General features: G+C 71.1%; 59 protein-coding genes (1 of these 59 cut by a window edge). 37 read left to right on the top strand and 22 right to left on the bottom strand.

Translation table 11 applies throughout. The annotated features are described in order from the left end of the window. Positions 1-6 precede the first annotated feature (6 nt). The gene (locus OM076_RS23285; RefSeq protein ID WP_270042477.1) at positions 7-768 is read left to right on the top strand and encodes a sigma-70 family RNA polymerase sigma factor; all 762 of its coding nucleotides are present in this window, start codon (positions 7-9) and stop codon (positions 766-768) included. A gap of 226 nt (positions 769-994) precedes the next feature. Then, a complete protein-coding gene (locus OM076_RS23280) occupies positions 995-1,672 on the top strand; it encodes a sigma-70 family RNA polymerase sigma factor (protein ID WP_270042476.1) in 678 nt (225 codons plus the stop codon). Between the two features lie 5 nt (positions 1,673-1,677). On the opposite strand, the gene OM076_RS23275 is transcribed toward OM076_RS23280, so the two are convergent. Continuing rightward, complete coding sequence (locus OM076_RS23275; RefSeq protein WP_270042475.1) at positions 1,678-2,043, bottom strand: Na-translocating system protein MpsC family protein; 366 nt, start codon at positions 2,041-2,043, stop codon at positions 1,678-1,680. Between the two features lie 113 nt (positions 2,044-2,156). Here OM076_RS23275 and OM076_RS23270 point away from each other — a divergent pair, with 113 nt between their 5' ends. Both OM076_RS23270 and OM076_RS23265 read left to right on the top strand, forming a co-directional pair. Then, positions 2,157-2,552: a Na-translocating system protein MpsC family protein gene (locus OM076_RS23270; protein ID WP_270042474.1), complete on the top strand. Its 396-nt coding sequence runs from the start codon at positions 2,157-2,159 to the stop codon at positions 2,550-2,552. Between the two features lie 66 nt (positions 2,553-2,618). Beyond that, entirely contained in the window at positions 2,619-2,780 is a 162-nt protein-coding gene (locus OM076_RS23265; RefSeq protein WP_270042473.1) for a hypothetical protein, read from the top strand. Here the strand turns inward: OM076_RS23265 and OM076_RS23260 are convergent. Both OM076_RS23260 and OM076_RS23255 read right to left on the bottom strand, forming a co-directional pair. Further along, complete coding sequence (locus OM076_RS23260; RefSeq protein ID WP_270042472.1) at positions 2,777-3,166, bottom strand: VOC family protein; 390 nt, start codon at positions 3,164-3,166, stop codon at positions 2,777-2,779. The genes OM076_RS23265 and OM076_RS23260 overlap by 4 nt on opposite strands. 30 nt (positions 3,167-3,196) lie before the next feature. Next, complete coding sequence (locus OM076_RS23255; protein ID WP_270042471.1) at positions 3,197-4,198, bottom strand: RNA polymerase subunit sigma-70; 1,002 nt, start codon at positions 4,196-4,198, stop codon at positions 3,197-3,199. 51 nt (positions 4,199-4,249) lie between these two features. On the opposite strand from OM076_RS23255, the gene OM076_RS23250 reads away from it, so the two are divergent. Beyond that, the gene (locus tag OM076_RS23250) at positions 4,250-5,089 is read left to right on the top strand and encodes a serine/threonine-protein kinase (RefSeq protein ID WP_270042470.1); all 840 of its coding nucleotides are present in this window, start codon (positions 4,250-4,252) and stop codon (positions 5,087-5,089) included. A gap of 44 nt (positions 5,090-5,133) precedes the next feature. Here OM076_RS23250 and OM076_RS23245 read toward each other — a convergent pair whose 3' ends face one another. Both OM076_RS23245 and OM076_RS23240 read right to left on the bottom strand, forming a co-directional pair. Further along, on the bottom strand, positions 5,134-5,412 hold the full coding sequence (locus tag OM076_RS23245) for a cupin domain-containing protein (protein ID WP_270042469.1): 279 nt from the start codon (positions 5,410-5,412) through the stop codon (positions 5,134-5,136). Positions 5,413-5,422: 10 nt separating this feature from the next. Beyond that, the gene (locus OM076_RS23240) at positions 5,423-6,583 is read right to left on the bottom strand and encodes an RNA polymerase sigma factor (protein WP_270042468.1); all 1,161 of its coding nucleotides are present in this window, start codon (positions 6,581-6,583) and stop codon (positions 5,423-5,425) included. Positions 6,584-6,680: 97 nt separating this feature from the next. Between OM076_RS23240 and OM076_RS23235 the strand changes: the two genes are divergently transcribed. From OM076_RS23235 to OM076_RS46260, 5 genes are all read left to right on the top strand, one after another. Next, the gene (locus OM076_RS23235) at positions 6,681-7,190 is read left to right on the top strand and encodes a hypothetical protein (protein WP_270042467.1); all 510 of its coding nucleotides are present in this window, start codon (positions 6,681-6,683) and stop codon (positions 7,188-7,190) included. Positions 7,191-7,226: 36 nt separating this feature from the next. Next, positions 7,227-7,841 carry an N-acetylmuramoyl-L-alanine amidase gene (locus OM076_RS23230; protein ID WP_270042466.1) on the top strand — a complete coding sequence of 205 codons (615 nt, stop codon included), beginning with the start codon at positions 7,227-7,229 and terminating at the stop codon, positions 7,839-7,841. A 13-nt stretch (positions 7,842-7,854) separates the two neighbouring features. Then, positions 7,855-9,747 carry a beta-propeller domain-containing protein gene (locus OM076_RS23225; RefSeq protein WP_270042465.1) on the top strand — a complete coding sequence of 631 codons (1,893 nt, stop codon included), beginning with the start codon at positions 7,855-7,857 and terminating at the stop codon, positions 9,745-9,747. A gap of 337 nt (positions 9,748-10,084) precedes the next feature. Beyond that, on the top strand, positions 10,085-11,623 hold the full coding sequence (locus OM076_RS23220) for an MFS transporter (protein ID WP_270042464.1): 1,539 nt from the start codon (positions 10,085-10,087) through the stop codon (positions 11,621-11,623). Beyond that, positions 11,620-12,234 (top strand): TetR/AcrR family transcriptional regulator, encoded by a 615-nt coding sequence (locus tag OM076_RS46260; protein WP_270042463.1) that lies wholly within the window; start codon positions 11,620-11,622, stop codon positions 12,232-12,234. The genes OM076_RS23220 and OM076_RS46260 overlap by 4 nt, the downstream gene beginning before the upstream one ends. Here the strand turns inward: OM076_RS46260 and OM076_RS23210 are convergent. The 3 genes from OM076_RS23210 to OM076_RS23200 are packed head-to-tail and all read right to left on the bottom strand — an operon-like array spanning position 12,221 to position 15,293. Next, positions 12,221-13,375, bottom strand: a complete 1,155-nt coding sequence (locus OM076_RS23210) for a ribonuclease D (protein WP_270042462.1) — start codon at positions 13,373-13,375, stop codon at positions 12,221-12,223. The two genes, OM076_RS46260 and OM076_RS23210, sit on opposite strands and share 14 nt — an antisense overlap. 40 nt (positions 13,376-13,415) lie before the next feature. After that, entirely contained in the window at positions 13,416-14,399 is a 984-nt protein-coding gene (locus OM076_RS23205) for a L,D-transpeptidase family protein (protein ID WP_270042461.1), read from the bottom strand. 51 nt (positions 14,400-14,450) lie between these two features. Then, the gene (locus OM076_RS23200) at positions 14,451-15,293 is read right to left on the bottom strand and encodes an alpha/beta fold hydrolase (RefSeq protein ID WP_270042460.1); all 843 of its coding nucleotides are present in this window, start codon (positions 15,291-15,293) and stop codon (positions 14,451-14,453) included. Between the two features lie 59 nt (positions 15,294-15,352). Between OM076_RS23200 and OM076_RS23195 the strand changes: the two genes are divergently transcribed. Then, positions 15,353-15,997 carry an EcsC family protein gene (locus OM076_RS23195; RefSeq protein WP_270042459.1) on the top strand — a complete coding sequence of 215 codons (645 nt, stop codon included), beginning with the start codon at positions 15,353-15,355 and terminating at the stop codon, positions 15,995-15,997. Here the strand turns inward: OM076_RS23195 and OM076_RS23190 are convergent. Then, a complete protein-coding gene (locus OM076_RS23190; protein ID WP_270042458.1) occupies positions 15,994-16,659 on the bottom strand; it encodes an SDR family NAD(P)-dependent oxidoreductase in 666 nt (221 codons plus the stop codon). The two genes, OM076_RS23195 and OM076_RS23190, sit on opposite strands and share 4 nt — an antisense overlap. Before the next feature lie 46 nt (positions 16,660-16,705). Here OM076_RS23190 and OM076_RS23185 point away from each other — a divergent pair, with 46 nt between their 5' ends. Next, the gene (locus OM076_RS23185) at positions 16,706-17,605 is read left to right on the top strand and encodes a 3'-5' exoribonuclease YhaM family protein (RefSeq protein ID WP_270042457.1); all 900 of its coding nucleotides are present in this window, start codon (positions 16,706-16,708) and stop codon (positions 17,603-17,605) included. Between the two features lie 540 nt (positions 17,606-18,145). On the opposite strand, the gene OM076_RS23180 is transcribed toward OM076_RS23185, so the two are convergent. Then, positions 18,146-19,336, bottom strand: coding sequence for an MFS transporter (locus OM076_RS23180; RefSeq protein WP_270042456.1), 1,191 nt, complete (start codon positions 19,334-19,336; stop codon positions 18,146-18,148). Positions 19,337-19,472: 136 nt separating this feature from the next. On the opposite strand from OM076_RS23180, the gene OM076_RS23175 reads away from it, so the two are divergent. Continuing rightward, positions 19,473-20,111: a GntR family transcriptional regulator gene (locus tag OM076_RS23175; protein WP_270042455.1), complete on the top strand. Its 639-nt coding sequence runs from the start codon at positions 19,473-19,475 to the stop codon at positions 20,109-20,111. On the opposite strand, the gene OM076_RS23170 is transcribed toward OM076_RS23175, so the two are convergent. Both OM076_RS23170 and OM076_RS23165 read right to left on the bottom strand, forming a co-directional pair. After that, positions 20,106-20,543 (bottom strand): pyridoxamine 5'-phosphate oxidase family protein, encoded by a 438-nt coding sequence (locus OM076_RS23170; RefSeq protein WP_270042454.1) that lies wholly within the window; start codon positions 20,541-20,543, stop codon positions 20,106-20,108. The genes OM076_RS23175 and OM076_RS23170 overlap by 6 nt on opposite strands. Next, positions 20,540-22,564 (bottom strand): helix-turn-helix transcriptional regulator, encoded by a 2,025-nt coding sequence (locus OM076_RS23165; protein WP_270042453.1) that lies wholly within the window; start codon positions 22,562-22,564, stop codon positions 20,540-20,542. Before OM076_RS23165 ends, OM076_RS23170 begins: the two co-directional genes overlap by 4 nt. 89 nt (positions 22,565-22,653) lie before the next feature. Here OM076_RS23165 and OM076_RS23160 point away from each other — a divergent pair, with 89 nt between their 5' ends. Further along, on the top strand, positions 22,654-23,292 hold the full coding sequence (locus OM076_RS23160) for a response regulator (protein ID WP_270042452.1): 639 nt from the start codon (positions 22,654-22,656) through the stop codon (positions 23,290-23,292). Beyond that, positions 23,289-23,504, top strand: coding sequence for a histidine kinase dimerization/phospho-acceptor domain-containing protein (locus OM076_RS23155; RefSeq protein WP_270042451.1), 216 nt, complete (start codon positions 23,289-23,291; stop codon positions 23,502-23,504). Before OM076_RS23160 ends, OM076_RS23155 begins: the two co-directional genes overlap by 4 nt. On the opposite strand, the gene OM076_RS23150 is transcribed toward OM076_RS23155, so the two are convergent. Next, positions 23,505-24,386 carry an acyl-CoA desaturase gene (locus tag OM076_RS23150; protein ID WP_270042450.1) on the bottom strand — a complete coding sequence of 294 codons (882 nt, stop codon included), beginning with the start codon at positions 24,384-24,386 and terminating at the stop codon, positions 23,505-23,507. Positions 24,387-24,471: 85 nt separating this feature from the next. On the opposite strand from OM076_RS23150, the gene OM076_RS23145 reads away from it, so the two are divergent. The 4 genes from OM076_RS23145 to OM076_RS23130 all read left to right on the top strand — a co-directional run bounded on the left by OM076_RS23145 (position 24,472) and on the right by OM076_RS23130 (position 28,525). Then, positions 24,472-25,740 carry a PucR family transcriptional regulator gene (locus tag OM076_RS23145; protein WP_270042449.1) on the top strand — a complete coding sequence of 423 codons (1,269 nt, stop codon included), beginning with the start codon at positions 24,472-24,474 and terminating at the stop codon, positions 25,738-25,740. 8 nt (positions 25,741-25,748) lie between these two features. After that, on the top strand, positions 25,749-26,591 hold the full coding sequence (gene rfbD / locus OM076_RS23140) for a dTDP-4-dehydrorhamnose reductase (protein WP_270042448.1): 843 nt from the start codon (positions 25,749-25,751) through the stop codon (positions 26,589-26,591). Between the two features lie 2 nt (positions 26,592-26,593). Further along, positions 26,594-27,583: a dTDP-glucose 4,6-dehydratase gene (gene rfbB / locus OM076_RS23135; RefSeq protein WP_272598336.1), complete on the top strand. Its 990-nt coding sequence runs from the start codon at positions 26,594-26,596 to the stop codon at positions 27,581-27,583. Between the two features lie 87 nt (positions 27,584-27,670). Further along, a complete protein-coding gene (locus OM076_RS23130) occupies positions 27,671-28,525 on the top strand; it encodes a hypothetical protein (protein WP_270042446.1) in 855 nt (284 codons plus the stop codon). Here OM076_RS23130 and OM076_RS23125 read toward each other — a convergent pair. Beyond that, positions 28,522-28,950 (bottom strand): GyrI-like domain-containing protein, encoded by a 429-nt coding sequence (locus OM076_RS23125; RefSeq protein WP_270042445.1) that lies wholly within the window; start codon positions 28,948-28,950, stop codon positions 28,522-28,524. The genes OM076_RS23130 and OM076_RS23125 overlap by 4 nt on opposite strands. Further along, positions 28,923-29,327, bottom strand: coding sequence for a hypothetical protein (locus OM076_RS23120; RefSeq protein ID WP_270042444.1), 405 nt, complete (start codon positions 29,325-29,327; stop codon positions 28,923-28,925). Before OM076_RS23120 ends, OM076_RS23125 begins: the two co-directional genes overlap by 28 nt. A 41-nt stretch (positions 29,328-29,368) precedes the next feature. On the opposite strand from OM076_RS23120, the gene OM076_RS23115 reads away from it, so the two are divergent. The 4 genes from OM076_RS23115 (at position 29,369) to OM076_RS23100 (ending at position 36,883) form a co-directional block, all read left to right on the top strand. Continuing rightward, complete coding sequence (locus OM076_RS23115; protein ID WP_270042442.1) at positions 29,369-30,049, top strand: uracil-DNA glycosylase; 681 nt, start codon at positions 29,369-29,371, stop codon at positions 30,047-30,049. Then, complete coding sequence (locus tag OM076_RS23110) at positions 30,046-31,233, top strand: MFS transporter (RefSeq protein ID WP_270042441.1); 1,188 nt, start codon at positions 30,046-30,048, stop codon at positions 31,231-31,233. The genes OM076_RS23115 and OM076_RS23110 overlap by 4 nt, the downstream gene beginning before the upstream one ends. A gap of 30 nt (positions 31,234-31,263) precedes the next feature. Beyond that, the gene (locus tag OM076_RS23105; protein WP_270042440.1) at positions 31,264-35,619 is read left to right on the top strand and encodes a DEAD/DEAH box helicase; all 4,356 of its coding nucleotides are present in this window, start codon (positions 31,264-31,266) and stop codon (positions 35,617-35,619) included. Positions 35,620-35,743: 124 nt separating this feature from the next. Beyond that, the gene (locus OM076_RS23100; RefSeq protein WP_270042439.1) at positions 35,744-36,883 is read left to right on the top strand and encodes a hypothetical protein; all 1,140 of its coding nucleotides are present in this window, start codon (positions 35,744-35,746) and stop codon (positions 36,881-36,883) included. 70 nt (positions 36,884-36,953) lie between these two features. Here the strand turns inward: OM076_RS23100 and OM076_RS23095 are convergent, their stop codons facing one another. Then, the gene (locus tag OM076_RS23095; RefSeq protein ID WP_270042438.1) at positions 36,954-38,261 is read right to left on the bottom strand and encodes a reverse transcriptase family protein; all 1,308 of its coding nucleotides are present in this window, start codon (positions 38,259-38,261) and stop codon (positions 36,954-36,956) included. 190 nt (positions 38,262-38,451) lie between these two features. Here OM076_RS23095 and OM076_RS46255 point away from each other — a divergent pair, with 190 nt between their 5' ends. Together OM076_RS46255 and OM076_RS23085 are read left to right on the top strand one after the other, a co-directional pair. Continuing rightward, the gene (locus OM076_RS46255; RefSeq protein ID WP_270042437.1) at positions 38,452-39,225 is read left to right on the top strand and encodes an Fpg/Nei family DNA glycosylase; all 774 of its coding nucleotides are present in this window, start codon (positions 38,452-38,454) and stop codon (positions 39,223-39,225) included. Further along, positions 39,222-39,950 carry a glycerophosphodiester phosphodiesterase gene (locus OM076_RS23085; RefSeq protein ID WP_270042436.1) on the top strand — a complete coding sequence of 243 codons (729 nt, stop codon included), beginning with the start codon at positions 39,222-39,224 and terminating at the stop codon, positions 39,948-39,950. The genes OM076_RS46255 and OM076_RS23085 overlap by 4 nt, the downstream gene beginning before the upstream one ends. Here the strand turns inward: OM076_RS23085 and OM076_RS23080 are convergent. After that, a complete protein-coding gene (locus tag OM076_RS23080; protein ID WP_270042435.1) occupies positions 39,917-40,387 on the bottom strand; it encodes a hypothetical protein in 471 nt (156 codons plus the stop codon). The genes OM076_RS23085 and OM076_RS23080 overlap by 34 nt on opposite strands. A 41-nt stretch (positions 40,388-40,428) precedes the next feature. On the opposite strand from OM076_RS23080, the gene OM076_RS23075 reads away from it, so the two are divergent. From OM076_RS23075 to OM076_RS23040, 8 genes are all read left to right on the top strand, one after another. Further along, positions 40,429-40,974 (top strand): RNA polymerase sigma factor, encoded by a 546-nt coding sequence (locus OM076_RS23075; RefSeq protein WP_270042434.1) that lies wholly within the window; start codon positions 40,429-40,431, stop codon positions 40,972-40,974. After that, entirely contained in the window at positions 40,967-42,055 is a 1,089-nt protein-coding gene (locus OM076_RS23070; RefSeq protein WP_270042433.1) for a DUF4349 domain-containing protein, read from the top strand. The genes OM076_RS23075 and OM076_RS23070 overlap by 8 nt, the downstream gene beginning before the upstream one ends. Before the next feature lie 49 nt (positions 42,056-42,104). Continuing rightward, positions 42,105-42,800, top strand: a complete 696-nt coding sequence (locus OM076_RS23065; protein WP_270042432.1) for a Crp/Fnr family transcriptional regulator — start codon at positions 42,105-42,107, stop codon at positions 42,798-42,800. Next, positions 42,790-43,203 (top strand): NUDIX hydrolase, encoded by a 414-nt coding sequence (locus OM076_RS23060; RefSeq protein ID WP_270042431.1) that lies wholly within the window; start codon positions 42,790-42,792, stop codon positions 43,201-43,203. Before OM076_RS23065 ends, OM076_RS23060 begins: the two co-directional genes overlap by 11 nt. A gap of 11 nt (positions 43,204-43,214) precedes the next feature. After that, positions 43,215-43,613, top strand: coding sequence for an ASCH domain-containing protein (locus tag OM076_RS23055; RefSeq protein WP_028062855.1), 399 nt, complete (start codon positions 43,215-43,217; stop codon positions 43,611-43,613). Between the two features lie 211 nt (positions 43,614-43,824). Then, the gene (gene groES, locus OM076_RS23050; RefSeq protein ID WP_270015353.1) at positions 43,825-44,115 is read left to right on the top strand and encodes a co-chaperone GroES; all 291 of its coding nucleotides are present in this window, start codon (positions 43,825-43,827) and stop codon (positions 44,113-44,115) included. A gap of 37 nt (positions 44,116-44,152) precedes the next feature. Then, a complete protein-coding gene (gene groL / locus OM076_RS23045; protein WP_270042430.1) occupies positions 44,153-45,781 on the top strand; it encodes a chaperonin GroEL in 1,629 nt (542 codons plus the stop codon). A gap of 173 nt (positions 45,782-45,954) precedes the next feature. Continuing rightward, complete coding sequence (locus OM076_RS23040) at positions 45,955-46,170, top strand: hypothetical protein (RefSeq protein WP_270042429.1); 216 nt, start codon at positions 45,955-45,957, stop codon at positions 46,168-46,170. Here the strand turns inward: OM076_RS23040 and OM076_RS23035 are convergent. The 4 genes from OM076_RS23035 to OM076_RS23020 form a co-directional block, all read right to left on the bottom strand. Beyond that, positions 46,167-46,379 carry a hypothetical protein gene (locus OM076_RS23035; RefSeq protein WP_270042428.1) on the bottom strand — a complete coding sequence of 71 codons (213 nt, stop codon included), beginning with the start codon at positions 46,377-46,379 and terminating at the stop codon, positions 46,167-46,169. The two genes, OM076_RS23040 and OM076_RS23035, sit on opposite strands and share 4 nt — an antisense overlap. Before the next feature lie 165 nt (positions 46,380-46,544). After that, a complete protein-coding gene (locus OM076_RS23030) occupies positions 46,545-47,324 on the bottom strand; it encodes an ABC transporter ATP-binding protein (protein ID WP_270042427.1) in 780 nt (259 codons plus the stop codon). Beyond that, complete coding sequence (locus OM076_RS23025; RefSeq protein ID WP_270042426.1) at positions 47,321-48,307, bottom strand: FecCD family ABC transporter permease; 987 nt, start codon at positions 48,305-48,307, stop codon at positions 47,321-47,323. The genes OM076_RS23030 and OM076_RS23025 overlap by 4 nt, the downstream gene beginning before the upstream one ends. Continuing rightward, positions 48,304-49,149, bottom strand: coding sequence for an ABC transporter substrate-binding protein (locus OM076_RS23020; protein ID WP_270042425.1), 846 nt, complete (start codon positions 49,147-49,149; stop codon positions 48,304-48,306). Before OM076_RS23020 ends, OM076_RS23025 begins: the two co-directional genes overlap by 4 nt. Positions 49,150-49,221: 72 nt before the next feature. Between OM076_RS23020 and OM076_RS23015 the strand changes: the two genes are divergently transcribed. From OM076_RS23015 to OM076_RS23000, 4 genes are read left to right on the top strand one after another with little or no spacing between them, the layout of a single operon-like run. Further along, positions 49,222-50,496, top strand: a complete 1,275-nt coding sequence (locus OM076_RS23015) for an HtaA domain-containing protein (RefSeq protein ID WP_270042424.1) — start codon at positions 49,222-49,224, stop codon at positions 50,494-50,496. Beyond that, entirely contained in the window at positions 50,493-51,677 is a 1,185-nt protein-coding gene (locus OM076_RS23010; protein WP_270042423.1) for an HtaA domain-containing protein, read from the top strand. Before OM076_RS23015 ends, OM076_RS23010 begins: the two co-directional genes overlap by 4 nt. Before the next feature lie 16 nt (positions 51,678-51,693). After that, the gene (locus OM076_RS23005) at positions 51,694-52,734 is read left to right on the top strand and encodes an HtaA domain-containing protein (protein ID WP_270042422.1); all 1,041 of its coding nucleotides are present in this window, start codon (positions 51,694-51,696) and stop codon (positions 52,732-52,734) included. Between the two features lie 60 nt (positions 52,735-52,794). Continuing rightward, entirely contained in the window at positions 52,795-53,610 is an 816-nt protein-coding gene (locus OM076_RS23000) for a HugZ family pyridoxamine 5'-phosphate oxidase (protein ID WP_270042421.1), read from the top strand. On the opposite strand, the gene OM076_RS22995 is transcribed toward OM076_RS23000, so the two are convergent. Continuing rightward, positions 53,600-53,933: the 3' portion of a Vgb family protein gene (locus OM076_RS22995; RefSeq protein ID WP_270042420.1), read on the bottom strand. It continues 1,283 nt past the right edge of the window; the window shows 334 of its 1,617 coding nt (coding positions 1,284-1,617); the start codon falls outside the window, past its right edge; it ends in the stop codon at positions 53,600-53,602. The two genes, OM076_RS23000 and OM076_RS22995, sit on opposite strands and share 11 nt — an antisense overlap.

Here is a 53,933-nt window from a genome sequence, read left to right as displayed (position 1 = left end):
TACCTGTTGTCCGTCCCCAGTTCCGCGCTGACGTGGTCGGCAGACCCTGCGCGGTTGCGCGCGGAGCGCCTGCTGTTCGAGCGCCTCGCGACCGACCCGTCCAGTCGGGCTGAAGTGATCGACCACTTCATGCCGATCGCTCGCCGGCTCGCCCGTCGCTACCAGGGCGGGCACGAAGACCTCGACGACCTCGAGCAGATCGCGGCCATCGGCCTGATCAAGGCGGTCGACCGGTTCGACGTGTCCCGCGGGCTGGCGTTCGGGACCTTCGCCTTTCCGACCGTGATGGGCGAGCTCAAGCGCCACTTCCGCGACCGGGGGTGGGCGATCCGCCTCCCACGTCGATTGCAAGAGCACGTGACACGGATCGACGCGGTCACCACGGAGCTGTCCACGGAACTCGGGCGCTCGCCGACCGTGGCCGAGATCGCGACGCGCTCGTCGATCTCGATCGAAGAGGTCCTCGAGGCACTGGAGGCCGCGAGCGCGCGCCGGGTGGCGTCGTTCGATCAGCCGATCGACGGCGCCGGCCGGACCGTCGACGTCGCGATCGAGGATCCCGGCTTCGACCAGGCCGAGACCACCGCGGACCTCTGGCACCTGATGCGCGTCCTCGGCGAGCGCGAGCAACTGATCCTGCGCCTGCGCTTCGGCGAGGACCGCCTGCAATCCGAGATCGCCGAGATCACCGGGATGTCCCAGATGCACGTCTCACGGCTGATCAGGCGATCACTCGCGCGCCTGCACATCCTCTCCGGCGCCAACTGAGCCGCGAGGGACAGCGACGAGAGTAGTCTGTCTCGTAGGAGGGCATCGTGAGGCGACGTCGTGACTGTGGCAGCGCCTCCTGACTTCCGGAAACGGCTCAACGGAGCGTTCTCGGAGGTGCGCGGTGCCCGGCCACTCAAACAGTCACACCCAGACGTGGTCAGCGGATCCACAACGGCTCCGTAAGGAGCACGACCTCTTCGCACAGCTTGCCGTCGACCCGACGATGCGGGCGGCGCTCGTCGAACGCTTCATGCCGCTGGCACGCCAACTCGCGCGCCGCTACGAACACAGTCGAGAAGATCTCGACGACCTCGAGCAGGTCGCTGCGATCGGCCTGATCAAGGCGATCGACCGGTTCGATCCCGAGCGCGGACTGGCGTTCACGTCGTTCGCCTTCCCGACGATCCTGGGCGAGCTCAAGCGCCACTTCCGCGATCGCAGCTGGTCGGTTCGCGTCCCCCGGCCGCTCCAGGAGCGCGTGTCACGTATCGACGCGCTCACCGCGGAACTGTCCGGTGAGCTGGGGCGCTCGCCGACGGTGACCGAGATCGCCGCCCGCTCCGCCACCACGACCGAGGAGGTCATCGAGACGCTGCAGGCCGCGAAGGCCCGCCACGCGACCTCCTTCGATCGTCCCCGGAACGACAACGGCGAGACGTACGACGTCGCGTTCGTGGATCCGGGCTTCGAGCGGGCCGAGAACGCCGCTGACCTCGAGCACCTGATGGGCGTCCTCGGGGAGCGCGAGCGGCTGATCCTGCGCCTTCGCTTCCGCGAAGACCGGTTGCAGTCGCAGATCGCCGAGATGACGGGCGTCTCGCAGATGCACGTCTCGCGGCTGATCACCCGCTCCATCGAGCGCCTGCACGAGGCCTCGCAACAGCCGGCCTCCGCCGCGTGAGCGCCTCAGGGCGGGTCGGCGAAGAAGAACAGCTCGACCTCGAGGTCCGGGCCGATGTTGTGGCTGGAGATGAACAGGACCACTGCCCGTCCGGAGAGCGTCTCGACCGCGCTGATGAATCGTCCCTCCATGGCGCGCTGGAACGCGTTTCGGTTGTCCTGGACGATCGGGGCGCGCTCGATCTCGATCAGCGTCTTCTCGACGTCGGTGTAGACGCTGCCGAGCACGCAGGCGAGCAGGTCGTCGCCCATCAGCTGGCACTTGGCCGTAACCGGCGGACGGTGGTAATACCGCTCGTGCAGGCCGATCATCGCGTCGGTGATGGCCGACAGCAGGGCTTCACCGTCGAGCGGACCATCTGCAATCGCCACGGATGGCGTCCTCTCTCGCTCTCCCTGGAGCTGACGCGCGCGAGGCGAAGGGCGAGACCCGACGGCGGTCGAAGACGTGACTCTAGCGCTCCCGTGCGGATACGATCGAACCGATGACCGAACACGACGCCCACAGCCTGTACGGCACCCACGGCGACGTGCTCACCGCGATCTCCGACGGCATGGTCGCCCTGCTGAAGGAGTTCTATGGGCGAGGGCCGACCCAGGCCAAGACCTATTACCACGACGACCTCGTGGTCTGCGTGCTGCGCGGCGGCTTCACCCGCGTCGAGCAGACGCTGCTCGACGGCGGGCAGGGCCACGCCGTCATCCAGCAGCGGATGATCTTCCAGGAGGTCATGCGCGAGCGCTTCGAGGCGGTGATCGAGCACGCCACCGGCCGCCCGGTGATCGGATTCATGAGCGGCAACCAGCAGAACCCGGACATGATCTGCGAGGTCTTCGTCCTCAGCCCGACGGACCTCGTCGCCGACCACGAGCTCCCCTAGTCCTTCGGCGACATTCTCACCGTGAGCCCACAGGCGGAACGTACGGTCGCGGGAGTGTTCGCCTGCGTGACATCCCTCGCCGCCAGCCTCCTCTATCTGGCCCCCATCATCGCGATGGTCGGCTTCGTCCTCTACGCGAAGGTCCGCGGACGCGGCGCCGAGCCGGAGACCGACCCCCAAGCCGCGCCCGCGTTCGACTTCGAACGCGACCTCGAGCCGATCGCCTAAGCGCCCGGCCCCGCGGCCTCCAGCACCGCGAGGATGTTGCCCGCGGGATCGCGGAACCACGCGATCGGCGGGCCGTTCTCGTCGCGCGAGACGCCGCGTTCGTCCTGCCCGAAGCCGTCGTAGATCTCCATCGCCACGCCGCGCTCGATCAGCTCGTCGACCGCGGCGTCGATGTCCTCGACCGGGAAGTTCAGGATCGTGTAGGTCGCCGGCTCGAAGTCGGGCTTCGGGTAGACGATCGTGGGCCGGTTGCCGCCGAGCAGGAGCGTGAGCAGACCCATCTCCTCGGCGCCCAGCGCGATGCCGAGCACGGAGCCGTAGAACTCGCGCGCCTTGTCGATGTCGTCTACCGCGAAGCCGCTGAAGGCCTTGGTGTCCTTGAACATGGCCCTAGAGACTCGCGCATCGGCGTGAATTCATCGCTCGTCGAGCACTAGTGGCAGGCCGAACTGCTCGAACAGGGTCGCATCGAAGGTCGTGATCTCGGCGACCGCGCCGTCCTCGACGCGCAGGATGTCGAACTTGAACGCGCGCCACTCGGTCTCCCCGCGCTTGCGCAGGTAGCTCGCCGCGGCGGGCATCCGGTTCGCGCGCGTGGGGACGAGGCGCCACTCGCCGAGGCCCTCGGGGCCGAACGCCGTCTCCAGCAGCGGCGCGAGCGAGTCGCGGCCGTCGAAGACCATCGGCTGCGGCGGCATCGTGCAGCGGATGTCCTCCCGCATCAGCGCCACCGAGGCCTCAGCGTCGCCGGCCTCGTGCGCGGCGATGAAGCCGGCGAGCAGCCGCTGTTCCTCCTCGGAGAGCTCGTCGGACACCCGCCGCTCGGACGGGCGCTCCGGCAGCTCGTTGCGCAGCGTCTCGCGCCCCCGCTGCAGCGCGCTGTTCGCCGAGGCGACGCTGATGTCGAGCAGCTCGGCGGTCTCGGCAGCCGACCAGTCCAGGACGTCGCGCAGGATCACGACGGCGCGCTGGCGGGCCGGCAGCAGCTGGATCAGGGCGATGAACGTCAGCTCGACCGTCTCGCGCGCGACCACGAGGGCGTCCGGCTCCTGCTCGCTCGGCGCGACCTCGTCGAGCAGCCGGTCCGGGTACGGCTGCAGCCACGGGACCTCGGCCTTGGAGGTCAAGGTCAGGACCTGGCGCTTGTTGCGGCGCATCGCGTCGATGCAGACGTTGGTGGCGATCTTGTAGAGCCACGCGCGGACGTTGGCCTCCTCGTTCTGGGCGTCGCGCGCCCGCCACGCGCGCAGGAACGCCTCCTGCAGCGCGTCCTCGGCCTCCTCGAAGGAGGCGAGCATGCGGTAGCAGTGGACATGCAACTCACGCCGGTGCCGCTCGAGGGCCTGTTCGAACTCCGTCGTCATGGCGTTGGTCATAGCGCTCATGCCCCTCTGACGTCGGTTCGCGCGAGAACTCATCGGTCGGTCGTTGCGCGCGTACCCGCGGAAGTGGTACGAACGCACGAGACGATGGACGAACTGACCGTTGGAGCCGCGTTCGCCGATCACGAGATCCTCGGAATCGCGGGCCGGGGCGCGATGGGCGTGGTCTACCGGGCGCGAAATCTCAAGCTCGGGCGCGACGTCGCGCTGAAGGTCATCGCCCCCGAGCTGAGCGAGGACCGCGAGTTCCGGATCCGCTTCAGGCGCGAGTACGAGGCCGAGGTCTCGATCCGCCATCCGAACGTGGTACGGGTCTACGGGGCGGGTGCGAAGGACGGGCGGCTGTACGTGACGATGCAGTACATCGAGGGCTCAGATCTCGGGTCGCTGCTCAAGCGCGGGCGCCTCGAGGCGGCGGTCGCGGCCCGGCTGATCGCGCAGGTGGCCGACGCGCTCGACGCCGCGCACGCCCGAGGCATCGTCCACCGCGACGTCAAGCCCGCCAACGTCCTGATCGAAGGCGAGGGCGACGCGATGCACTGCATCCTCACCGACTTCGGGCTGATGAAGAACGTCAGCTCCGCCGCCGAGCCGCTGACGCGCGCGGGCAGCTTCCTGGGCTCCTGCGACTACGCGGCGCCCGAGCAGCTGCTGGGCGAGCGGATCGACGCGCGCGTCGACGTCTACGCGCTCGGCTGCATGCTCTACCAGGCGGTGACGGGCGTCGTGCCGTTCCCGCGGCCCGTGTCGGCGGCGACGATGCTGGCCCACATGGACGAGCCGCCGCCGCTGGTCAGCGCGCACGCGCCGGACGCGCCGCGCGCGCTGGACGACGTGGTGCGCACGGCGATGGCGAAGGACCCACAGGAGCGCTACCCGACCGCGGGCGCGCTCGGGCGGGCGGCGGTCACCGCCACCCGATCTTGAAGACCGGGCGCCTCACCACCACCCGATCTTGAAGACCGGGCGCCTCACAGCCACTCGGTCTTGAAGACCGGGCTGGCGTGGATGTCGACGGTGATCAGCCGTCCCTCGCCGGTGTTCTTGAACGCGTGCGCCGTGTTCGGCGAAGCGATCAGCGGCGGTTCGCCGCCGCGTACGACCCGCGTCTCGTCGCCCAGCGTGAAGGTCGCCTCGCCCTCGACGATCACGAAGACCTCCTCGTACGGGTGACGATGGAGCTTTGGTCCTTCACCCGGCGCCATGTCGTTGGTGATGACGGACATCGTCTCGCTGTGGAAGTCGGCCATGACCTCAAACCTAACCGGTGGGCGTGGGGGTCACGACCGGCGTCGGTGTCGGGCTGGGTGTCGAGATCGGCGTGGGGGTGCGCTTCGGACGCATCTCCGCGCCACCGCCCGCGACGGCCATCCGCGGGAACACGCTCTTCTTCCGCGTCGCCTTGACCTGCGTCGGCACCGGGGTGGGCGTCCAGGTGGGTGTGGCGGCGGCGTAGACGGTCGCCGTCGGCGTGGCCTTGACCCGGTGGACCTTGCGCGGCGGCTTCTTCTTGGCGTGCTTCGGCTTGGCGAGCGAGGTCGTCGTGAGCGCCGTCGGCGTGTGCCGGGGGATGACGATTACGGCGGGCGCGGCCACCGTGCCGGCGCTCACGGCCGTCAGACAGGCCGCGGTGCACAGCTTCGCCGCGCTCATCTGCGCTTCCCAGGCGGGGTTGAAGGCGATCAGGTCGCGCAGGCGGTCGCGCAGGTGGATGGTGCGGATCGCGAGGCCGAACGGGATCACGAGCGCGACTCGCAGGCGGCGGCGCCGGCGGATCTCGCGGTGGGCGCGGGCGCAGGACCGGCACTCGCGCAGGTGCAGCGTGACGTCGCCGGCGAGGCGCACGCCGCGCGCGGCGGAGTCCTCCATCTGCAACCGGACCGCGTCGCAACCCAGCTCCGCGGCGGCCAGCCGATGCGTGAGCGTGCGCCGCGACCGCGCCACGAGCGACTTCGCGGTGTCCGGCGCGACGTCGAGGGCGTCGCCGATCTCCTCCAGCGACCGCCCTTCGAGTGCGCTGAGGCGCAACGCCGCCCGCTGGCGCTCCGGCAGCTCGCTGAACGCGGCGACGATGCGGCCGAGCTCGTTCGCCCGCAGCACCTTCGCCTCGGGCTCGTGCGCAGCGGCGGCCGCGACCTCGGCATCGAGCGGAACCGCGTCGCGCTCGCGGCGCGTCAGGTCCAGTGCGCGGCGCCAGGCGATCGTGGACAGCCACGCGCGCACGTCGGTCGGCCGGGTGCCGGAGCGCAGCGCGCGATGCGCGGCGAGCAGCGCCTCCTGCACGGCGTCCTCCGCCAGCTCGGGTGAGAAGCGCCGCGAGACGTAGCGCAGCAGCGGATCGCGGTGGCGCTCGACGAGCTCCGCGAACGCGCGCTCGTCCCCCGCTCCCGCGCGCTCGATCAGTCGTTCGTCACGTGCCATCCACCGGACAGACGCAGGATTTCGCCGAAGGTGTCGCAGGTTCTGAAAGTGTTCGGAAGGCGCGACACCCGGGGTGGTCGCGAGCGCTGTTGAGAGTATGCGAATCCCGATTCTCACCGCCGTCGCCGCCCTCTCGCTCGCCGGCACGGCCGCGGCGCAGACCCCGGTCTCCGAGGAGGCGGTCAACCGTCCGGTCAGCGTTGGCGTCTCGATCCTCGACGCCGCCGGCACCACCGTCGACACGCTCAGCTGCGAGTGGTCCACCGGCGGCCCCGGCGACGACGACCGGTCGTGCCTGCGCTTCCAGTCGGACCCGCAGGTCGCGTTCGGCGCGATCGAGGACGCCGGCGGCGTCCGTGCCGAGCAGCACACCGTGTTCGGCGCCGGGGAGGGGGACACCAACGGCGACATGGCGATCAGCTACTCCAAGCGCGCCGACGGCACGTGGCTGATCCGCAGCAGGGGCAGGGTCGACGGCAAGCCGATGCACTTCGGCCGCGTCTGCACCGCCGACGGCCAGTCCTGCGTGCGCTGGGACGCCGACGGCGCGAAGCGCGCCGCCAAGGACGTGCGCGCCGCTGCGTCCAAGCTCAAGAAGCGCCGCTGACCCGGCAGCCTCGGCGGGCATCCCTACGGTGTGGGGATGCTCGCCGTCCTCGCCGCGATCTTCGCGGCTGCCGTCCCCCAGCCGACGATCGTCCAGAAGCCGATCCCGTTCGGCGCCAAGCGCAAGCAGGAGATGGCCGCGTACGCGAAGCGCCACTACGGGATCGATTCTTACCGGCTGACGAATCCGAAGGTGATCGTCGAGCACTACACCGTCACCTCGACCTTCCAGCAGACGTGGAACACGTTCGCGCCCGACACGGCCGACGCCGAGCTGCACGAGCTGCCGGGCACCTGCGCGCACTACGTGATCGATCGGAACGGCACGATCTACCAGCTCGTGCCGCGCTCGATCATGTGCCGCCACACGGTCGGGCTCAACTACACCGCGATCGGGATCGAGCACGTCGGCGCAAGCGACGCGCAGGTGATGGACAACGCGAGGCAGCTCGCGGCGTCGCTGCGGCTCACGCGCTGGCTGCGCTGCACCTATGACATCGGCGTCGACAACGTGATCGGCCACGCGGAGAGCCTCAGCTCGCCCTACCACAAGGAGCGCGTCGCGAGCCTGAAGCACCAGACCCACGGCGACATGTCCCACGCGGCGATGCAGACCTATCGGTCGAAGCTGGCGCAAAAGGGCACATGCTGAGTACTTTGGGCACATGCGAAGACTCGCCGCGGCCGTTCCTCTCATCCTGGCGCTGGTCGCGGTGGACTCCGCGCACGCGGCGCCCAAGGCCAAGCCCCGGCTGAAGGCGTTCTCGTCGTGCCAGTCGCTGGTCGACTACGCACGCCAGGGCGCCCTGCGCACAGACGGCGGCGTGGGTGTGGTCGGGCGCGCGGTGCCGTCGCCGCCGGTGACGATCGCCACGCCGCCGCTCATGCCGGCGCCGACGAGTGACACGACGGTCGGCGGGATCGTTCCGCCCGCGCCCGCCGCCGCCCCCGTCTCCGCTGAAGGCGGGACCGAGGTCGGCGGCACGATCCCGGACTTCTCGGGCACCAACACGCAGGAGACCGACGTTGACGAGCCGGACGTCATCAAGACCGACGGCCGGCGGATCTTCACCGTCACCGACGGCACGCTGCGGGTGATCGACCCGAGCGGCGTGGTCACCGGGACGCTCGCCCTCGACGGGAACGAGCATCGTCTGCTGCTGCGCGGGAACCGCGTGCTGGTGATCGCCAACAAGGGCGCGACCCCGACGAGCGTGCCTGAGGGGGTGGCGATCGCGCCGACCGTCGCCCCGCTGTCCTCGACCACGATCGTGACCGAGATCGACGTGTCAGGTGCGCCGAAGGTCTCGCGCACGATGGAGGTGCCCGGGCGCTTCGTCGACGCGCGCCAGAACGGCGCCGTCGCGCGGCTCGTGATCGACGCCGTCCCGCAGCCGATCATCCCGCCCGAGGGCGAGTCGGTCGACGATGCGGTCGACGAGACCACGCTGGGCGACTTCCTCGGCCGGACCGTGCTCAAGAGCAACCTCAGCGGCAAGACCTTCCGGCGCAACCTGGCGCCGTGCGACGCGGTCACCCACCCGAACCAGTTCTCGGGCCTGGACGTCCTGGCGATCCTGACCGTCGACCTGGACCGCGGCATGTACTCGCTCGACCGCGACGGCGTGATGGCGGGCGCGCAGGTCGTCTACGGCTCGGCGGGCAGCCTCTACGTCGCGAGCCAGCGCTACGTGCGCGCACTCGAACTCGGGACCGACGTCCCGGAGGGCATGCGCACCGAGATCCATCGCTTCGACGTGTCCGATCCGACGAAGACGGTCTACAAGGCCAGCGGGTCGGTCCCCGGCTTCATCCTCAACAGCTACGCGCTGTCGGAGTTCAACGGCGACCTGCGCGTCGCGTCGACCGACGTGCCGCCCTGGCAGCCGGGCGGAACCGCCGTCGCTCCGTCGAGCCGGGTCACCGTGCTGCGCCAGGACGGGGCGAAGCTCAACCAGGTGGGTGCGGTCGGCGGTCTCGGCGAGAACGAGCGGATCTACGGCGTGCGCTTCATGGGCGAGCGCGGCTACGTCGTCACGTTCCGGCAGGTCGACCCGCTCTACACGCTCGACCTCTCCGATCCCACCATGCCCAAGGTCGTCGGCGAGCTGAAGATCCCCGGCTACTCGGCCTACCTGCACCCGGTCGGCGAGAACCTGCTGCTCGGCGTCGGCCGGGACGGCGGGAATGTCAAGACCTCGCTCTTCGACGTCTCCAACCTGGCCGCGCCGCGCGAGGTCACCAACCTGCAGTTCCCGTCCAGTTCGACCTCGGTGGAGGCCGAACCGCACGCGTTCCTGTTCTGGGCGCCGAAGAAGCTCGTCGTGATGCCGCTGCAGTCCTACTCGCCGCCGTTCACCGGCGCGGTCGGCATCCATGTCGAGCCCAATGCGCTGAGCGAGGTGGGCCGGATCGTCCACCACGTCGACGCCCGGCCGGAGAACGCACCCGTCGAGCGCTCCCTGGTGATCGGCGACAAGCTCTACTCGCTGTCGTACCTGGGGCTCTCGACGACCAGCGTGGACACCCTGGCCTGGCAGGGCTACACGGTCTTTTAAAGAGGGGCGCCGCGGCGGCCGGAGGAGAGGGAGTTCCGGCCGCCGCGGCTATGTGAGGGTCGCGGCAGGATTGAGAGGGTCGCCGCGAATCAGTGTGTACTGCCACCGGCCCACGCCATCACAGCGAAGAGCGCGGCGGCCGCCAAGGCCAGGAGGGTCGGGAGGGTGTCGACCAAGGCGGTGAGCACGTTGATCATCTTGGAGCCCTTCCTCAAGCGTGCGGTAAGGCGACTCTCAAATCTCGTTAAGCGCTTCCCCAGTGCCTCATTAAGGGTCCGCGCTCGTATTTCGATACGAGACGCTTGCGTTTCTTATCTCGATGGTCTACCGTCGAGATATGAAACGGACTAGTCTCGTATCGAATTCTTCGCCCGACCCCCGCCGCTGGTGGACGCTCGCCGTCCTCTGCCTGTCGCTGCTCGTCATCGGGCTCGACAACACGATCCTCAATGTGGCGCTGCCGACGATGCAGCGCGACCTCGACGCCTCCGCTTCGCAGCTGCAGTGGATCGTCGACATCTACATGCTCGTCTTCGCCGGCGTGCTGCTCACCGCCGGCTCGCTCGGCGACCGCTTCGGTCGTAAGCGCGCGCTCAGCACCGGCCTGCTCGTCTTCGGCCTCGGCTCGCTCGGTTCAGCGCTCGCGAACTCCCCCGAGCTGCTGATCGTGATGCGCGGGCTGATGGGCATCGGCGGTGCGCTGATCATGCCCTCGACGCTCTCGATCCTCACCGCGACGTTCCCCGCCAACGAGCGCGGGAAGGCGATCGGCATCTGGTCCGGCGTCTCGGGCATCGGGATCGCGATCGGGCCGGTCGCCGGCGGGTGGCTGATCGAGCACGCCAGTTGGAGCTGGATCTTCCTGGTCAATCTGCCGATCGTGGTCGGCGCGCTGGTCGCGGGCCGGTTCCTAGTGCCGGAGAGCCGTGACGAGGCCGAGCCGCGGCTGGACCCGCGCGGCTTCGTCCTCTCCTTCGTCGCGCTCAGCTCACTCGTGTGGGGCCTGATCGAGGCGCCGTCGCGCGGGTGGGCGGACGGCCTGGTGCTCGCCGCGTTCGTCTTCTCCGCCTTGATGCTGGCCGTCTTCGTCGCCTGGGAGCGGCGCGCGCCGGAGCCGATGCTCGACCTCAAGCTGTTCCGCAACCCCCGCTTCAGCGCCTCGAGCGTCTCGATCTCGCTCGCGTTCTTCGCCTTGTTCGGCGTGATCTTCTTCCTGACGCAGTACCTGCAGGAGGTGCGCGGGTACTCGGCGCTGGATGCCGGCCTGCGCACGCTGCCGGTCGCCGCCGGTCTCGTCATCGGCGGGCCGCTCTCGGCCAAGCTCACCGAGCGCTTCGGGATCCGCGTCGTCGTCCCGTTCGGGCTGACCGCCGTCGCCGGGGCGCTCTACCTGCTGACGTTCGCCGACGCGACGTCGGGCTACGGCCTGATCGCGGGCGCGCTGGTCGTGCTCGGGTTCGGCATGGCCTCGGCGATGGCGCCCGCCACCGACGCGATCATGGGCTCGCTGCCGGAATCCAAGATGAGCGTCGGCTCGGCGATCAACGACACCAACCGGGTCGCGGGCGGCGCGCTCGGCGTCGCGGTGCTCGGCTCGCTCCTGGCCAGTGGGTACCGTTCAGACATGGACTCGGCCGTCAGCGCGCTGCCGCCGCAGGCGCGTGAGCTCGCGCAGGATTCGCTCGCGGGCGGCCTCGCCGTGGCGCAGCGCGTCGGCGACGGCCGACTGGCCGCCGCGGCGCAGGATGCGTTCGTCTCCGGCATGCACACGGCGGCGCTGGTCGCGGCCGCGGTCGCGCTGGCCGGCGCGCTCGTCGCGGCGATCTTCCTGCCCTCGATGGAACGCGCGCCCGCGCGGGAGGCCGTGACCGCGTGAGCGCCACGGCGCGCGACGACGCTTCTCCGGCGCGGCCGCCTGGACGGCCGCGCTCGGCCGAGGCCGACGAGGCGATCGTGCGCGCGGCGCTCGCGCTGCTGGCCGAGGACGGCTATCGCGCCTTGACCATGGAGCGGGTGCGCGAGCGCTCCGGCGTGGGCAAGGCCACGCTCTACCGGCGCTACGGATCCAAGGAGGAGCTCGTGCGCGCGGCGATCACGCACCTCAACAGCGACATCCCGATGCCGGAGGACACCGGCTCGGTCGCGGGCGATTTCGCCGCGACGGCGCAGACGGTGCTCGCCGGCGCGGCCCGCACGGGGGCGCTGACGCTGATGCCGCGGCTGCTCGCCGAGGTCGTCGGCGACCCGGAGATGCACAAGCTCTTCTCCGAGCACCTGGTCGAACCCCGCCGGCGGGTGGTGCGCGCGATCGTCGAACGGGCCAAGGAGCGCGGCGAGATCCGCTCCGACGTCGACTCCGACCTCGCGGTCGACCTGATGGTCGGCCCCATCATCTACCGGCTGATCATCTCCGGCGGCGACGCGGCCGGGATCGGCAACCCGGCCGAGATCCTCGGCGCCGTGCTCGCGGGGCTCAGGCCTCGCTGACCTCGACGCGGCCGCCCTCGCCCACGCCGAGCGTGCGCCGGCCGGCCAGCAGCTCGAGCAGCTCCGCGCCGACGAGCTCGCGCCGCCAGCCCTGCAGTGTGCGGACGTCCGGCTCCGGCTGGCCGCGGCGGGCGGCGACGACCACCGGGGAGAGATCGGCGCGCGCGGCGATCAGCTCGTAGGCGAGCCCGGCCGCCTGCGCGCGTGAGCGGACGAGCGACTCGGCCAGCGCGATGGTGGGGCCGTCGACGGCCTCGGTCGCGGAGCGGTCGCCCTCCTCGAGCTTGATCGGCTCGGCGTGCAGGCCGCGCTCGATCGCCTCCATCACGTCGTCGCCGCGGCGGCGCACGACGTCGGGGGTGATCCCGCGGATCTGCGAGAGGTCGCGGCGGCCCTTCGGCTGGCGCTTGGCCAGCTCGACGACGGTCGGGTCGCGGAGGATCGCGCCGACCGGCCGGTCCTCCTTGGCCGCGGTGCGCTCACGCCAGCCGGCGAGGGCCTGCGCGACCGCGCGCTCGCGGGCGTCGAGGCCGGAGACGCGCGGCAGCCGGCGCCAGACCTCGTCCGGGTCGCGCTCGTCGGTCGCCTCGGCGATCGCGACGCACTCCTCGCGCGCCCACTCAAGCCGCCCGCGGGCGATCAGCCGTTCCTGGATGTTGTCGGCCAGCGGCATCAGGTGCTCGACGTCGCCGCGCGCGTAGGACATCTGCTCGTCGGTCAGCGGGCGGGCGTCCCAGCGCGTGAAGCTCGCGGTCTTCGGCAGCCGGATGCGCAGCACGTCGTGCAGCAGCCCGTTGTAGCCCGCCTGGGCGGAGAACCCGGCGAAGCCCGCGGCGACCTGCGTGTCGAAGACGTTGGTGAACGTCGTGTGCCACTCGCGTCGCAGGATCGCAACATCCTGGCGGCCGGCGTGGAGCACGATCTCGATGTCCGGGTCGGCCAGCACTTCGGCCAATGGCGTCGGATCGAAGGTGTCCACGATCGGGTCGAGTACCTCGACCTGCTCGCCGACGACGATCTGGACCAGGCAGAGGAGGGGCTTGTAGCGCCCCTCCGGCATGAACTCCGTGTCGAGTCCGAGTCGTCCGTGCTCTCGCGCGGACTCTGCGAGGCCGTCGAGAAGGCTTTGAGTCACCTGCATCCTTGCGCGACCCTACCTCTCCCCGTAGGGCGAATGTGCGTCAGTTTCCGATCAGAACAGGCGTTCCGACCGGCACGCGGGGGTACAGGTCGATGACGTCCGGCACGGTCATGCGGATGCAGCCGTGCGAAGCGCGGGAGCCGATCGAGCCGGGAGCGCCGGTGCCGTGGATCCCCACGCCGTTGACGATGCCCATCCAGCGCGCCTTGAGCGGGTTCTCCGCCGAGCCGCCCTCGACCGTCTCGTTCGCGTAGGCGCCCGCCCACGGAGAGTTCGGTGCCGTCCAGGCCGGGTTGACCGCCTTGTTGGCGATGTTGAAGCGGCCCGTGGGCGTCGGGTAGGCGGGCATGCCGACCGCCACGCCGTACGTCTTGGAGACCTTGAGGTTCTTGAACAGGCGCAGCTTGAAGTTGCCGCGGTCGATCGTGATGATCGTCCCGTAGGCCTTCGACAGGCCCGCGGTTGTCACCTTGGGGCGCACGACCTTGACCTTGGGCTTGAGGATGCGGTCCTTGGCCGGGTCGCTGAGCGCGGCGCCGACGCTCGTGGCGAGCGCCGTGGCGTCGATCGCGCGGCCGTCCTTGGAGGCGACCTTGCCGATCGACTTCAGCTTGATGTCCACCCGCGCGTCACGCGGGTCGCGCTTGAGGTCGGCGGCGACCTTGGTCGCGTACGCGGTGACCTTCGCGGCGTCGTAGGTGACGAACAGCGGCACGTCGACCGGCTGCGTGTGCGGCTTCAGGCCGGCGTTGTACGCCCGCCGCGCCGTCTTGTTGACGTCATAGACGAAGCCGAGATCGCTCGGGTTGACCGCGTACTTGTGGCCCGCGGCGTGGGTCGACAACGGGCGCCCGACCGAGAACCCGAAGGTGTTGTAGAGCTTGCCCGCGGCCTCGGCGAGCGTCAGTCCGGAGACATCCGTGCCGGCGGCCGTGACGCCCGCGGCGATGCGCGGTTCTGCGGCGTTGGCCGACGGAACCAGCAGGGCGAACAGGGCAAAGGCAGCGAGAACGGTCCGGCGCATGATGCGCAAGAGCGTAGCTACGACGCTTGACGTCGCAACCGTTCTTGCGTGTTAAGTGCCGAACGGGAGGAGCAACTCGAGCAACCTGCTCGTGGCGTCCAACTGTGGGTGGCGGCCTGCACCCTCGATGAGCTCGACGTGGGTCGTGGGCAGCGAATCCAGCGCGATGCGCGCGTCCGTGTGGGGCAGCGTCCGGTCGTGCGCGCCCCACACGAGCAGCACGGGGCAGCGGATGCCCACCAGGTCGAACGGCGCGTTGGACAGCTCGGGGGCCAGCCGCCGTCCGGAGCCCAGCAGCATCGCGAGGTCCGCGCGCGTCTCCCCGTCACGGCTGAAGGCGTCGACGACGTGGCGCTGGGTGTCGCTCGGGTGGTTGTAGGAGAGCTGCCGGTACGCGCTCGACCGCGCGCGCCGCACCAGGATCCCTGGGACCGGGACCGGGATCGACAGCAGTTTGCGGACGATCGGGTCCTCCTCGATCGGATCGAACCACGAGGGAAGCTCGAGCCCGTCGGGTGAGACTGGGACGACGCCGACGAGCCGCACGTTGCCGGGATGCTCGGCCAGGCGGAGGGCGATGCAGCCGCCGAGGCTCGTCCCCGCCACGACCACCGGCTCCTTGTCGGCCCAGCTCTCGACGAGATCGAGGGCGAACGCGTCCAGCTGGGGCAGAACGGCGCCGTCATGCAGGCGGGTGGCCTCGCCGAAGCCCGGCAGGTCGACGGCGATCGCGCGCCGGCCGCGCGCGCCGAGTTGCGCCAGCAGGGGACGCCACGTGTCGGCCGAATCGCCCCAGCCGTGCAGCAGCACGATGCCGGGGCCGCCGCCATCGACCTCGAGGGCGCGCGTGGCGTGTCCTGCGATTTCGATCCGGTGCTCGACGACGGACGTCATATCCCAAGACATACCCCTTCATCGGCCGGTCTGGACACGGGGTCAACTATGTTGGACAAGTGAGCGAGTGGGCAGAGGTCGAGGAGCCGGCCGACAAGCCCCCCGCAAATCTCTGGGACCGCCTGCGCACGGACCCGCTCCGCGCACCCGAACATGTGGCCCTGGCCGCCGCCGAGTATCACGGTCCGGCCGCCCTGGTCTGGGCCGATCGCCGCCGCCGGTTGTACAAGGCCGATCCCCAGACGCTCGCGCAGATGGCGCGTCGGCGTCATGTCAACCTGGCGAGCGTCGAAGGCGCCGCGACCGGCGTCGGGGGATTCATCACCGTCGTGCCGGATCTCGTGGGTCTCGCGTGGATCCAGTCGCGGCTCGTGTTCTTCGTCGCCGCGGCGTTCGGCTTCGACCCGCTCGACCGGATGCGGCCGGCCGAGCTGCTCGTGCTGAACGGGCTCTACGACTCCCCCGGCGAGGCGCGGGCCGCGCTGGACGGGATGGGCGTGACCGTCGCCGAGTCGTGGGTGGGCGGGAGGCTGACGCGCGACGAGGCGATCACCCTCAAGCTGGCCAAGATGGTCGGCAAGTCGTCGGGCAAGAAGCTCGCGGGGCGGCTGATCCCGGGCTTCGCGATCGCGTTCAACTCGGTCGCCAACCGGCGCGATACGAACGCGCTCGCCAAGCGCGCGATCAAGTTCTACGGCGGTTAGACGGGGAGTGCCGCGCCGTTGAGCGCGGCGGAGCCGTCGCCGCACAGGAACGCGATGACGGACGCGATCCGCTCCGGCGGCACGAGCTTGTGCCACTCGCTCTCGGGCATCATCTCGCGGTTGGTGGGCGTGTCGATCAGCGACGGGAGGATCACGTTGCAGCGCACGCCATCCGGCCGTCCCTCCTCCGCCACCGCCTTGGCGAACGCGATCACCGCCGCCTTGGCCGCCGTGTAGCCCGCGGCGCCGGCGAACGGCTGCAGCGCCGCCGCGGCGCCGGTGCAGACGATCGAGCCGCCGCCGGTGCTCTTCAGGTGGGGCAGCACGGCCTGGGTCATCAGGTACGTGGGGCGCAGGTTGCGCGTGAACAACAGCTCGAACTCGGCCAGCGGCGTGTCGGCCACCGGCTGGTCGGCGGCGAACCCGCCGACCAGGTTCACGAGCGCCTTCAGCGGCGCGCCGTCCGTCGCGGCACGGACCGTGCGCGCGACGTCGTCCGGGTTCGTAAGGTCGGCGGTGATGGTCGTCAGGCCGTCGCGATCCAGTTCCCCGGTTCGCTCGACCGGCACCACGACCCGCCAGCCGTGGGCGAGCAGCGCGTCGACGACGGAGCGGCCGAGGCCTCCGGCGCCGCCGGTTACGAGTGCGGTGCGGTCGGGCATGAACGCGATCGTAGTTCGTCCGAGCCCGTGCCTAGGGTTTGCCACCGTGCGTGTTCGCGAACTGAACGTGGGCCAGGAGATCGACCAGGTTCTGATGGTCCGGGCGGCCGAGCCGCGCAAGCTCGTCCTCGGGGATCGAACGGGCACTTTGGAGGCGCCGCCGCGTGAGGACGTCGCGCCGGGGCTGTGCGTGCGGGTCGCCGGCCGCGTCGAGCCGCGCAACCGCCTTGCGGTGCACGACCTGCGCGTCGCCGAGCCCGACGAGTACGCGCTCGAGGACCTCCTCGACGGTCCGCGCATCCCGGTCGAGCGCATGGAGGCCGACCTGCGCGAGCTGATCGCGACCGTCCAGTGCGGGCACCTGCGCGCGCTGCTGGACCGGATCTTCGGCGCCGGCACGGAGACCTGGGAGCTGTTCCGCGAAGCGCCCGCCGCGAAGCGCTACCACCAGGCCTACCGGCACGGCCTGCTCGAGCATTCCTTGACCGTGGCGCAGTCGGTCTCCGCTATCAGCGCGACGTTCGGCGGCGTCGACCGCGACGTGGCGGTGACGGGCGCGCTCCTGCACGACATCGGCAAGCTCGACGCCTACACGGCCGACCCACTCGCGATCGACCTGACCGACCTCGGCAAGCTCCAGGGCGAGATCCCGCTCGGCTACTACCGCGTCCGGCGCCTGATCGAAGACCTTCCCGGCTTCCCGCCGTCGCTCGCCGTCGCGGTGCTGCACATCATCCTGAGCCACCACGGCCAGCTCGAGCACGGCTCGCCCGTCGTGCCCTGCACGCGCGAGGCGACCCTCGTGCACATGATCGACAACCTCGGCGGGCGCCTCGGCTCGTTCGACCGGTTGGAGAAGGAGCTGCCCGACGGCTCCAACTGGTCGGGCTGGGATCGCGTCCTCGGCGGCGGCGCCTGGTTCGGCGCGGCCCGCGCTGCGGCCTAGAGAGCGCGCCAACCGCGACTAGGGACGAAAGTCAACTGCGCCGGGTGGGGAGGGGGAGCGGCGCACCCTCCGGGTCCGACTGTCGTGGACCGCCTCGGTGCGCGGCTCTGTTGGGGTCGAAGTGCCGTGCTGGGATACCGACAGTTACGGGCGTGGTGCTGACACCCCGGTCCGCGCCGGGCCTTGCGGTGATCGGTTTCGGCGAGCAACGAAGTCATGCGCGTGGGGGGTGACGAACAAATGCGTCCTGTGAGGACTCATTTGTTCCTCACCCCCGCCAGCGCGCCAACTCGACCAGTGCGAACCTGATCGAAACTCGCGATCCGGCCCTCAAACGCGCACGGTCAACCACGGCTGCCGGGACAACTGCGAGTGCGGGACACACTGGCCAGCCCACGCCCGTAACTGTCGGTATCCCACCACCGCAATTCGGGGGCGACAGAGCCGAGCCGAGCGGCGGACGGCGGCGAGTCAGACCCGGAGGGTGCGCCACTCCCCCCTCCCCACCCGGCGCAGTTGACGTTCGTCCCTACGGCCCCTCTAAGCCACCGCCACGCCACGGTCGGCGTGGCGTGTCACCTGCACCGCGCCCCACATCGCCAGCGCCAGCAGCGGCAGCAACGCGATCCGGTAGTCGAGGTGGATCGAGACCAGCAGGCCGATCGCCGACTGCGCGACGATCGCGGCGCCGAACCCGCCGAGGTTCACCATCCCCGAGACGCTTCCGCCTGCGGTCGGGCTGCCCTCGCGGGCGAGGTCGAAGGCGAGCATCGACGCCGCGCCGCCGAACCCGCTCACGCACAGCACCGCCGTCAGCACCGGGAGCGGCGGGTGGCCGCCCGGCCAGGCCAGCAGGATCGCGAGCCCGGCGGCGATCGCGGCCGCCGCACCGCTGGTCAATACACCGCGCCGATCGGGATGACGGCCGCCGAGCGCCCCGAGCGCCGGCGCGGAGAGGCCGAAGGCGAGCACCGCCGCGGCCAGGAGCGCCGCCGCGGTCCCGCGGCCGAGGCCTTGGTCCTGCACCAAGTACGGAAACGCCCACAACCCGGTCAGCGTCACGAAGGGCGCCATCAGCGCGAAGTGCACCCACTGGCCGTGGCGCGTCTGCGGCGCCCGCCAGGCGCGGCGGAGCGTCGGCCCGAGCGCGGCGTGCGCAGGCGCGGCGACGCCGTCCGGCCGATCCTGCAGCCGGTTGACGGCGAGGATCGCCAGCAGCGCGGTGAGCACGCCGCTGGCGGCGAACGTCGGCGTCCAGCCCACGTCGGACAGCGCCGCACTGAGCGGCGCCGTGCTCAGCAACTGGCCGAACGCGCCCATCGCCGCGGTCAGCGCGGCCGCGAGCGCATAGCGACGGGGCGGCAGCCAGAACGCCGCCACGCGCAGGACGTTGAGGAACATGCAGGCGTCGCCCGCCCCGACCAGCGCCCGCCCCACGATCGCGGGCCCGAGCGCGGGGCTGAACGCGAACAGCAGCTCACCCACCCCCATCGCCAGCAGCCCGAGCGTGAGCGACCGCCGCGGCCCGAGCCGATCCGCCATCACCCCCGCGGGCACCTGCATCGCCAGATACACGCCCAGCTGCACCGTCGACAGCAGCGCGATCGCGCTCGTCGACACCCCGAACCGCTCACTCGCGTCCAGCGACGCCACGCCCAAGCTCATCCGATGGAAGATCGCCACCAGATAGAAGGCCGCCGCCAGCGCCCACATTCGCCATGCCGCCGTCATCCACACACACTGTATCCAACATGTATGCATGAAGTATCCCACCCGCATACCGGGGTCAGACCCCGGTATCCGCGCGGTATACAAGTCGTACACAGGGGTCAGACCCCGGTGTACGCGTTGTGTGCATGATGTGTGCATGGCCTATCTGGACTACGGCCCGTTCCAGGCGCCGAAGGTGAGCGCGAGCCGGCGGGCGTATCTGCACGTGAAGGAGCGGATCCTCGACGGGACGCTGCAGGGCACCGCGCTGGTGTCCGAGGTCGAGGTCGCCGAGGAGCTCGGGATGAGCCGGACGCCGGTGCGGGCGGCGTTCGTGCAGCTCGAGGGCGAGGGCTATTTGAAGCTCTACCCCAAGCGCGGGGCGATCGTGGTGCCCGTCTCGGCGCAGGAGGCCGCGGAGGTCATCGAGACGCGGTGGGTGATCGAGCGTCATGCGATCGAGCGGGCGAGCAAGGAGCTGGGCGCCGAGCTCGTCGCCGCCGCGGCGACGCACGAGCAGCTCGAGGGCGCGGAGCTCGTCGACGCCGACCGCGCGTTCCACCACCTGCTCGTCGCCGGGACCGGCAACACGATCCTGCTCGCGCTCTACGACACGCTGCGCGACCGCCAGCGCCGGATGGCCCGGGTGACCACCGCCACGCCCGAGCGCAAGGCGCGGATCGTCGACGAGCACCGCGCGCTCGCCGCAGCGCTCGCCGAGGGTGAGACCGACGACGCGTTCACGCTCCTGCGCCGCCACTTGGACGGCGCGCTCGCGACGCTCAGAGGCTCATAGCTTGCGGTGATCCCAGGAGGCGGTGGCGTTCGCCATGAACTGCAGCGCCACCCGCTTCGACGCCTGCGCAGGCGTGACCACGTACCCGCCACCGCCGTAGCGCGCGCCCAGCTCCGTCCCCACACCCGCCACGACCTCCGGGTCGCGGTGGATCGCGCAGACGCACTTCATCATCACGCCGCGCAGCTCGTTGTACGCGACCCCGGCCTCGACCTGCACCGTGCAGCGGGACTCGCGCTCGAGGTTGCGGACCTTCTGGGACCTCGCGTAGGTCCAGGCCCAGCACTCGCCGTCACGGACGACGTACCACAGCGGCATCAGGTGCGGCCACGCGTCGGTGCCGATCGTCGCGCACGTCAGCGTGCGCTGCTCGTCGAGGAAGGCGACCACCTCCTCCGGCGACATCCCGATCGCGCCGCGGCGGCTACTCATGTCGCTCGCGCGATCAAGCCCTCCGCGGCCACCAGGACCGCCTCGCGGGCGTCCGCGGGCTCGAGCACGATCGCGTCACCCGCCTCCTTCAACACCTCACGGACGAGGAAGTCGATGCTCTTGAACGTGATCTCGACGATGATCCGGCCATCCGGCAACTCAGCCAGCACCGTCCGCTGCTCGCGGACCCAGCGCGCCTGTTCGGCGCTGATCAGCACTCGCGCCACCCGCGACCCGCCCACCGTCCCGGTGCGCGGCCAACCGCCGATGTCCGCGATCGGGTTGACCTCCTCGCGGCGCTCGAAGTGCTCGTCGAGCGCCTCGGCGTTCTTGATGCGATCGAGCCGGAAGTGCCGGAGCCCGCGCTCTTGCTCCCACGCGGCGACGTACCACGCCTCCTTGCCGTTGAAGAGCGCGTACGGCTCGACGGTCCGGTCGGAGTAGCGGTCCTCGGTCTGCGTCCAGTACTCGATCTTCAGCAGCCGGCTCTCGTGCACGGCGAGCTCGACGGCGTGCGTGATCGCGTCCTCGACCCGCGGGGAGACGATCTGCAGCCCCTCGTCGGCGGGGTCGAACCCGAGCGCGCCGACGACCTTCCCGCGCGCGGAGCGCAGGTCCGGGTGGGCGCGGCCGATCAGGTCGATCGCGGCGACCAAGGCGTTCGCCTCGATCGGCAGCAGCCGCGCCGCGCGGTCAAACGTGTCGGAGTAGGGCTCGGGGTCGACCTCGATCTCACCCGACGGCAGCACCTCGGCGTAGATCACGTACGCGCCGCCGCCGAAGTTGACGACGTTGAGGACCGAGACGTCCTCGCGCAGCTCCTGCGGCGACATCTTCAGCTGCTCGCAGACGTCCTTGACCTGCAGCCGCTCACCCGCGCGCCCCGCGGCGATCAGCACCGACGCCAGGGTGACCAGCCGTGCGAAGCGCTCGGGCCGGATCGCCGCGTCGGCGCCGCGACCGCGGCCATTGGTCTCCGGCACCGGGACCGGCGGGGGGACCAGACCGGACGCCACACGCTCGGGCGGATCGCCGCGGTGCGCCTCGATCAGGTCGTCGACACGCCGCCGCGCCTCGTCCACCAAGGCCGCGGGGCCGAGGATGCGCAGCCCGAAGCTCAGCGCCCAGGAGATCAGCAGCCGCGGCTGCGCGTAGCCGGTGCGGAAGACCTGGCCCTCGAAGCTGCCGTAGAGGCCGAACTGACGCTCGACGTACCAGGCGACGCCCTCGGGCACCTCGACCTCGGCGACCCCGACCTCCTCACCGAGCTGCCAAGGGATCCGATTCGCGTACCCACGCGGGTCGAATTCGTCCGGGCGCTGGAAATCGTGCTCGGCTTTTGTCGCATAGGCGACCTTCCCGCGAATCCGGGACAGCCGGAAGACCCGAACGTCTTTACGCTCATGCGCATATCCGACGAGGTAGAACTGCCCGCCCTCGAAGAGCAGGTGATACGGGTCCACTTTGCGCAGGGCGGTCTCGTCGCTCTGCATCGTGTGGTACTCGAACTCGATCCGCTTGCGGCGGTAGATCGCGGTGTCGATCTTCGCCAGGCGCGAGGAGAGCTCGCCGCCGCCGGCCGACGCCGTGATGCCGAGCCCGATCGTCTGGCGCGAGTCGCTGCCGAGCGGGCTGGGGCGCCCCCACGCGATCTGCTGCAGCGCGAGCCGCAGCGGCTCGGCGTACGCGAACTCGCCGTCGAGCAGCGTCAGCGCGGTCTGCAACGCGGCGCGCTCGGAGTCGGTGAAGGCGATCGGCGGGAGGTGGAACGCCTCGGGCGCGAGCGAGTAGTTCTCCTGCTCGGAGAACCCGTCCGCCGGCTTGTCGACCGAGAGATGGATCCCCAACGCGTCGAGCTCCGCCCTGTCCGCATAAAAACGCCGGGCGAAGGCATCCTCGGTCATGTCCGAGTAGCCCTCGACATCGCGGCGAATCTCCGTAGCCGTCACCGGACGGCGCTCCGCCATGAGATAGGAGATCAGCGACAGCTGACGGATCAGCTTTTCCGTGTCCTTCGCCAAACTGCGCGACACCTTAGAGTGCTGCGGGAGCCGTACTCTTCAGCAGGCGCGGAAATTCCGCATGTTCCGCTGGTCACGGTACACCTGCCATGACGCTTCAGCTTGTGCTCGTCGAAGATCACCAGGCCCTCCGCGAGGGCCTTGAACTGCTGCTCGGAAGAGACGGCATCGAAGTGCTGGGCACAGCCGGCACCGCGGCCGAGGGGCGCAAGCTCGTCGAGAAGCTCAAACCCGACGTCGCGCTGATCGACATCCGGCTCGGCGACGAGTCCGGGATCGAGCTGACCGCGCAGTTGATCGACGCCGACCCGGAGCGCCGCGTCGTGCTCTACACCGGCTCCAACGAGATCGACCTGCTGATCAAGGGCCTTGACTCCGGCGCGCGCGGCTACGCGCTCAAGGAAGGCACCCAGATCGAGCTGCGCACGGCGCTGACGACCGTCGCCGAGGGCGGGACGTACGTCGACCCGCGCCTGCACCCCGCGCTGCTCTCGCGCCGCGCGACCCAGACCCAGAAGTCGCTGTCCAAGCGCGAGCGCGAGATCATGGACCTCCTGGCCCAGGGCCTGACCGGCGAGCAGGTGGCCGAGAAGCTCTACCTCTCGCCGGAGACCATCAAGACCCACATCCGCAACGCGATGAACAAGCTCGAGGCCAACACGCGCGTGCACGCGATCGCGATCGCCCTCCGCGAAGGGTTCATCTCCGCCCCGAGCGGCTCGTCGTGACCCCCGACGACGAGGCCGACCTCGTCCTCGATGCCGAGACCCGTCGCCGGCTCCGGCACGACCTGCGCACGCCGCTGACGATCGTCGCCGGGTTCGCCGAGGTGCTGGCGGGCGACCGCGACATCAGTCAGGCCGACCGGCGCGAGTTCGCGATCCGCATCCAGGACGCGGCGACCGAGATCAAGAAGCTGATCGACGCGGCGTTCGAGTAATTAGACGGCGAGCTTCTCGCGCTGGCGTTCAGGCGAGATCTCGACGACGTTCCAGGCGAGCTTGGTCGCCTTCATCCCCCGGATGACCCAACCCGTGGGGTCGATCTCCCAGCTCTTGAGGCCGTGGAAGGCGCTGCGCGGAAACGTGTGGTGGTTGTGGTGCCAGGACTCGCCCATCGAGAGCGCGGCGAGCCAGAAGACGTTCGTCGAGTGATCCTCGACCGCGAACCGGCGGGTGCCGAAGAAGTGGCAGACCGAGTTGATCGACCAGGTCACGTGGTGGCCGAGGAAGATCCGCACCGCGCCGCCCCACAGGGCCGCTTCGAGCGCGCCGATCGCCGTGCCCGTCACGGCGTAGCCGATGCCCGCGGGAATGAGCAGCCCGAGCAACACCCACAGCGCGAACGTCTTGTGGATGATCCGCATGCCGCGATCCTCGTAGAGGTCGCGGCAGTACCGCGCGTGCTCGCTCGTTCCGGAGCGCTCGAACAGCCAGCCCATGTGCGCGTACCAGAGACCGGTGACCGCGCCCTTGAGGCCGGCGCCGTGACCGTGGGGCGTGTGCGGGTCGCCCTCCTGGTCCGTGTGGGCGTGGTGCTTGCGGTGGTCGGCGACCCAGTTCATCACCGGGCCCTGGACCGCCATCGAGCCGATGATCGCCAGCGCGTATTGCACCGGCTTGTAGGTTGCGAACGATCGGTGAGTCAGCAGGCGATGGAACCCGAGCGTCACGCCCATCACCGATACGACGTACATGGCCGCCAGGACGCCGAGCGACGTCCAGCCGACGGCCTTGTCCCAAAGGAGCACGATCGCCGCCAGCACGCCGAGCAGCGGCAGGAATACCCCGGTGAGGTTCAGGACCTGATGACTCCTCGTCATACGCCACTGGTTCTACCCGTCCGACCCCCCGAGCGGCATGGCACGCCGACACACTTGAATCGGCGATTCTTGTAGCCTCGTGATAATGGCCGCGCATGCGACCCTCCCACCGGAGGAAGCGGACGCGCTCCGGCGCACGCTTCCGGGCCTCGCCGACGACATCGTGGCGGCGATCGCGCGCGAAGTGCCGGACTACGCGCGCCCTATGGAGGGCCGCTTCGGCGAGACCGTCCGCTTCGGCACGCAGATCGCCCTCAACCGGTTCGTCGACATCCTCCTCGGCGAAGCGCGCGAGGCGGCCAACGCGCGCCACACCTACCAGCGGCTCGGGGCGGGCGAGTACCGCCAGGGCCGCTCGCTCGACGCGTTGCTCGCCGCGTACCGGGTGGGAGCCCGCCTGGCGTGGCGGCGCTTCGTCGACGTCGGCACCCAGTCCGGCTTCCCCGCCGACGCGCTCTACGACCTCGGCGAAGCCATGTTCGCCTACATCGACGAGATCTCGGCCGAGTCGGCCGCAGGCTTCGCGGAGGCGCAGTCCGAGGCGGCCGGGGAGACCCAGCGTCGCCGCAGACGGCTCCTGCGCCTGCTCGTCCAGGAGCCGGCGGCGGACGCGGAGGCGGTGCGCACGGCCGTGACCGCCGCGGGCTGGGCACTGCCGCGCGTGCTGGCGGCGGTCGTCGCCGCCGAGGCCGACCAACCCGAGGGCCTCGCCGCGGCGCACGGCGCCGAAGGGCCGTCGGAGGAACTGCTCGACGGCATCGCGGCGCGCCTCGCGCGCCGGCTGGGGCCGGGGGCGGTGGGCGCCGCGGTCGGCGGCCTCGCGGTCGTGATGATGCCCGACCCCGACGGCCCGGGCCGCCGCAAGGCGCTCGAGGCGGCCCTGGGCGGCGAGCTGGCCGCGCTCGGGCCCGCGGTGACGTGGCCTGAGGCCGCGTCCTCCCTGCGCCGCGCCGAAGCGGCGTTCCGCCTGGCCACTCAGGGCCATCTGGACGTCCAGGGTTCGACCTCGCCGTCCGCACAGGTTCGCGGCCGGCTGATCGTCGCCGACGAGCACCTGCCCGCACTGCTGCTCGCCGCCGCGCCCGGCATCGCCGCCGACCTCGCGCGCAGCCGCCTGTCGCCGCTCGACGGCCTCGCGGACGGGCCGCGGGAGCGGCTGATCGTCACGCTCCGCGCCTACCTGGACCGCCCCGGCCAGGTCCAGGCGATCGCCGCCGCGCTCGACGTCCACCCGCAGACCGTCCGCTACCGGCTCAAGCAGCTGCGCGAGCTCTTCGGCGACCGGCTCGAAGATCCCGACGCCCGTTTCGAGCTCTCGCTGGCCCTTCGCGCCGCGGAAGGTCTGCGCTATTGATGTGCCCCATGCGCCTTCTCGTCACGGGGGCCGCGGGCATGCTCGGCACGGATGTCGTCGCCGCCGCCCGTAGCCACGACGTCGTCGCCCTCGCGCGCGCCGACCTGGACATCACCCACGCCGATGCCGTCCGCGCCGCCCTGCGCGACGTCCGCCCCGACGCCGTGATCAACTGCGCGGCCTGGACGAACGTGGACCTCGCGGAGAGCGAGGAGGAGCAAGCGACGCTGATCAACGGCGACGGCGCGGGCCACCTCGCCGCGGCCGCCGCCGAGGTGGGCGCGCACATCGTCCACGTCTCGACCGACTACGTCTTCAACGGCGCGGCGACGACGCCCTACCCCGAGGACGCCCCGACCGGCCCGATCGGCGCCTACGGCCGCTCCAAGCTGGCCGGGGAGATCGCCGTCGCCGACGCGGCGCCCAGCGGCCACGCGATCGTCCGCACCGCGTGGGTGTTCGGCCCGCACGGCAAGAACTTCGTCGACACGATGCTCCGGCTCGGCGCCGACCGCGACGAGCTGACGGTCGTCGACGACCAGCTCGGCTGCCCGACCTACACCGGGCACCTCGCGCCCGCGCTGGTCGAGATCGCCGTCGAGCGCACGCAGGGCGTGCTGCACGTCGCCGGCGGCGGCTCGTGCACGTGGTGGGAGCTGGCGTGTGCGACGTTCGAGCGCGCCGGCCTGAGGCTCACCGTCCACCGCGGCACGACGGCGGGTTTCAACGCGCCCGCGCCCCGCCCCGCCTACTCCGTTCTCGGCTCCACCCGCTCCGACGCGCCGGTCCTACCGGCGTGGCAAGAGGGGCTTGCCGCCCATCTCATCGCTAGAGAGGTCCTCGCGTCGTGAAGCTGCTCGTCACCGGTGGCGCCGGGTTCATCGGCGCGAACTTCGCGCACTACACGCTCCGCAACCACCCCGAGTACGAGGTCGCCATCGTCGACTCGCTGACCTACGCGGGCAACCGCGAGTCGCTGAAGCCGGTCGAGGACCAGATCGAGTTCGTGCACGGCGACATCTGTGACGCCCCGCTCGTGGACCGCCTGGTGGGCGAGAGCGACATGGTCGTGCACTTCGCGGCCGAGTCGCACGTGGACAACTCGCTGCACGATCCCGAGCCGTTCATGCGCACCAACCTGTTCGGGACCTACACGATCCTCGAGGCGGTGCGCCGGCACGAGAAGCGGCTGCACCACATCTCCACCGACGAGGTCTTCGGCGACCTCGACCTCGACGGCGACGACCAGTTCACCGAAGAGACGAAGTACGACCCGTCGAGCCCGTACTCGGCGACCAAGGCGGGCTCGGACCTGCTCGTGCGCGCGTGGGCGAGGTCGTTCGGCATCCACGCGACGATCTCCAACTGCGCGAACAACTACGGCCCGTACCAGCACGTCGAGAAGTTCATCCCGCGCCAGATCACCAACGTGTTCGGCGGCGCGCGCCCGAAGCTCTACGGGCAGGGCGAGAACGTGCGCGAGTGGACCCACGTCGACGACCACAACGAGGCCGTCCACCTGATCCTCAGCAAGGGCGAGCCGGGCGAGACGTACCTGATCGGCTCCGGCGACGAGCGCTCCAACAAGGACATCCTGGAGCTGATCCTGGAGCTCATGGACGAGCCCGCGGACGCGTACGACCACGTCCCCGACCGCCCCGGGCACGACCTGCGCTACTCCAACGACTCGACCAAGATCCGCACCCAGCTCGGCTGGACGCCCCGCTACAGCGACTTCCGAGCCGGCCTCGAGGCGACGATCGCCTGGTATCGCGACAACGACTGGTGGTGGAAGCCCCAGAAGGAAGCGACCGAGGCGCGTTACACCCAGCTCGGCCGCTAGGCAAGGGGGGTCGCACCCCCGCCAGGTTGAGATCTGCGCACACCTAGGGTGACCCGCTCGCGCGGCGGGCGGGTCCACGGTGTAGCCATGTTCCTCCTCCCCAAGACCCTCGCGACGGCCGCCTTGGCCCTGGCCGTCGCGGCCCCCACCTCACAGGCGGCCACCGACACGCTCGCTGACACCACCGCCAAGCCGACGCCGCTCGCCGCGGGGTACGGCAAGGTCCTCTACAGCGCGTGGAACGGCTCGCAGTACCGCCTCACCGCGCTGGGCGGCGACGCGCTCGGCGTCGCCGGCTCGTCCAAGCCGTTCACGGTCGACCTCGGCAAGCGCAAGGACGGCCACGTCGTCGCGGTATACAACCGTGGCGGGCGCCTGTACATGTACGACTTCACGACGCCGCAGGAGCGCCCGCTTGGAGGCACGGCCGGCGCCGTGGCCGGCTCGATCTCGGGCGACCGGCTCGTGTTCGCCACCAAGGACGCCCTCTACGCGCGCTCGATCACCGGAAACGCGGCGTCGAAGAAGCTCGCGAGCAAGGTCGTGTTGAGCGTGGACGCCCGCAACTCGCGCACCGCGTTCTCCGGCTCGCGCGAGTGGAGCCATGAGCCGTGGCTGGCGACGCAGACCGCACTGTCCCTGCTCACGAAGGTTCCCGGCGGTGGCGCCTCACCGGACTTCTTCGACACGCTGAACCCGACGTTCTCCGGCAACGCGATCTATTGGCTGCTGGCCCGCCAGGGGCAGCACAACGTGGGTGAGATCCACCGCTACAACCGGGCGCTGAACCGCGACGAGCGGGTCGTGATGCCGATCGCCGGCGTCGTCTCCGGCTTCGCCTACGACCGCGGCCACGCGTACTACTCGCGCGGCACGGAGATCCACCAGGTCACGGACCTGAAGTTCGAGCAGGCGCCGCGGATCCGGATGTACGGCGACTAGCGCAGCAGGTAGACGACCTCGGTCTCGGGCTGGTCCGGAGGTTCGCGCCACGGGCCGTAGATCTCCCAGCGCGGGCCGGCGCGTGCGAGGCCGTGCTCCGCACAGAAGCGGATCACGGCCTCGTGGGCGTCGCCGAGCGCCGCGTACGGCCCGCGGTGGGTGAGGGAGACGACGTCGCCGCCCGGAAGCTGCGAGCGGATGACGCGGCCGCCGGGCGTGAAGTCCGCCCGCGCCAGCACGCCGACCTCGACGTTCGGGACGTCGTCCTTGTAGAGCATCACGTTGCGGCCACTCGCACCCTGCTCCCGGACCTCGTCGAGCAGGACCCGCCACAGCCGCGGGAACTCGTCCCAGGTCGTGGCCGTCGAGACGACCGCCGTCGCGCGTGGGGTGACGGTCAGGCGCCGAGGGCGGACGCTCTCCACGCGCCGCCCTCCTTCACGAACGTGAACGTCGCGACCTGCCCGTCCTTGCCCTGACGAACCTGGGCCGTGGCGTTGGCGCCGTTGATCTTCACGCTGGTGACCTGCAGGTCGTAGTCGCTGGCGTCCTTGATCGCGCGATCCATCTCGGTCACGCAATCGCCGCCCGCGTTCTTGAGCTCCGTGACGAGCGACTTGGCGAGGATGTCCTTGCAGATCTTGTCGGCGTCTCCGCGGGTGCCCGCGGTGGCGAGCGCGTCGACGACCTTGACGACGTCCTGCTGCTCGCCCTTGAACTTGTCGTTCTGCGTGGACGTCGCGGTCCCGCACGCGCTCAGGGCGAGGGCGAGGACGGCGGTCAGGGCGAGGGTGCGGCGCATACTGGGGGAGAGCCTAGCCACAGCTAGGATCGATTGGGTCCATGGCCGCCTTGGAAGCGCTCAACGAGGCGGTCCTCGACTGCCGTCGCTGCCCTCGTCTCGTCGAGTGGCGCGAGCAGGTCGCACGCGAGAAGCGGGCGGCGTATCGCGACTGGGAGTACTGGGGCCGGCCGATGCAGGGGTTCGGCGATCCGGCCGCGCGGGTGCTGATCCTCGGGCTCGCGCCCGCCGCGCACGGCGGGAACCGGACGGGCCGGATCTTCACCGGCGACCGCTCGGGTGACTTCCTGTTCGCCTCGCTGCACCGGGTCGGGCTGGCCAACCAGGCGGAGTCGATCGAGCGCGGCGACGGGCTGGCGCTGAGCGGCGCGTACATCGTCGCCGCGGTGCGCTGCGCTCCGCCCGCGAACCTGCCCACCCCCGAGGAGCGCGCGAACTGCTCGGAGTGGCTCGAGGGCGAGGTCGCGCTGCTTCCCGAGGTCCACGTCGTGGTCTGCCTCGGCGGGTTCGCGTGGGAGAGCGCGCTGCGGCTGCGCTCCGCCCTGGGAGGAGCTCCGGTTCCCCGTCCGAAGCCGAAGTTCGGGCACGGCGTGGTCGCCGACGGCGACCCGTGGCCGCTGCTCGGCTGCTTTCACCCCTCGCAACAGAACACGTTCACCGGAAAGCTGACGCCCCCGATGATGGACGCGGTGTTCGAGCAGGCGCGCGAGCTCGCCTGGTGAAGGTCTACGGCGAGATCCTGCGCTCCCGCTATGTCGGAGCGCTCGTCGCCTCCTCGCTGCTCTCGCGGTTCCCGATCGGGATCAACGCACTGGCGATCGTCCTGTTCCTGCGCGAGCAGACGGGCTCGTTCGCGATCGCGGGCGCCGTGTCCGGCTCGCTGGCGGCCGGGTCGGGCCTCGGCGCGCCGTTCGTCGGGCGGCTGGTGGATCGCATCGGCGCGCGCCGGGTGCTCGTCCCGCTCGCGTGCATTCACGCGCTCGGGCTGGCGTCGATCGTCGGCTTCACGGAGCTTGACGCGCCGACCGCCGTGCTGCTGGTGTGCGGGTTCGTCTCAGGCGCGGCGCTCCCGCCGACGTCGTCCGTGCTGCGCTCGCTCTGGACCGAGCTGCTCGAGCCGCGGCTGCACCAGGCGGCGTTCGCGCTGGACTCGACGATGATCGAGCTGATCTTCATCACCGGCCCGCTGCTGACCGCCGGGATCGCCGCCGTGACCTCCCCCGCCGGCGCGCTGATCGTCTCCGCCGTCGCGACCGTCACCGGGACCGCGATCTTCACCGCGCTCCCGCCCACGAAGAACATCCACGGGCAGGAGCGCAGCGCGGCGGGAATGCTCGGCGCCCTGGCCATCCCGGGCGTCCGGACGCTCGTGCTCGTCTCGCTGCCGACGGGGATCGGCCTCGGCATCCTCGAGGTCGGCATCCCGGCGTTCTCGCGCGCCGAGGGCGCCGCGGCGGCCGCCGGTGTGCTGCTGGCGATGTGGTCCTTCGGCAGCGGCATCGGCGGGCTGCTGTACGGCATCCTGCCGCGGCAGGGCGGGGTGTTCCGGATGCACCTGTTCGTCACCGCGCTGCTGCCGCTGACGATCCTCCCGCTCGCCGCCGCGCCCTCCGTCGTGGTCATGGCGTTCCTGGTCATCCCGGCGGGGTGCTGCATCGCACCGCTCCTGGCGACGCGCAACGAGCTCGTGGGCGGCATCGCGCCGCCCGGCATGCGGACGGAGGCCTACACCTGGCCGATGACCGCGTTCGTGGGCGGGATCGCGGTCGGCGCCGCGCTCGCGGGCGTGCTGGTCGAGGGTCCCGGCTGGCGGACGGCCTTCCTCGTCGCCGCCTGCATCTCCGCCACCAGCTCCGTGATGGTCGCGATGTGGCGCAAGACCGTGCTGATTCCGGTCACAACCTGACCGCAATCGGTCGTATCGTACCTTGATGTGATGGCCGATCCACTCGCTCACTTCACTCCACAGGTACGCGAGTGGTTCGGGCGGGCGTTCGCGGAGCCGACCGCCGCGCAGGAGCAGGCGTGGCCCGCGATCGCCACGGGCGAGCATGTCCTGATCTCCGCCCCCACGGGCTCGGGCAAGACGCTGGCGGCGTTCCTCTACGGGCTCGATCAGTTCGTCGCGCGGCCCACCCACGAGCAGACGCGGCTGGTCTACGTCTCGCCGCTGAAGGCCTTGTCGTACGACGTCGAGAAGAACCTGCGCGCGCCGTTGCGCGGGATCGGCGCCGAGCTCAACGTCGCGATCCGGACCGGCGACACGCCGCAGAAGGAGCGGCGCGACATGGTCAAGCACCCGCCCGACGTGCTGATCACGACGCCCGAGTCGCTCTATTTGATGCTGACGAGCGGGGCGCGGGCGCTCTTCGAGGGCACCGAGACCGTGATCCTGGACGAGATCCACGCCGTCGCGCAGACCAAGCGCGGCGCGCATCTGGCGATCACACTGGAGCGGCTGGTCGAGCAGGCGGGGCGCGACGTGCAGCGGGTGGGTCTCTCCGCGACCCAGAACCCGCTGGAAGAGGTCGGCCGGTTCATGGTCGGCCCTTCGCGGCGGGTGACGGTGGTCGACACGGGCGTCCGCAAGCCGCTGGACCTGAAGATCCACGTGCCGGTGGAGTCGATGGTCGAGCCCGAGAACATGGATCTCGAGCTCGATCCGTTCAAGGGCGGCGAGGCGACCCGCAAGTCGATCTGGCCGGCGATGTACCCGGAGTTGCTCAAGCTCGTGCGCGAGCACACGTCGACGCTGATCTTCGTCAACAACCGCCGCGCGGCCGAGCGGCTGGCGCTGCGGCTCAACGAGCTGGCGGAGGAGCCGCTGGCGCGGGCGCACCACGGGTCGCTGGCGCGCGAGGAGCGGCTGGTGGTCGAGGAGCAGCTCAAGGCGGGTGAGCTGCCGTGTCTGGTCGCGACGTCCTCGCTGGAGCTGGGCATCGACATGGGCGCGATCGACCTCGTGCTGCAGGTCGAGTCGCCGAAGTCGGTCACCGCCGGGCTGCAGCGGATCGGTCGTGCCGGCCACAACGTCGGCGACATCTCCAAGGGCCGGATCTTCCCGAAGTTCCGGGCTGATCTCTTGGAGTGCGCGGTGGTCGCCCAGCGGATGCGCGAGGGGAAGATCGAGACGACGGTGGTGCCGCGCAACCCGCTCGACGTCCTGGCGCAGCAGATCGTGGCGATGAGCGCGTCGGCCGAGGACGAGGTCTTGAGCGTCGACCTGCTGGCGGCGATGCTCGCCCGCACCTACACGTACTCCGAGCTGTCGCGGGCGCAGCTGGAGAACGTGCTCGACATGCTCGACGGGCGCTATCCGTCCGAGGAGTTCGGGGAACTGCGGCCGCGGATCGTCTGGGACCGCGTGGCGGGGACGATCCGGGCGCGCAAGGGCTCGCGGGCGCTGGCGATCACCAACGCGGGCACGATCCCCGACCGTGGCCTGTACTCGGTGAACCTCCCCGACGGCCGCCGCGTCGGCGAGCTGGACGAGGAGATGGTCTACGAGGCCCGTGCCGGGCAGGTGTTTCTGTTGGGCGCCTCCTCGTGGCGGATCGAGGAGATCACCCGCGACCGCGTGATCGTCACCCCCGCGCCGGGCGTTCCGGGCGCGGTGCCGTTCTGGAAGGGCGACGGGCTGGGCCGGCCGAAGGAGCTCGGCGAGGCGATCGGCGCGTTCGCGCGCTGGGCGGTCGAGCAGTCGCAGGAGACGCTGGCGAAGGACTTCGACCTCGACCCGCGGGCCGCATCCAACCTGCTCGAGTTCCTGCTCGAGCAGCAGGAGGCGACGCGGGTCATCCCCTCCGACCGCACGATCGTGATCGAGCGCTTCCGGGACGAGATCGGCGACTGGCGGGTGTGCGTGCTCTCGCCGTTCGGCGGGCGGGTGCACGCCGCCTGGGGCCTGGCTCTGTCCGCCCGCATCCGCGAGGTCTACGGCCTGGAGTCGGACGCGATCTGGTCCGACGACGGCATCATCGTCCACCTCCCCGACGCCGACGAACCGCCCGGCGAAGAGCTGGTGATGATCGAGCCGGACGAGCTCGAGGACCTCGTGGTGGGTGAGCTGGGCGGGTCGGCGCTGTTCGGCGCCCGCTTCCGCGAGAACGCGGGCCGCGCGCTGCTGATCCCGCGGGCGTATCCGGGGCGGCGGACGCCGCTGTGGCAGCAGCGTTTGAAGTCCCAGTCGCTGCTGGAGGTCGCGCGCCGCTACGCGCAGTTCCCGATCGTGCTGGAGACCTATCGCGAGGTCCTGCGCGATGTCCTGGACCTCCCCGGCCTGCACGATCTGCTGACCAAGCTGCACCGGCGCGAGCTGTCGCTGGTCGAGGTCGAGACGCCGACTGCTTCGCCGTTCGCCTCGTCGCTGCTGTTCGACTACGTCGCGACCTACATGTACGAGGGCGACCAGCCCAACGCGGAGCGCCGCGCCGCCGCTCTGGCGCTGGATCGCGAGCTGTTGCGCGAGCTGCTCGGGCAGGAGGAGCTGCGCGAGCTGATCGACCTGGGCGCGCTGGAGACCGTCGAAGCGGATCTGCAGCGGCTCTCCGACCGCACGCGGGCGGACACCGTCGACGGCGTGCACGACGTGCTGCGCCGCGTGGGCGACCTGACGCTGGACGAGGCGAAGGCGCGCGGCGCGACGACGGCCTGGCTGCAGCAACTGCGCGGCGAGCGGCGGGCGATGGAGCTGCGGGTGGGTGGCGAGAAGCGCTGGGTCGCGGCCGAGGACGCCGGGCTCTATCGCGACGCGCTGGGCGCCGTCCCGCCGTCCGGGCTGCCCGAGGCGTTCACCGCCGACGTCCCGGACGCGATGGAGCGGCTCGTCCGCCGCTACGCGCGGACGCACGGGCCGTTCGAGACGCGCGCGCTTCGCGAGCGCTACGGGATCGACCTGACGCCGGTGCTCGAGCGCTTGGAGCAGGGCGGTCACTTGGTCCGCGGCGAGTTGCGGCCGGGCGGGACCACGCGCGAGTGGTGCGACCCGGAGGTGCTGCGGCGGCTGCGGCGCGCGTCGCTGGCGGCGCTGCGGGCGGAGATCGAGCCCGCCGACCAGCGCGCCTTCGCGCGCTTCCAGGCCTCCTGGCAGGGCGTCGACCGCCACCCGCCGACCGGGGCGGGTGTGGATCGCCTGCGCGAGGCGCTGGTGCCGCTGCAGGGTCTCGCGCTGCCGCTGGAGGTCTGGGAGCGCGACGTGCTGCCGCGCCGGACGGGCGCCTACTCGCCCGCCTGGATGGACCAGCTCTGCGCTTCTGGTGAGATCGTCTGGGTGGGTGCGGGGGCGATGGGCCGGCGCTCCGGGCGCGTCGCGCTGTACTTCCGCGACGACGCCGCGCTGATCGGGCCGCCGCCGCGCGGCGGGGCGGGCGACGCGCCGTCAGAGCCGATCCACGTGGCCGTGCGCGAGCGGCTGAAGGCCGGCCCGTGCTTCTTCACCGACCTGCTGACCGACGTCGGCGGCTTCACGACCGAGGAACTGCAGAACGGGCTCTGGGACCTCGTGTGGGCGGGTGAGGCGACCAACGACGCGTTCGCGCCCCTGCGCTCGCCGAAGCTGACCGCGGCGACGCCCGCCTGGTCGCAGCGCGCCCGCGCCTCGCGCCGCTCGTTCGGGGCGCGCAAGCGCGGCGGGCAGCCGGCCGTGCAGGGCCGCTGGTCGCTCACGAGCGCGCTGTTCGGGCGCGACGTCGACCCTGTGGCGCGCCGGCGCACGCAGGCCGAACTGCTGCTCGAGCGCTACGGCATCGTCACCCGCGAGCAGGTGCTGGCCGAGGGCATCCCGGGCGGGTTCTCGTCTCTGTACGACTCGCTGGCGGCTTTGGAGACGATCGGGATCGCCCGCCGCGGCTACTTCGTCGAAGGCCTCGGCGGCGCGCAGTTCGCGTTGCCGGGCGCGGTCGAACGGCTGCGGGCGCAGCGTGACGATGACGCGGCGCCGCCGGTCGTCCTCGCCGCCACCGACCCCGCGCAGCCCTACGGCGCGGCGCTGAAGTGGCCGGACACGCCGCGGCGCCCCGCTCGTCAGGCGGGTGCGTATGTGGTCCTGGCGGGTGCTGAGCCGGTGGTGTTCGTCGAGCGCGGGGGCAAGGGCCTGCAGGTGCTCGTCGAGGCCGACGACCCGCGCATCCAGCCGTCGCTCGCCGCGCTGGCCGAGACCGTCCAGCGCGGGCGGATCAAGCGGCTCGCCGTGGAGAAGATCGACGGGGAGTCGATCATCGGGTCCGTCTACGAGGAAACGCTCATCGACCTCGGCTTCCGGCCGGGCCCGCGCAAGCTGACGCTGACCACGTAGGCGGGCCGGGTCCAGGGAGCGCCGGGGTGACTCCGTGACGGCCCGTTTCCGCTACCGGATCGTGCCGCGGCTCGCCGATAGCACGGTGTACTTCGCGGTCGCGGCCACGGAATAGCTGGACGGCATGAGCGTCCTTAGTGGCATGTCCAGGCTCGCCGAGGAAGGCTTCGCCCGCGCGGCGCTCCAGTCCGGGTGCCACTTCTCGGCGGGGCTCGCCGAGGCGCGCGCGCTGATGGCGAGCGGGCGGCCGGATGAGGCCGAGAACGTCCTGGCGACCCTGGCCGCGCCCAATGCGCGCGGCGAGGTCACCCTCGCACTCGTCCGCGCCCGCAACCTGTTCTTCGCACTGAACCGCTCCGCGGACGCGGAGGCCGCCCTACGCGCGGGCGAGGAGGCACTCGCCGCGCGTGGGCTGGCCGGCAGCCCCGCCTCGCTCGCGCGCACGGGCAAAGACGCCGTGCGCGGGTTCACCGGCAGCGGCGCGCCGCTCGTGCGCACGAGCGCAGACGCGCCGGCCGCGCGTACGCTGCCCGCCTCGCTCGGCGCGATGGAGTTGCACGCGCTGCGCGCGCGGTTCGCGTTCGCACAGGGCGACCCGCGCGCCGCGCTGGCGATGGCGGCGCCCGTCGAAGCCGATCCGACCGCCCCGGACGCGGCGCGGGTGCGCGCCGCGGTCGCGATGGCCGAGGCGCTCGCCGTCTGCGGCCGGCGCGACGAGGCGATCGCGGTCGCCCGGCGCTGGGAGCCAGCGTGCGTCCGCTACCTCGCGGGCGCCCAAGCGCTCGCGCACTGGCTCGCCGGCAGCCTCCCCGAAGCCACCTACGAGGCCGAGCGCTCCTATGCCGCCGCGACCGACCCGCAGGGCTGGGCGGTCGCGGCCCTCCTGCTCGGCCACGTCTGGCTCTCCAGGGGCGACACCGACGCGGCGCTTCGCTGGTTTCGCGAAAGCTCCGTCCTGCTGCGCGCCTGCGACCCGGTGGGCATGCGCCCCGCAGCCCTCGCCGGCATCGCCCAAGCGGCAGCCCAAGCGGGCGACGCCGCCCACGCGGCCAAAGCGATCGCCGAGCTCGACCGGCTGCCCCACACCTCCGGCCGCGGCGTCGGCGAGGAACTCGGCCTCGCCCGCGCCTGGGCCGCCTACGCACTCGGCGACCACACCCGCGCGATCGCCCTCGCCACCGCGGTCCTCGCGACCGCCGAAGCCCGCGGCGCCGACGGCTTCGCCGCCCGCGCCCGCACCGAGCTCGCCCGCCTCGCCGCTTAGGGGGGTCAGACCCCTCAACATTGGAAACGGCGCTGTAGAGCCAAAAGAATTGTTGAGGGGTCTGACCCCTTCAAGAATCGCGGGGTGGCCAGGTGATCGTGGCGAAGGCCGTTCGGAGCTTTTCGCCGCGGGTGGGGTTGAGCGACTCGACCCAGGCGATGCGGCCGAGGAGGACGGTCGGGTCGAGGTCCGCGGGTGGGCCGTCGAGCGCGGCGCGGTGGAGGGTGGCCTTCAAGGTGTCGTACTCGGCGCGGGGGACGTTCGGGTGGGCGTTGACGACGACGCCGGTGACCGTCTGGCGGCGGCCGCGGCCCATCACGCGGGTCTTGGCGGCGTTGACGCGGAAGCCTTCGGCGCGGGCGATGGCCCCGATCGCAGCGACCGGTGTGCGCAGCCGCCGGTCGCTGGAGAGGACGAGGTCGTCGGCGTAGCGGGTGTAGGTGGCGCCGATCGCGGCCGCCAGACCGGTGAGCCGGCGGTCCAGCGCGAAGGCGGCGAGGTTGGCCAGGGCGGGCGAGGTGGGCGCGCCCTGCGGGAGGTGCGGGGTCGCGAGGCGGCGCGAGAGCCGCCAGTGAACGGGGACCGACTCCTGCGCCGGCACGACGTTGGTGCACAGGCCGGTGAGGACGTGGGCGACGGACTCCGGGTAGCCCGCGGCGCGGAAGATCCCGAAGACGCGCGCCGCGGTCACGCCCGCGAAGAAGTCCTCGAGATCGAGCCGGACGACGACCCGGCGCCCCACGTGGGCGAGCGCGTGGGTCCGGGCGGACCGCCCGCCCACGAACCCGTGCGCGGCACCGTGCACCGGGATGAGGTCGAGGAGCTCGTGCAGGACCCGCCGTTGCAGCGCCTTCAGCCGCGGCTTGGGCGCCTCGATCACCCGCGGCGGGCCGGACTTCCGCGCCACACGTACATAGCGATAGTGGCGCAGCCGCTCGTCGTTCACCACCCGCTCGAGCCCGCGCACGTCCGCGAACCACTCGAGCGCGCCGACTTCTAGGCCGAGGAACGCCGCCAGATCGCCGACCGTGTCGATCCGCGGGACCGGCCAGCGGGCGAACGCCATCTCGGGGTGAAAGCGCCCCCACTCGACGACGCGCGGCGTCGGCTCCGGGAGCAGCAGGTCGTCGAGGTCATCGGCGTCCGGGTCCGGGAGCGGGTCGAGCTCGTCGAGCACGATGGCCACGTACGCGCCAAGCTCGCGCGGACGGTCCAGCGGCGGGCGGTGGTACGCGTCGAGGACGGCGTCGACCAGCACGGTCACGTAGGGCGGCGGCGGGTCGAGGGCCGCCATGACGCGATCGGCCATCGCCGGCGGCCGCCACTCGCCGGCCAGCAACGCCGCCGCGATCCCGTGGCCCAGTGCGCGCCGCGACATCACAGGGCGCGACGATGCCGCCCGACGGCTCTCGTCGTGCGTGCGCGAGGGGGCACGCGAACGCTGCCCTGCCGCGCACGCGATGCTCTGCGTAGGTCAACGTGGTCTCCCCAGGGAACCCCTGGAGACGCACCTCTGACGGTGCGGGCTCGGGCGGGCATCGTCGCGGCCCGGACCATACTCAGAAGCCGTGCCCGAGGGCGACACCATCCACTACGCGGCGAATAAGATCCGCCCCGTCCTCGAAGGCCAGATCCCGGACAGCATCGAGACGCCGCACCCGCGCTTCGGGCGCGATCGCTGGCCCCAGCGCCTCCAAGGACAGGCCGTGACGGGCGTCGACGCCCACGGCAAGCACCTCTTCATCCGCTTCGAGAACCAGCTGGTGATTCACTCCCACCTGCGGATGACCGGGAAGTGGCGGGTGCGCGACGAGGATTGGCCGCCGCCCCGCAACACCTGGCTGCTCATCAAGCACGGCGAGAAGCTCGTCGCCCAGATCAACGGCCCGGTGCTCGAGCTGATGACCGCCAGCCGCACCCGCTTCGATCAGCGCATCGCCGGTCTCGGCCCGGACATCCTCGCGCCGGAGCTCGACGAGCAGGCCTTCCTGAGGCGACTGCGCACCGACGACCCCACCCGCGCCATCGGGGACGCCCTGCTCGACCAGCGGGTGATCGCCGGGATCGGCAACCTTTGGAAGGCCGAAGGCTGCTTCGAGGCCGGCATCGATCCCTGGCGGCGCACCGGCGACGTCTCAGACGTCGAGGCGCTCGCGATCATCCACGCCACCCGCCCGCGGATGCTCGAATCGTCGCGCAGCGGCATGCAGGAGCGCTTCAAGGTGGTCTACGGCAACGCCGGGAAGCCGTGCCCGCGGTGCGGCACGGACTCGAACATCCGTGCACGCGGGCAAGGCGACGACAACCGGACGACATACTGGTGCCCACGATGTCAGCGATGAGGATGCGGCGGATCGGGCACAAGGGCGCGGACCTGATCGTCCCCGGCAACACACTCGCCTCGTTCGACGCGGCGCTGGCCTACGGCGTGGACATGATCGAGTTCGACGTGCTGCCCGAGTTCCAGCACGAGCCGGCCAAGGGCCGCCTGCTGCTCGCCCACGACTACGAGCACGTCGAGAACGCGCCGACGTTCGAGCAGGGCCTCGCGCACCTCGCCTCCACGCCGTTCGACGGCGTCGAGCTCGACGTCGACCTCAAGCTCCCCGGCTACGAGGACCGCGTGGTCGCCGCCCTGCGCGAGCACGGCCTGATCGACCGGTCGCTGATCTCCTCCAACTGGATGCGCTCGCTGCTCGTCCTGCGCCAACTGGAGCCCAAGCTCCGCCTCGGCTGGTCGGTCCCGCGCCTGCGCAAGGACCCGACGAAGGCGTGGCTGACCAAGCTCCCCGCCTACGCGGGCGCGGCCTACGTGCGCCTCAAGCTCCCGTCAGCGGTCAAGGTCCACATGGCCGCCGGGCGCTGCGACGCGCTGATGGTGCACTGGCGCCTGGTGTCATCGCGGCTCGTGCGCGCCGTCAACGAGGCGGGCGGGGAGATCTACGTCTGGACGGTCGACGACGGCCGCCGCATCGGGCGACTCGAGAAGCTCGGCGTCACCGGGGTCATCACCAACGACCCCCGGCTCTTCGCTCAGTTGCCGAGCTCGCAGTTGGCGGCGGAGTAGCCCGCCGGGTCGGCGCCGGCGCTTGACCGGTGCCCGCCCTCGGTGACGACCTCCGCGGTGCGTGGCAGGGCGTCGCCCTTGCGCCAGCGATAGCGCACGACCCCGCGCAGCATGACCGTGTTGGTCGGCCGCGCGAAGCTGAAGCTCCACCCGGACTCCGCGGGAACGCCCTTCGCGGTCCCGAGCACCCGCCAACCGGAGTCGGCGTCCTCGACGTCCGCCCACGTACCGTCCGCGGCCTTGTACTGCACGCGGAAGCGCATCGAGAGCTTGACGCCCTTCGGCAGGCCCGACATCGACGCGCGGATCCCGATCGTGTCCGGCTGCTTGGCCGTGTCGCAGACGTTGACCGTCGCCCAGGTGTCCATGTCGCGCGCCGACGCGGCGGCCGGCGCGAGCAGGCAGGCGAGCAGGACGAGAGGCAGCGCGATCCGCATCGGTGGGCGAAAGAATCTAGCGCCGATCTGTGATGGATCCCATGGGCGATCGTAGTAAGGATGTGACGACGGCCAGCACCGCGACTCTTCCCGCCACCGCAGTGCGCGCGCTCGACTTCGACGCGCTCTACCGCGACGCCCGGGACGACGTCTTCGCGTACACCGCGACGCTGCTGCGAGACAGCGCCGCGGCCGAGGACGTCACCGCCCAAGCGTTCGAGCGCGCGTACAAGCGCCGCTCCCGCTTCGACGCCCGCCGCGGGTCCCCGCGCGCGTGGCTGTTCGGCATCGCCCGCAACGCCGCACTCGACGAGTTGCGCAGCCGCAAACGCACCGCGGCGGCCGGACTCCCGGTGCCGCCGTCGACTCCCGGGCCCGACGAGCTGGCCGAGCAGACCGCGGAGCGCGACGCCGTCCGCCGCGCCCTGGGCACCCTCGTCGCGCGCGATCGAGAGCTGATCGCGCTCAAGTACCACGCCGACCTCTCCAACGCCGAGATCGCCGAGGTCCTCGGCGTCAGCGCCTCCAACGCGGGCACGCTCCTGCACCGCGCCATGACCAAGCTCCGGGAGGCCGTCGATGCCTGATCTCGAGATGCTCCTCCGCGACGTCCGCCCCGTTCCCGACCCGGTCTGGGCCGAGAAGCTGGACGCGAAGGTCGCCGCCCGGTTTCCCGGCCCGGTCCCGCCCTGGAAGAAGAAGCTGCAGGCGCTGCGCGACCACTTCGCGGCGTTCGCGCTGGCCAGCGCGACGGCGGCAACACTGCTGCTGATCGTCGTCGTCATCGCCAAGAACATCGATACGAGCGGCAGCGACGACTCGGGGGCCAGCGCGACGTCGATGAAGGCGCCGCCTTCGGCTGACAGCGCGAGCTCCGGCAGCTCGGCCGCGAGCCCGAAGAAGTCCGCCACTGACGAGCGGTCGGCGGCTGCAACGTTGCCACGGTCGGCGGCGGGCGGGAGCTCAGGAGCGGCCGGCGGCGGCCGCGCGGTCCTGAGCAACGCCTCGCTGACCATCACCACCCGCCCCGGCGAGGTCGAGACCACGACCGACCGCGCGATCCGCATCACGGACACGCTCGGCGGCTACGTGCAGACCTCGAGCACCAGCGTGCACGGCTCGACCGCGAGCGCGTCGCTGACCCTCAAGCTGCCGGCCGACAAGCTGGACAGCGGCATCGCGCAGCTCTCCAAGCTCGGGCACGTGTCCGCCCGCTCCCAGCAGGCCGAGGACGTCACCGACCAGCGCGACAGCCTCGAGGCCGCCGTGCGCGACGCCCGCGCGGATCGCGACGGCCTGCGCTCCCGCCTGGCCAAGGCCGCCACGGACAAGGAACGTTCCCGCCTGCGCGCCCTGCTGGACCGCGCCACCCGCCGCGTCACGGCGCGCGAGCGTGCCGTCGCGCAGCTCAACCAGGCGGTCTCCTACGCCTCGGTCGACCTGTCGATCGAGGGGACCCGAAAGGCCACTGTTGCCCCGGTCCCGGGCGGGCGCTGGACCCCCGGCGACGCCGTCAAGGACGCGGGCCGCGTGCTCGAGGTGATCGCCGGCGTGCTGGTGATCGGCCTCGCCATCCTGCTCCCGCTCGGCGTTCTCGCCGGGCTGGCCGCCTACGCCAACCGCAGCCTGACGCGCCGCCGGCGCGAACGGGCGCTCGAGGCCTCCTGAGCCGCAGAGAACGTGTGCTCGCCGTCAATGAGTGGTAGACACTCCCGAAGTGACGGCGAGCACACAGGAAACGGTCGAGCTGCTCAGCCAGGTGCCGGTCTTCGCCCCGCTGGCGGCGAATGACCTCGAGCTGGTGGCCGAGGTCTGCCACCCGCGCCGCTTCGGCGCGGGTGAGGTGATCTTCCGCGAGGGCGACCAGTCCAACACGTGTTACCTCGTCCGTTCCGGCCATGCGCGGGCGATCCGGGAGCACGCCGACGGGCGCCAGCTCGCGCTCGCCACGTTCGGGCCCGGCGACATCTTCGGCGAGCTGGCGATGTTCGACGACGAGCGCCGCTCGGCGACGGTCGAGACGATCGACGCGCTCGAGGTGCTCGCGATCCTCGGCCCCGACATGCGCCGGCTGATGCTGCGTCGGCCGCAGCTGGCCGTCGCGCTCGCCGCCTCGCTGTCGCGGCGGCTGCGGACGACCAACGAGCGCCTCGCCAGCCAGTCCTTTCAGACCGTGCAGAGCCGCGTGGCCGGCGTGATCGCCACGCTCGTCGACCAGGCGGTCGCCGAAGGCGCCAACGCCGTCGACGTGCCGATCACCGCCACTCAGGCCGACCTCGCGATGCTCGCGGGCTCCTCGCGCGAGTCCGCTTCGCGGTTCCTTGCGACCCTGGAACGGGCAGGCGTGATCTCACAGGGGCGCGGGCGCTTGACGGTCCATGACCCCCAGGCCCTTCGCAACTATGTCTACTGAGCTGGAGACCTCCTACGGCGGTGTCGTCGTCCGCGGCGACGAGCTCCTCGTGATCACGCCCGCCGGCAAGAAGGTCACCGGGTTGCCGAAGGGCGGGATGGAGGCGGGCGAGACGCCCGAGCAGGTCGCCGCCCGCGAGGTGCGCGAGGAGACGGGCGTGGTCGCGAACGTCATCCAGCCGCTCGGCGACGTCCGGTACACCTACCGGCGCGGCGGCCGGCGGGTGCGCAAGACGGTGCATTTCTTCCTCTGCGAGTACGTCGAGGGCTCCACGGCCGACCACGATCACGAGGTCGACGACGCCCGCTGGATCGCCCTCAACCGGGCCCGCGAGGAGCTCAGTTACCCCGGCGAACGGGCGTTGATCGATCGCCTGCTGTCCAAGATGCCCTCCGGACGCTAGTCTGCCGCTCCGTGCAGGTCCTTAACTTCTACTCCACGGTCTTCGCCGACCAGATGAAGCGCGGGCGCAAGACGGCGACGATCCGGCTGGGCGACAAGCGGCATAAGTACCGCAAGAACCAGGTCGTGCTGGTCACCGTCGGCTACCAGTACTCCCCGCGCGAGAAGCTGTTCCATGCGGTGATCGACAACGTGGAGGTCAAGCGGGTCAAGGACCTGTCTCCGCGTGATATCGAGCACGACAACCCCGAGTTCCGCCGTACCGAGGAGCTCGTGCACTTCCTGAAGCAGATCTACGACCGTGAGGTGGCGCTCGACGACACCGTGACGGTCGTCCGGTTCTCGCAGATCGTCGAGAACCCGCCGGACTTCCAGGATCGCCTCCGCGGCGTCGGCGGCGCGCAGAACTAGCTCGATCGCGCGCCGGCGACCTCGCCGGCGCGTTTGAGTCCTGACCTCCTCGCGGCGGTTCATGTGGTCAACGCGTTGGCACTCGTGTGAAAAGAGTGCCAATTGCCCTTGACGACTTGGACATTCGTCGTATCATCAGCGACCGCTGGCACTCTCATGCCGAGAGTGCCAAAGCTTTTACGCTGGTTCCGATCTGAGTGGAGGTCACTCAATGAAGCTCAAGCCTCTCGGCGATCGTCTGATCGTCAAGGCCGTCGAGGAGGAAGCGACCACCGCTTCCGGCATCGTTCTTCCCGACACGGCCAAGGAGAAGCCCCAGAAGGGCAAGGTCCTTGCGGTCGGCGACGGCAAGCTCGACGACAACGGCCAGCGTCAGCCGCTCGACGTCGTCGAGGGCGACGAGGTCCTCTACTCCAAGTACGGCGGCACGGAGATCACGGTCGAAGGCGAGGACCTGCTGGTCCTTCGCGAGTCGGACGTGCTCGCCAAGGTCACCGGCTGATCGCCGCCTGAATCTTCTTAAGGAGAACTAGAGACACATGGCTCACAAGGAACTGAAGTACGACGTCGACGCTCGCAAGGCGCTTGAGCTCGGCGTCGACGCCGTCGCCAACGCCGTCAAGGTCACGCTCGGCCCGCGCGGTCGCTACGTCGTCCTGGACAAGAAGTTCGGTGCTCCCACGATCACGAACGATGGTGTGACCATCGCTCGCGAGATCGAGGTCGAGGACGTCTTCCAGAACCAGGGCGCCCAGCTCGTCCGCGAGGTCGCCACGGCGACCAACGATGTTGCCGGCGACGGCACCACGACCGCGACGGTGCTCGCCCAGGCGATCGTCCGCCAGGGTCTGAAGAACGTTGCCGCCGGCGCGAACCCGCTCGCGCTCAAGAAGGGCATCGAGATCGCCGTCGACCAGGTCGTGGAGCACATCCGCAGCCAGGCGAAGGAGATCAACGGCAAGGACCAGATCGCTCGCGTCGCGACGATCTCGGCCGGCGACGATGAGATCGGCGACGTCATCGCCGACGCCATCGAGAAGGTCGGCAAGGACGGGGTCGTCAACGTCGAAGAGGGTCAGACCTTCGGCATGGACCTCGAGTTCACCGAGGGCATGCAGTTCGACAAGGGCTACATCTCGCCCTACATGGCGACCGACCAGGAGCGCATGGAGGCGGTCCTCGAGGACCCCTACATCCTGATCGCCAACCAGAAGATCGGCTCCGTCCGTGACCTTCTGCCCGTCCTGGAGCAGGTCATCCAGTCCGGCCGCCCGCTGCTGATCATCGCCGAGGACGTCGAGGGCGAGGCTCTGGCCACGCTCATCGTCAACAAGCTCCGCGGCACGTTCACGGGCGTCGCCGTGAAGGCCCCGGGCTTCGGCGATCGCCGCAAGCGCATGCTCGAGGACATCGCGATCCTCACCGGCGGCGAGGTCATCACCGAGGAGATGGGTCTCAAGCTCGAGAACACCCAGATCTCGCAGCTCGGTCGCGCCCGCCGCGTCGTCGTCGCCAAGGACAACTCGACGATCGTCGACGGTGCCGGGGAGGCTGACGCGATCAAGGGTCGCATCAACCAGATCAAGGGCGAGGTCGAGAACACCGACTCCGACTTCGATCGCGAGAAGCTGCAGGAGCGCCTCGCCAAGCTCTCCGGCGGTGTCGCGGTCGTCAAGGTCGGCGCGGCCACCGAGACCGAGATGAAGGAAAAGAAGCACCGCGTCGAGGACGCCCTTCAGGCGACCCGCGCCGCGCTCGAGGAGGGCATCGTCCCGGGCGGCGGCATCGCGCTCGTCGAGGCCGCTGACGCGATCAACCTCGACGCGACCGGCATCGACGACGAGAAGACCGGCATGCGCATCGTGCTGCGCGCGCTCGAGGAGCCGCTCCGTCAGATCTCGGAGAACGCCGGCTTCGAGGGCTCCGTCGTGGTCAACGAGGTGCGCCGCTCCGCGGCCGGCATCGGCCTCAACGCGGCCACGGGCGAGTACGTCGACCTGGTCCAGGCGGGCGTCATCGACCCGGCCATGGTCACGCGCTCCGCGCTGCAGAACGCGGCCTCCATCGCCAAGAACATCCTCACCACCGAGGCCATCGTGGCCGAGGTCCCGGAGAAGGATGGCGGCGGTTCCGGCGGCGGCATGCCCGACATGTCGGGCATGATGTAGCCACCGGCTCACCCCGGATGAATTCGCTCGAGGGCCCCGGTTTCGGGGCCCTCGGCCGTTAAGTCGACCGGAGGCGATGACCGGCGAGTACCACTCCCAGCGCAAGATCGCCTCGGGCGTCGCTCGTCGGCCGCTTCCGACTGACTCGCTCCTGAGTTGGAATGATCGCGGGCATGGACGACCTCCGTGCCCGCGTTCGGGAACTCGAAGTGCTGGTGAACCACCTCTACGCCACGCTGGACGTGGCGCGGCCGGGGCCGGACACGAGCGCCAGCCCGCAGGTGCTCGCGTACGTGGGTCAGGGCAACCTGATCCGCGCGATCAAGCAGTACCGCGAGGAGACGGGCTGCGATCTCCGTACGGCCAAGGAGTTCGTGGAGACCCTCTAGCGGGAGGTGAGGTGCCAGCCGCCGCAGACGTCGCAGTGGTACGGCTTCGTCGCGGCGCCGCGGCCGCGCGGGACGTTCATCAGCGCGATCGAGCGCGCTTCGGCCTCGCTGTCGTAGCGCTCCTTGGTCGCGCACGCCTCCCGGCGCGGGCGCTGCGGGTCGAAGGTCACGCCCGCCGGCGGCGGGGGCCGGCGGTTGCGACGCGGCATGTATTCAGTTCTAGTACACGCCCCCGAAAATACGGCGGATTCTGGCGGGCCCCGCCCGCCTCTGCCGGGCCCCGGCAGGCGCACACGTACCACCAGTATGCGAGCGCCTGCCGGGTACCGGCAGAGACGACCGGTGATCTGGCCAGCGATCCACCGTATTTCCGGTCACGTGTACCCGCGGTCGAGCCAGTTGACGCGCAGGGCGCCGCGCTCGTCGAGGGCGGCGTCGACGCCCCAGATCTCGCTCAGGCGCTCCTTGGTCAGCACGTCGCGCGGCGCGCCGGTGGCGGCGGAGCGGCCCTTCGCCATGACGACGACCGTGTCGGCCACGGCGGCGGCGAGCGCGAGGTCGTGGACGACGAGGATCACCGAAAGGCCGTCGTCGGCCAGACCGCGCAGCAGGCGGGCGACGCTCGCGGTGGCGCCGAGGTCGAGGTGCGAGGTCGGCTCGTCGGCGATCAGCACCGGTGCCTCCTGCGCCAGCCCGACCGCGATCTGGACGCGCTGGAGCTCGCCGCCCGAGAGGGTCGTGAGCTTGCGCTCGGCGAAGTCGAACACGTTGGTGCGGGTGAGGGCGCGGTCGACGGCCTCACGGTCGTGGCGTGTCGGCCGGCCGAGCGGCTTGATGTGGGGGGAGCGGCCGAGCTCGACCGCCTCCCGCACCGTCACGCCGGCGGGGACAGGGGCGCGTTGCGGGATGAACGCGCGCAGCCGGGCGATCCGGCGCCCCTTGAGCTCGTGCAGCGGCGTGCCGCTCCAGCGGACGTCCCCGCCTTCGAGCTTCTGGAGCCCGGAGACGGCTCTTGAGAGCGTCGACTTGCCGGCGCCGTTGGGGCCGACGACCGCGACCAGCTCGCCGGCGCGGACGCGCAGGTCCGCCCCGTGGAGGATCGCGGCGTCGCCGATCCGGACCTTGACGTCCCTGGCTTCGAGCAGCGCGGTCACACGGCTTCTCGCAAGAGCCAGAGGAAGAGCGGCACGCCGAGGACGACCATCAGCGGGCCGACGGGCAGCTCGATCGGCGCCAGCACGGTGCGGGCGAGGGTGTCCGCGCCGGTCAGCAGCGCCGCTCCGCTGAGCGCGCTGGCGGGGATGACGAAGCGATTGGAGGCGGTCCCGGCTGCGAGCCGGACGAGGTGCGGGATGACGAGGCCGAGGAAGCCGAGCAGGCCGGCGAGGGCGGCGGCGGAGGAGGCGAGGAGGGCCGCGGCGCCCGCGGCGAGCAGGCGGACGAGGCGCGGGCGGCCGCCGAGCGAGGCGGCGACGTCATCGCCGAGCGCGAGGCGATCGAGCGGCCGCGCGAGGAAGACCGACAGGATGAACCCGACCGCGAAGTACGGCCAGACGACCGCGAGCGAGGACCAGCCTTCGCTCGAGAGGCCACCGGCGAGCCAGAAGACCGCCGACTGGACGCGATCGCTGTAGGCGACCATCAGCGACGTCGTGGCCGCGCCGAAGAGCGCGCTGATCGCGATGCCGGCGAGGATCACCCGCCCGATCGCCCCGCCGTGCGGGCCCGACCACCCGATCACGAACACGATGCCCGCCGCGAGGACGCCGAAGAACAGCGCGCCGACAGGGAGCAGCGCGATTGCGCTCGGCCAGACGAGCAGCGTGAGCATCGCCCCGAAGCCCGCGCCGCCCGTCACGCCGATCACGTCCGGCGAGGCGAGTGGGTTCGCCAGCGCGCCCTGCAGCAGCGCGCCCGCGACGCCGAGCGCCGCGCCGACGATCGCGGCGCTGACCGTCCGCGGCAGCCGCAGCTCGGTGATGATCTGCTTCAGCGGCCCGTCCGGCGCCTGGCCGGTGAGCGACAGCCAGATGTCGTGCAGCGGGACGTGGACGGCGCCGAACGCCATCGAGGCCGCCGCCGCGATGACCAGCGCGGCCGCTCCGGCGAGGACGACCGTGAGGCGGCGCCGGTTCAATTCTTGAGGAACTTGCTGCGGACGTCGCGAATCGTCGAGGCGACGCCCGGATACGGCTGCAGCAGCGAGTTCCCGGTGGCGACGTAGACGCGCTTGTTCTTGACCGCCTTCGTGTTGCGCCAGTTCGGGTTGTTCCGGTAATACGCGGCGAGCCGCGGGATGTTGCCCGGGCTGCCGTGCGGGACGGCGATGATGATGTCCGGGTTGCGCTTGACCACGATCTCGTCGGAGATCCTCGCGGTTCCGCTCGGCGAAGTCAGCCCCTGGGTGAGGAGCGTCCCGCCCGCCTGGGCGACGACGTCGCCGCCCCAGGAGTTCGCGAGCATCGCGTAGGGGGTGCGACCGACGCCGAGGATGACCAGCACGCGCGGGCGGCTGCGGATGTTGCGCTTGGCCGCGGCGACGTCATTGGCGATCTTGTTGGCGAGGTCGTCGGCGGCGCGGGTGCGGCCGAGGACCTTGCCGATGTTGCGCGTCTCGGTCCCCACGGCCGCGACGCTGTTCGGGTCGCTCTCGTAGACCTTCATGCCCAGCTTGCGCATCGCGGGCGTGCCGCGCTGCCAGGTCTTGCTCGAGAGGACGATGCTCGGGTTGTAGGTCGCGAGCTGCTCGAGGTTGGGGCCGAGCGGGTGCGTGAGGGTCAGCACGGGAACGCCCTTGAGCGAGGCGATGTACTGGTCCGAGCCGCCGAGCGTCTGGCCGAGGACGACCGGGCGGACGCCGAGGCGGGTGATCGTGGAGGCGGAGAACGGCGTCAGAGCGGCCACGCGCGGCGCCGCCTGGGCGGGCGCGGCGAGGACGGCCGTGGAGAGGGCGATGGTCAGCGCAGCAAGGAGCTTCATGGCGGGCGTTAGGCTACCCTAAGAACCTGTGTTAGGGTCCGCATTCCCGGCCACGGCGGTCGGGTTTGCCTTATGACTCTCCGTCGCTTCGCCCTCGCTGTGCTGTGTGTGTGCGGCCTTCTCGCCGCCCCCGCTGACGCCTTCGCCACGCCGTCGCTCGCCGCGTTCGAGCTCTCGGCGTCCGGCAAGCGTGCGCTGTCCGCACGCTCGCTCTCCGTCACCTCAGCGCCGCGCGGGCCCGCCAAGTACCCGACGTTCGCGATCGGTGGGTGGACGATCGGATCGTCGGCGAAGATCAGCCTCAACGGTGTGCTGCGCTTCCGCTCCGGCAAGCGCAACGTGAGCGCCACCGGCCTCTCCGTGACGATCTCGCGGACCTCGTCCTACGTGACGGCGCGGCTGGGCGGCTCGAGCGTGCGGCTGTTCACGCTGACGCCGACCAAGCCCGCGGTGCTCGACGCCGCGCAGCAGCATGTGTCCTTGGTCGGGGCGCGGGTGGCGCTCACGCGCGCGGCGACGACCCGCCTGAAGGCGGGCCTGCGACTGCGCCGCGCACCCTCGACGACGACGCTCGGCAAGCTCACCGTGGGTGTCGCGGCCGAGCTGACGCAGCCATCGGTGACGCTCCCGGCGCCTGCTCCGCCCGTGCCGACCGACTCGGCGCTGCCGGCACCCACGCCGACCGCGACCGCGACGCCGGCACCCACCGCCACCGCGACGCCCGTTCCCGAGCCCGCGTGCGCGGATCGGTTCACCGCGACACCGGCGAGCAGCGTCGACTGGTTCTCATGCGACCTCGGCGACAGCGGGACGCTCAAGAGCTGGACCAATTACGTGCAGCGGGCGTTCCCGGCCGTTCCCTGCGCGGGCACGCCGGGCGGGACCGTCGTCGCGGGCGGCGGTGCCGCGCGGGTCGTCGCCGGCACGGCGTACGACCATCGGTTCCCGATCGCCTCGAGCGAGGTCCGGGCCGACGGGTCGGCGACGATCACCGTGAACGGGAACGTCACCTACACGATGGCGGTGCACGGGATCGACGAGTCGATCGGCGCGTTCCGGATCGAGATCGTCGCGGGCGGGCAGTCCGGGACGGTCTACGCCGACGGGCGCTACAAGCCGTTCGAGATGGGCGGCGACGTCTGCACGACCGCGCCGCAGAACTACGCGGGCGTCGCGGTGCTCACGCTCGACCTGACCGGGATCGCGCCCGTGACCGCGGATGGGGTGAGGCGCTGGGTCCACGTGCCGGCGAAGATCGCGGCGACCGCGGGCGAGCGGATCGGCGGCGGCGCGTACACGGCAGGCAGCGCGTGGGGCTCGTTCACGATCGCCGTTCCCGCGACATGAACGGTGCGCGCGTCGCCGGCGTCCTTCTGGCGCTGGCGCTGGCGCTGGGCGCTCCGGGGACGGCCGGCGCCGCGACCAGCGGCTCGCTGAACGTGACGTTGACCGCGCGCACCGAGCAGGCGCTCAAGGCGCGCGGCGTGACCGTCCGAACGAGCGGTGGGGCGTCACGGTCGGGACGCAGCGTCACGCTCGCGCTCGCGGCGGGTGACGCGAAGGCGCTGCGGACGACCGGCTCGCTTCGCCTGCGGACCAAGCACCGGACCGTGTCGCTCGGCTCGCCGCGGCTCGAGCTCGGCTCGAACCCGCGGGTGACCGCACTGCTCGGCGGGCGCCGGACGACGCTGCTGACGCTGGCGGTCGCGCCGGACGTGAGCGCCTCGGGCGTCCAGCTGCCGCGCACCTCGGCGACGCTGACCGCCGCCGCGGCGAAGACGATCGCCGGCCGCCTGCGGGTCTCGAAGCTGCCGCGGACGTCCTTCGTCACGGTCGCCGCGACGGCGAGCTTCAGCGGTGCGGCCGCTCCGCCCCCGGTCCAGCAACCGGGAGTGGCGCCGAACGGGCCGTGCCGCACGACAACCGGTGGCGCGGCGGTCGAGCCGGGCGCGGGCGAGCCGCCGGTGAAGGCACGGCCCGCGGGCGCGCGGACCATCACCTCGGCGACGGTCACGTGGCGCGTGCGCGAGTCGTTCATCCAGTACATCGCGTCGGGCGAGGGCACCTCGACGGCCCGCGGGGCGAGCGGTGAGCCGCCCGAGGTCGCCGGCGGCAGCGAGGCGCCGCTCGTCTACTCCTTCCACTTCCCGTTCGCCGAGGGCTGGTGCGACCCCGCGTCCGGCGCCGCGCGGATCGCGTTCACGGGCACCGTCGGCTTCAGGTACGCCGACCACGAGATCGACCTGCGCGCCAACGATCCCGAGGTCGAGCTCGACGGCACGTCCTCGCGGGTGATCTTCCGCATGACCGGCTCAGGCAGCACGGACGGTGCAAACGCGCGGGCGGTCGTCGAGACGCTCGACGTCTCCAAGGCGGGCGGCGTGTTCACGGGCGCCGACGCCAAGTCGTTCGCCTACGAGCGCATCCCGGCAGCCGTGCCGCCTGGCGCCGCGACCTCGGTCTTCGCCGGCTACTACCTCCCGGGCGATCCGTTCGGGTGGGTCTCCATCTCGTTCACCACGGAATAAGGAACCACGGACGGATATGCGCAAGCTCCTCACAGCGGCCCTCGCGGCAACCGCAGCCATGGCGGTCGCGGCGCCCGCGGCCCAGGCCGCGACGCTGACGGTCACGGGCGGCAAGCTCGAATGGACGATCCCGAATCAGCTGTCCTCGTTCGCTGATCCCACTGCAACGTGGCTCGGTTACGTGACGTTCAATCAGGTCGGCAACCCCGGCTCGTCCAACGGCACCGCCGCGGCCACCGCTCCCGCGACGTTGACCGGTCCCGACGGGAATTCTGCCGCCTCGGTGACGCCTGACTCCGCGCGTGGCGCGGACCAGAAGTACACCTTCGGTTATCCCGCGGCGAGTGGGACGTACACCGAGAACGGCGTCGGGAGCATCGAGACCACGGGCACGGTCACGTTCACCGTGCACGGCTCGCCGATCACGGTGGTCAACCCGCTGATCACGCTCAACGGGCTTACGGGGACGCTGAAGGCCTCGGGCGTCACCGCGAACCAGCTGGGGCAGACGTCGACCTACGACCGCTCCAAGACACAGCTCAATCTCGATCTCTCGGCCGCCACGGTGACCTTGCGCGCCGACGGCTCGCGCATGATCGACGGGATCGTCCCGTCCAACGAGCCCGGTTCGGTGCTCGACGGGTTCGGGCCGAACGCCCGCCGGTACGGGACGATGAAGCTGACGCTCGGTCTGAGCTACCCCGAGCCCGGGACCGGGCCCGCCGGCGAGAAGGGCGACGCGGGTGAGCCCGGGACGGCCGTCCTCGGCTCCCCCGGCGCGGCTGGTCCGCAGGGTCCGGCCGGTCCCGCCGGACCGCGTGGCCCGGCGGGCAAGAGCGCGAAGATCAGCACGTTCACGCTCAAGAAGGCGCCGTTCGCGGGGAGCGCCAAGCGGTCCGTGAAGCTGCTGCAGCGCAAGACGGGCAAGGTCCTCGCGACCGGCACGCTGCAGCGTCGCAAGCTGCGCCTCGCCGCGCTGGAGGGGACGAAGCTCAAGGGCAGTTTCGTCGTGAAGCTCGCCCACGGCACGCGCCGGGCGACGGTGACGCTCAAGTAGGTTGACGACTTAGCGACAGGTGTCTTGATCTTGGGGACACCTGTCGCTAAGGTTCCGCCCGTGACCGCCTTCCCCACCGATCACCTCGCCCCCGCCGAGGTCCTGAGCGGCGCCGCGCCGCTCGCGGACGTCGGCCCCGCCCCGCGCCGCACGCCGGCCGAGGAGGCGCGGACGTTGATCGCGCGCAACCGGATGGGCGCACTGGCGACGGTCAGCGCCGACGGATCACCGTGGGGATCGCTCGTGCTCTACGCGGCCCTGGCCGACGGCACGCCGGTGCTGTGCCTGTCGACGCTGGCCGAGCACGGCCGCAACGTCGTGGGCGATGCGCGGGCCAGCCTGGTCGTGGGCGAGCCCGACGTGAAGGGCGACCCACTCGACAGCGGGCGGGTGACGCTGGCGGGCCACCTCGAGACGCCCGGCGGCGAGGAGCTCGACGTCGCGCGGGCCGCGTACAAGGACGCTTCGCCCGCCTCCGGCCTCTACGGCGGGTTCGGCGACTTCACGTACTACGTGCTGCGCGTCGAGCGCGTGCGCTGGGTGGGAGGCTATGGCCGCATGGACTCCACCGACGCCGACGCCTATCACGCCGCCGAGCCCGACCCGGTCGCAAGCGGCGCCGCCTACGCCATCGAGCACCTCAATGCCGACCACGCCGACGCCCTGCTCGACATGGCCCGCGCCCTCGGCGGCCACCCGGACGCGACCGAGGCGACCTGCGTCCGGATCGACCGCTACGGCCTCGACCTGACGGTCAAGACCCCGCGCGGCATCGCCGAGACGCGGATCGCGTTCGCCGAGCCGGCGAACCGACCGGGCGACCTCCGGGCCGCCACGGTCGAACTCGCGCGCCGCGCGCGCGGCGCTACTTCCTGAACTTCAGGTTCTTCTTCAGGATCTGCTTGGGCTTGGCGCCGTTGATCGACTGAGTCACGGTCAGCGTCGCCTTGAAGGTCATCTTCTTGCGCAGCTTGCGGCCCTTGCGGTTGAGCTTGATCGTGACCTTCTTCTTCTGGCCGCCCTTGAGGGTGACCTTCAGCGTTCCGATCGTCGTCAGCTTCTTGGCCTTCGCCATATAGCCGTGGGTTCCGGGGAAGCCCGTCACGTACTCGTGGGTCTGGATCAGGTAGACCAGGCTGCAGCGGTCCTGCGGCGGGCCGACGCAGATCTGGTTGGCGCTGATCGAGTCGCCGTTGACC

It is taken from the genome of Solirubrobacter ginsenosidimutans (assembly GCF_027587205.1).
The sequence above is the reverse complement of the archived record's forward strand: the minus strand, read 5'-3'. Positions and strand labels throughout refer to the sequence as shown.

What these genes read in the sequence shown, in the direction of transcription:
- OM076_RS23280 (WP_270042476.1), top strand. Translation starts at nt 995, where the DNA reads ATGCGGGCGGCGCTCGTCGAACGCTTCATGCCGCTGGCACGCCAACTC.
- OM076_RS23270 (WP_270042474.1), top strand. Translation starts at nt 2,157, where the DNA reads ATGACCGAACACGACGCCCACAGCCTGTACGGCACCCACGGCGACGTG.
- OM076_RS23260 (WP_270042472.1), bottom strand. Translation starts at nt 3,166, where the DNA reads ATGTTCAAGGACACCAAGGCCTTCAGCGGCTTCGCGGTAGACGACATC.
- OM076_RS23255 (WP_270042471.1), bottom strand. Translation starts at nt 4,198, where the DNA reads ATGAGTTCTCGCGCGAACCGACGTCAGAGGGGCATGAGCGCTATGACC.
- OM076_RS23250 (WP_270042470.1), top strand. Translation starts at nt 4,250, where the DNA reads ATGGACGAACTGACCGTTGGAGCCGCGTTCGCCGATCACGAGATCCTC.
- OM076_RS23245 (WP_270042469.1), bottom strand. Translation starts at nt 5,412, where the DNA reads ATGGCCGACTTCCACAGCGAGACGATGTCCGTCATCACCAACGACATG.
- OM076_RS23240 (WP_270042468.1), bottom strand. Translation starts at nt 6,583, where the DNA reads ATGGCACGTGACGAACGACTGATCGAGCGCGCGGGAGCGGGGGACGAG.
- OM076_RS23235 (WP_270042467.1), top strand. Translation starts at nt 6,681, where the DNA reads ATGCGAATCCCGATTCTCACCGCCGTCGCCGCCCTCTCGCTCGCCGGC.
- OM076_RS23230 (WP_270042466.1), top strand. Translation starts at nt 7,227, where the DNA reads ATGCTCGCCGTCCTCGCCGCGATCTTCGCGGCTGCCGTCCCCCAGCCG.
- OM076_RS23225 (WP_270042465.1), top strand. Translation starts at nt 7,855, where the DNA reads ATGCGAAGACTCGCCGCGGCCGTTCCTCTCATCCTGGCGCTGGTCGCG.
- OM076_RS23220 (WP_270042464.1), top strand. Translation starts at nt 10,085, where the DNA reads ATGAAACGGACTAGTCTCGTATCGAATTCTTCGCCCGACCCCCGCCGC.
- OM076_RS23210 (WP_270042462.1), bottom strand. Translation starts at nt 13,375, where the DNA reads ATGCAGGTGACTCAAAGCCTTCTCGACGGCCTCGCAGAGTCCGCGCGA.
- OM076_RS23205 (WP_270042461.1), bottom strand. Translation starts at nt 14,399, where the DNA reads ATGCGCCGGACCGTTCTCGCTGCCTTTGCCCTGTTCGCCCTGCTGGTT.
- OM076_RS23200 (WP_270042460.1), bottom strand. Translation starts at nt 15,293, where the DNA reads ATGACGTCCGTCGTCGAGCACCGGATCGAAATCGCAGGACACGCCACG.
- OM076_RS23190 (WP_270042458.1), bottom strand. Translation starts at nt 16,659, where the DNA reads ATGCCCGACCGCACCGCACTCGTAACCGGCGGCGCCGGAGGCCTCGGC.
- OM076_RS23180 (WP_270042456.1), bottom strand. Translation starts at nt 19,336, where the DNA reads ATGACGGCGGCATGGCGAATGTGGGCGCTGGCGGCGGCCTTCTATCTG.
- OM076_RS23175 (WP_270042455.1), top strand. Translation starts at nt 19,473, where the DNA reads ATGGCCTATCTGGACTACGGCCCGTTCCAGGCGCCGAAGGTGAGCGCG.
- OM076_RS23170 (WP_270042454.1), bottom strand. Translation starts at nt 20,543, where the DNA reads ATGAGTAGCCGCCGCGGCGCGATCGGGATGTCGCCGGAGGAGGTGGTC.
- OM076_RS23160 (WP_270042452.1), top strand. Translation starts at nt 22,654, where the DNA reads ATGACGCTTCAGCTTGTGCTCGTCGAAGATCACCAGGCCCTCCGCGAG.
- OM076_RS23150 (WP_270042450.1), bottom strand. Translation starts at nt 24,386, where the DNA reads ATGACGAGGAGTCATCAGGTCCTGAACCTCACCGGGGTATTCCTGCCG.
- OM076_RS23145 (WP_270042449.1), top strand. Translation starts at nt 24,472, where the DNA reads ATGGCCGCGCATGCGACCCTCCCACCGGAGGAAGCGGACGCGCTCCGG.
- rfbD (WP_270042448.1), top strand. Translation starts at nt 25,749, where the DNA reads ATGCGCCTTCTCGTCACGGGGGCCGCGGGCATGCTCGGCACGGATGTC.
- OM076_RS23130 (WP_270042446.1), top strand. Translation starts at nt 27,671, where the DNA reads ATGTTCCTCCTCCCCAAGACCCTCGCGACGGCCGCCTTGGCCCTGGCC.
- OM076_RS23120 (WP_270042444.1), bottom strand. Translation starts at nt 29,327, where the DNA reads ATGCGCCGCACCCTCGCCCTGACCGCCGTCCTCGCCCTCGCCCTGAGC.
- OM076_RS23115 (WP_270042442.1), top strand. Translation starts at nt 29,369, where the DNA reads ATGGCCGCCTTGGAAGCGCTCAACGAGGCGGTCCTCGACTGCCGTCGC.
- OM076_RS23105 (WP_270042440.1), top strand. Translation starts at nt 31,264, where the DNA reads ATGGCCGATCCACTCGCTCACTTCACTCCACAGGTACGCGAGTGGTTC.
- OM076_RS23100 (WP_270042439.1), top strand. Translation starts at nt 35,744, where the DNA reads ATGAGCGTCCTTAGTGGCATGTCCAGGCTCGCCGAGGAAGGCTTCGCC.
- OM076_RS23095 (WP_270042438.1), bottom strand. Translation starts at nt 38,261, where the DNA reads ATGTCGCGGCGCGCACTGGGCCACGGGATCGCGGCGGCGTTGCTGGCC.
- OM076_RS23085 (WP_270042436.1), top strand. Translation starts at nt 39,222, where the DNA reads ATGAGGATGCGGCGGATCGGGCACAAGGGCGCGGACCTGATCGTCCCC.
- OM076_RS23080 (WP_270042435.1), bottom strand. Translation starts at nt 40,387, where the DNA reads ATGCGGATCGCGCTGCCTCTCGTCCTGCTCGCCTGCCTGCTCGCGCCG.
- OM076_RS23075 (WP_270042434.1), top strand. Translation starts at nt 40,429, where the DNA reads ATGGGCGATCGTAGTAAGGATGTGACGACGGCCAGCACCGCGACTCTT.
- OM076_RS23070 (WP_270042433.1), top strand. Translation starts at nt 40,967, where the DNA reads ATGCCTGATCTCGAGATGCTCCTCCGCGACGTCCGCCCCGTTCCCGAC.
- OM076_RS23060 (WP_270042431.1), top strand. Translation starts at nt 42,790, where the DNA reads ATGTCTACTGAGCTGGAGACCTCCTACGGCGGTGTCGTCGTCCGCGGC.
- groES (WP_270015353.1), top strand. Translation starts at nt 43,825, where the DNA reads ATGAAGCTCAAGCCTCTCGGCGATCGTCTGATCGTCAAGGCCGTCGAG.
- groL (WP_270042430.1), top strand. Translation starts at nt 44,153, where the DNA reads ATGGCTCACAAGGAACTGAAGTACGACGTCGACGCTCGCAAGGCGCTT.
- OM076_RS23040 (WP_270042429.1), top strand. Translation starts at nt 45,955, where the DNA reads ATGGACGACCTCCGTGCCCGCGTTCGGGAACTCGAAGTGCTGGTGAAC.
- OM076_RS23035 (WP_270042428.1), bottom strand. Translation starts at nt 46,379, where the DNA reads ATGCCGCGTCGCAACCGCCGGCCCCCGCCGCCGGCGGGCGTGACCTTC.
- OM076_RS23020 (WP_270042425.1), bottom strand. Translation starts at nt 49,149, where the DNA reads ATGAAGCTCCTTGCTGCGCTGACCATCGCCCTCTCCACGGCCGTCCTC.
- OM076_RS23015 (WP_270042424.1), top strand. Translation starts at nt 49,222, where the DNA reads ATGACTCTCCGTCGCTTCGCCCTCGCTGTGCTGTGTGTGTGCGGCCTT.
- OM076_RS23010 (WP_270042423.1), top strand. Translation starts at nt 50,493, where the DNA reads ATGAACGGTGCGCGCGTCGCCGGCGTCCTTCTGGCGCTGGCGCTGGCG.
- OM076_RS23005 (WP_270042422.1), top strand. Translation starts at nt 51,694, where the DNA reads ATGCGCAAGCTCCTCACAGCGGCCCTCGCGGCAACCGCAGCCATGGCG.